Origin of the sequence: Streptomyces cyaneofuscatus (genome assembly GCF_042718795.1) — a bacterium.
Lineage (GTDB): Bacteria > Actinomycetota > Actinomycetes > Streptomycetales > Streptomycetaceae > Streptomyces > Streptomyces cyaneofuscatus_A.
The window spans coordinates 55,386-110,767 of record NZ_JBHXOX010000030.1; the positions used below are offsets into that span (position 1 = coordinate 55,386).

Here is a 55,382-nt window from a genome sequence, read left to right on the forward strand (position 1 = left end):
CCATGTCCCTCACCGCACGTACCTCGGCCATTCCGACGATGTGTCCGGTGCGAGCTGCAGCCGACCTGTCGGCCACCTCCTGCACGTAGTCGAGAGGCAGTGCGGCAGCGGCAACGGAGTAGGCGGAACTGGTCAGGAAGGTTCGCCGGTCCAATTCGGCCCTCCACATCGGCACCAGGGCATCGATCGGGTCCGCCCCGAGGGACAGGCCCATGGTGTCATCCTCTGACACATCCGGGCTCGGCAGGCCTAGGTCGGCCGGCGTGAGCAGACGGCCGAGGTGCCGGGACAGAGCGGCGGCCAAGAACCGAGCGGTCGTCTCCTGCGGTACGACACCGTTGAGCCAGTGCCGGATCATGCCCTTGTTCGTGGCCAACTCGATGCCGCACTCGGCAGCGACCCGCCGGACGGCCTTAGCGAGTGCTTCATAGGTGAGACCTGACTCGGAGATGAGATCCCGCAACCGCTGGTTCGGTGCGCTCATGATCGTTCCCGCCCCCGTGATACCCGTGATACCGCATGGCCTCCCTGTCACCGTACCGCCATACCCCTACTGCGGGTTGACTGTTCATCACGCATGGCGACGCCCCCACAGGGAGTTCCGGTGACACGTCGCCTCACCGAGCCGAGTCAGCGTCAGTTCCGAGCGTCCGGAGATCGTGCCCAGGAGGTAGTCGTCATGGACCAGATCGTCCCGGGCACAGCGACCCCGTCGTTCTGGACGCCTGTCAGGTCGTCGCCGTGCCCCTCGGAACGAATCAGTTCAGCACGGCCGACGACACCGAGTACAAGAACGCCTGATCACGTTCCACCGGGCGAGACAGCACCCCAAGGCTGACCGGGCACCGGGCCGCGAAGGGCCGTGCTGCGAGTACGGCTTCCGGCGGCCCCGTGCCCGATCTTGTACCGGCGATCGGCATACCCACGTAGAGAAAGGAACAAGTGCGAGTGGAAATGGCGTCGCTGCCACCCACCCTGGGTGCGCTCCTGGTCGACACCAGCCGCAACAACCGCGTGGGCGAGTTCCGAGGGGTCGCCGGCCTCTACTGGTCGCTACGCCCCGTCGGCGGCGGGCGCGAGTGGGAGGTCGAGCCCCGGCACGTACGCCCCGCGCTGCCCATAGAGCAGCTCCGCGCCCTTACCGCACGCGCCAACGCCCGCAGTCGGGGCGAGGTGCTGTGAACAGCCCCCTCACCCGGCTAGGGGTCCGGCTCGCCCTCGCCCTGGGGGCCGCCGAAATCCGCCTACGGCTCCGACTCCCCCGCCTCATGTGGGCGCTCACCCGGCGCCCGGCCGATCGCGAGAGCCCGTTCGCCGAACTCGTACGCATCGAAGCCGATCCCGCCTACCGAGCTCTGTTCTTCGCAGGGCTGGACGCCGCCCTGGAAGACCGACTGGCCACCCGCACCGCCGTCGCGGCGGAGATCGAAGCGGCGGCCGAGCAGCTCCGGGACCTGGTCCAGCGCAGCGACCACGGGCGTGCCGCATGATGCGCGCCAGTTACGCGGCCGAGGTCACCGTGACCGACGGGCAGCGGTTCGCCTCGCTCGGCGGGGTCACCGTACGCAACCGGCGCCTCGCCCTCCTCTGGCTCCGCCGCCAGGCCCTCCGCCTCGCCAACGGGCACGGGAGTGCCGTACGGGACGAGTCGCCCGGCGACGTACGGCCCGTCCTCTTCCACGGCTCCGACGCTCCCGAAGGGCTTCGGTTCTGGGCCACCGACCACCGCCGCCAGGACGACGCGATAAGGACTTTGGAAGCGGGCTTTCACCTTCAGTTCACCGTCCTCGACCCAGCCGTCGGGCTCAGTCTCACTCTCGCCGGGTGGCGCACCTGCCCGGCCGACCGCCCGTAGCCCTTCCACAGAAAAGACCTCACGTGCTGCAGTGCACCGCCGTGACCCGGATCCCTCTCGGCGAGGTGACCGTCGCCCTCGTCACCATGGCCGGCGGACCCGGCACCCCGCCCGACGACTTCACCCTCGACCACTACGTCCTGTGCGAACTCGGTGAACACGACGTCCTCACCGAGCACGCCGCACTCCTCAGTGCCGCCGACGCTCCCGACCGGCCCGCGCTCTGGTTCTTCTGGAGCGGCACCGACACCGACCGCACCCACAGCATCCGGACCAGGCCCTGGTGCCCCGCCATCCTGCGCAACCTCGACACCGACACCGCATTGAAGTGTTCGTTCTTCCACCGCCACGCCACCGGGCACTCCTGGGACGTCACCGACCCGCTCGGGGACCTCATCGCCGGACCGCTCAGCACCGACGACACCTCCGACGATCCACGGGAGCGGCCCCAACCATGAACCAGTGCGCCGCCGTCGCTCTGCTCCCGCCTCCGGACCACATCATCGCCCTGTCGCCCGCCGGACACCGTCCCGAAGCCGGGCACGTCCTGTGCGAACTCGGCAAGGACCATGACGACCAGCACGCCGCGATGCTCTGGGACGAAGGCGGACGGCCCGGAAGCGCCGTCTGGGTCCGGTGGAAGGGCTCAGGGCTCGCCAAGCTCGTGCCGCTCCCTTGGTGTCCCGCGCTCGACCCCCGTAACGAAGCTTGCGAACTCTTCGCCGCACACCCTTCCGCGCACAGCTGGGGCATCACGGACCCCACCGACCAAGCGATCACGCGAATCCTCGTCCGCCAACACCCTCACCTGTTCCCCGAGTACCGTGACAAGGACGGAAGCTGACGCCTCTTAGGAGAATGCGCCGGAAACGCCTCCTACACGGCTCTCCAGATCGTCATCCACCACAACGGCAGCGACATGTCGACTCTGGCGAGCTGTCGCAGCCCCATCACCGTCTTCACCACTCTGGAGGACCAACTGAGCGCGGCGGGCGTCGCCGCGGACCTGCTGCCCAGCCAGTGAGCCCTTACGGTGACGTCTCGTGACGGTTCGTGATCTTCGACCAGGTGGTGCGGCCGTGCTTCAGCTGGAGCAGGGGCGGCCTTACCGAACGTCTGCTGCTCGGTCGCGAGTTGGCCGCCTCGCGGCGCGAGTCAACTCTTCCGCTTCGAGATGAGTACGTGTACTCAGGGCCACGTCGCCGGGCGACTCTAAGTTGACGTCATGTCCCGAATAGCACACACCGCAGCCGCCCTCGCTCTGGGCGCGTTCACCCTCACCGCCTGCTCCAGCAGCCCCTCGGCTGCCACCCTTGAGACGGACAAGGTCGTCTCCGTACCCGAGGGCGGGGACGCCGACAAGCCGTTGCTCGACTTCATGAAGCTGTCCCTCAAGCTCACCGCCGGCTGTCCGCCGCTGGACGGCACCAAGACCGGCAAGACCCTCGGCCCCAGCGACGTCCCCGACGTCCCCGGCGTCCCCCAAGGCCCCTCCAGCAGGCCCCTCGGCAAGCCCGGCGACCGCGTCCCCCTGCCCGCCGACCCCGACGACCCGCCCGCCACCGACGACCTCTTGCCGCCCGTGCCCGACAGCAACCTCCTGGAGCCGGTCACGCTCACCAGGCCCGAGAACTGCTACGCGGACAAGTTCGCCGCGCACGTCACCACCGCCCTCAAGGGCACGGGCGAGAACGCCGCCGAGGTGCGTACCGCACTCAAGCGCGCCGGATACCCCGATGAGCTGATCGTGGACATGAAGCCCGAAAGCGGGTCCCCTCGCGTCCGGATCGACCTGCGCGAACAGGACACTCGCGTCGCCCTCCAGGTCGTGCACGTCGGCACCCGCGGCACCGTCGTGGAGAAGTTCGGCGCACAGCCCACAGCGCCCCTCAAGGACGTCCGGTACATCCCGGAGCCGGCCGAACCCCTGAGCTGAGACCCCCGTGAACAGACTGATCGTCGGGGACGGAGGGGAATCGACGAAGTGACGTGCACGGCCAGAACCTAGATCACCTTCCGGACACCAAGAGGCTCCCCACGTGGTCCCCACCGCCTACCGCTACCTAGACAAAGGGCTGACCGCACTCTCGGACCACGCCCCGGGTTTGTCCGCCGCACCGGAGCGCGCGGCCGGCTCCATCCATCTCAACCTGGACGGCACCGTCATCCGCGCCGACCGCGTCGCCGCCCCAGGACCGAACGGTGATCCCTGCCATCCACGGCGTCTCCGAGCGCGCCAACACCCTGCCCAAGGTCACCTTCAAGGCCCTGCGCCGGATCAGCCTCGACCTCGGCGGCATCACCCCAATCGCCCGAGCCGCCCTCACCCTGCTCCAGTTGGAGCAGGGCCGCAACACCTGACCGAAGATCACGAACCGTCACGAGACGATACCGAGACGGCTCAGTGCTTCTTCAGCGGTTCGCCGTCCGAGATCACGATCCACATTCCCCCGCCCGTGGAGGGGTCACCGGAGATCGGGCGCCGGCCGATGCAGCAGGCCGGGCCCGCCATCAAGGCGTACCGCGAGGTGCTGGACCGGATCGACCCCGACCTCCGGTACGAGCTGAACGAGCTGATCGAAGCCCTGGACGGCTGGTATTCCGAATGGGCCGACGGCGAAGGATCGTTCTGGTGGGCCGAGGACACCTCGGTCTTCTTCTCCGTCGTCGGCTGATCCGGCGCCATCCGGCCGTAGCCGGCATCGGCAAGGCGCTCTCCTAGGCCTCTAGGCCTTCGCCCAACCCTTCGGGTAGGAGTGCCGCGTGACCTTATAGGGTCGCGCGGCGCTTCGCGTCTCCGTGGGCTCCACCTCCCTCCGTTCCGCGTCGCGGAGCTGGCGGTCGATACGGCGCTCACGGATGAGGCCGACGGCGGCCGGAAGGGCGACGAAGGCGAAGAGGGCGGTCACGGTCAGGTAGTCCAGGAAGAGGTTCATGGCTCTACCTTCGTCCGCCGGGACAGATTTGGTCAGTGGCAGCACTGCCACACAGCGTCGAATTACTGCCACACTGTCTCCATGCTGAAAAACGTCGCCGTCCTGCTGCTCGACGAGGTCCACCCCTTCGAACTCGGCGTGCTCTGCGAAGTGTTCGGGCTCGACCGCAGCGAAGAGGGTCTGCCGGTCCACGACTTCGCCGTCGTCTCCGCCCAGGGGCCGGTGCTCCAGACCCATGCCGGCTTCACCATCAGTACGCCGTACGGCCTCGACCGGCTGGAGGAGGCCGACCTCGTCGCCGTACCGGCGAGCAGCCATGTCGCGGACCGGGAGTACCCGGAGGAGGCCCTGTCGGCGCTGCGGCGGGCCGTGGAGCGCGGGGCGCGGGTGCTGAGCGTCTGCTCCGGGGCGTACGTCCTCGGGGCGGCGGGCCTGCTGGACGGCCGCCGCTGCACCACCCACTGGCGCCACGCCGCGGAGCTGGCCCGCCGCTACCCGAAGGCCATCGTGGAGCCGGACGTGCTGTACGTGGACGAGGGGTCCGTCATCACCTCGGCCGGCACCGCCTCGGGCATCGACGCCTGCCTCCACCTGGTCCGCCAGGAGTACGGCCAGGACGCGGCCAACACCATCGCCCGGCGCATGGTGGTGCCGCCGCACCGGGACGGCGGCCAGGCGCAGTACATCAGCCGCCCGCTCCCCCGGAACGCCTGCGACACCGTCGGCTCCACGCTGGCGTGGATGGAGCACCACCTGGACCAGGAGATGTCGGTGGAGCGACTGGCGGCGCTGGCGCACATGTCGCCGCGCACCTTCGCCCGCCGCTTCCAGCAGGAGACCGGGACGACGCCGTACCGCTGGCTGCTGCGGCAGCGGGTGCTCCTGGCCCAGCACCTGCTGGAGACCTCCGACCGGACGGTCGACACGATCGCCGGACAGACGGGGTTCGGTACGGCGGCGACCCTGCGCCACCAGTTCGTACGGACGCTGAGCACGACCCCGAACGCCTATCGCCGGACCTTCCGGGGGCCGGGGCAGGGGCCGGGGGCGGGGCCGGTTCCGTCGGGCACCGTGCCCGACGTCGCCTGAGGACGGACGCCGGGCCCGATCAGATGCCGGTGGTCAGATACCGCACTGCGACGCCGACCAGAAGCGGTTCGGCCCCTGGTTGACGTGCACGTGGTCACCATGGCCCGCGTAGCCCGGGCCGAGGATCCCGCGGAAGCCGTGGTAGCGGGCCTGCTTGGCCAGCGTGCACAGGGAGTGCGGCGAGACGCCGAGGTCGACCGCGTCGCCGTACAGGTGGCGGCTGTTGGTCGCGCCGCCCACGGCCGCGTTGCAGGAGGTGGAGCGGAAGCCGCTGGTGACGCGGATGGACTTGTCCCCGAGCGCGTGGCGCAGCGCCTCCAGCTTCCACATGCTGCTCAGCGCGTTGGCCTTGGCCGTGCCCGCCGCGACCGCGCCGCCCGCCCAGGTGCTGTTGCACGTGTTGAGCTCGGGGTACGTGAAGTGGATCGGCGTGCAGTCGTTGTCCTGCAGCGCGTAGATCTTGGCCTGGGTCGCCGGGCCCGCGACCCCGTCGGCGGCCAGGCCGTAGGCCGCCTGGAACCGCTTGACGGCGGCGGTGGTGGCCGGGCCGTAGGAGCCGTCGACGGCGAGGACCGAGTCGTAGCCGGGCCAGCCGGCCACCCGGATCTGGAGCTGGGTGACGTCGTTCCCGGTGGCTCCGGGCGCGAGCGTGCGGGTCCAGGTGTAGCAGCCGTCGGCCTGCGCGGGACCGGCGGTCAGTACCGCCCCGCCCAGCGCGAAGGTAATGGTCATGACAAGTCCGAGCAGAACGCGTGCGGCGCGTTTCGGCATGGGGCTCCCTCTCGGTCACGGACGCTGTGCGGGCGAGCCTGGCGCAGGCGGTCTACTCGCGTCAACTACCGCTAGGGAAACGGCAGTTATCTGCCACGGGTACGCGAAAGCCCGGCACCGGTCACCCGTGCCGGGCCCTTCACACGTACGACGCCGTCAGTCGTTCGGGACCGTCTCGTAGCGCGGCGTGCCCTCTTCCATCTGCCGGAGCGCGTCCTTGCGGTCGCGCTTGGAGAGCCGGTCGATGTACAGGTAGCCGTACAGGTGGTCCGTCTCGTGCTGGAGGCAGCGCGCGAAGTAGCCGCTGCCGCGCACCTTGATCGGTTTGCCCTGGGCGTCCTGGCCGCGCACCACCGCGTAGTCGGGGCGGGCGAGGGAGGCGTACGCGGTCGGGACGGAGAGGCAGCCCTCGTTGGAGTCGTCCAGCACCCGCGCCTCGGGGGCCAGTTCCTCCAGGACCGGGTTGCAGACCACGCCGGTGTGCCGGTTGCCGTCGTCGTCCGGGCAGTCGTAGACGAAGACCTTGAGGTCCACGCCGATCTGGTTGGCCGCCAGGCCCACGCCCTCGGCCGTCTTCTGGCTGGCGAACATGTCGTCGATCAACTGGGCCAGCTCGTCGCCGAACTCGGTGACGTCCTTGCACTCCTTGTGCAGCACCGGGTTGCCCACGACCGTGATCGGACGCGACGTGCCGCGCGCCCGGTACGCGGCCTCGCGCTCCTCGCACTCCTCGGTGTCGACGATGAACCCCTCGTCGTCCACGCCGATCCGCCCGTCCGTCTCCTGCTGCGACATGTCCGCCGTACGCCTTCCTGCAAAACCTGAACTCGGTGACCCCGCCGGACCCGGCCGGATGCCGGGATGCGCGGGAGGAACAGCACCGCGATCGGTGCGCGTACAGCCTACGGGCAGCGGTCAGCAGACTTCTTCGAGATCCCGCCACTCGCGGCTGTCCGGGCTGTCGGCGACCCAGCCGTCCAGCAGCCCGCGCACCAGCCCGGCCGGGGCCGCGAGACCGCACTCGCGCTCGGGGACCCACAGGTCACCGGCGCCCGCCGTGCGGTGGCCGAGCGGCCCGGGGTGGCCCGGCTCGCTGTGGTCGTGCGGGTCCAGGTGCTCCCCGTCGCCCTCGTCGCTCTCCATCCGGCTCTCCGAACAGGCCCGGCAGAGCAGCCGTACGGAGGAGGACCAGTCCTCGGCGGCGAACCCGGCGTCCGAGGCGAGCTTCTCCAGGGCGTCCCGGTCCTCCTCGGTGGCCGCCTCCAGCAGCACCACCCAGGTCGGCACCGGGGAGGGCGCCCACAGCTCGATCTCGTCGAACACCGGATACGAGGGTCCGGCGGCGGTGACCCGCTCGCCGTTGGGCACCCCGTCGTGCAGCACGACCTCGCCCCAGCGCCGCCCGGACGACGGCAGCGGGATGGAGAGGACCTCCATCCGGGCCGGGTCGAGCCGGCGCCCCCAGACCACCTCGGCCTCGCCCTCGGGCGAGAGCCGGACAGCGGCGCTGCCCAGCTCCATGCCGGTGGGCTCGGTGGTGGCCGCGCTGTTCAGCCCGGAGCCGGGCACCTTGAGGCCGTACGCCTGCCAGGCCCGGCGCGCCAGCGGCCAGTCCTGGAGCGCGGTGGCGGCGATGCCGACGTTCCACCAGTCCGGGGCGCCGGACTCACGGTCCAGCAGCGCGACCGCCCGCAGGCCCGCCGCGCGCGCCTGCTCCCAGTCGTGCCGGAACTTGTGCAGCAGCGCCAGATTGAACCAGGACTCCGAGAGCCAGGGCTCCAGATCCGCCGCGCGCGTCAGCAGCGCCCCCGCGTCCTCGTACCGGCCGTCGCCGATCAGCGTGAACGCGCGGTCCGTGGCCTGCCGCCAAGAGGCGGACGGCCGATGCCGTACCTTCCCGAAGATCCTCACGATTCCCGCCTGTCCCGACTGGACACCCTCGTCTTCCGCTCTGCTTCGCATCCAACCATGCCCGGCCGGACGCCCGCTCATTACCCATGGGTTACCCAGCCCCGGCCCGGGTCAGACCGCCCCGGTCGAGGACTCTGGCGGGGATCTCGGCGACCGGCGGCGGGTGAGGGCGCACCCAGGGGGTGCGGGCGTGCGCGGTGAGGACGAATGGAGCGCGTGCGGGGCCCCAGGGATACTCGCGCGCCGGCGCCGACTGGTCCGTGCCGGCGCGTGCGGGGCCCGCAGGCTATTCACGCGCCGTCGCGGCCTGTCCGTGCCGGCGCGTGCTCCGACTATTCGCGCGCGGACGCGGCCTGATCCGTGCCGCTGACGGTGATGTCCTGCTCGGGCACGGCCTCACCGGCCCTGATCAGGTCGATCCTGCCCATCACCTTGGAGCGCAGGTCGGTCGGGACCTCGTCCTGACCGCAGCAGCGCTTGACCAGCTTCTTCACGGCCTGCTCCAGGCCGTACTTCTCCAGGCACGGGGAGCACTCCTCGAAGTGCACCTCGAACTTGGTGCAGTCGCCCTCGGGCATCTCCCGGTCGAGGAACTCGTAGAGATGGTCGAGGACCTCCGAGCAATCCGTCTCGTGCGGCTCTCCGCAGCTCATGAGGTCGGGCCCTTCCGATCGTCCGAGTCACCGGCACCGGCCGCGACGAGCCCGCGCTCACGGGCGTAGTCCTCCAGCATGCCGCGCAGCTGACGACGGCCGCGGTGCAGCCGGGACATCACCGTACCGATGGGTGTCCCCATGATGTCCGCGATCTCCTTGTAGGCAAAGCCCTCGACATCGGCGAGATAGACGGCGATGCGGAACTCTTCGGGAATCGCCTGGAGCGCCGACTTCACATCGGAGTCCGGCAGGTGGTCGAGGGCCTGGGACTCGGCGGAGCGCAGACCGGTCGACATGTGCGACTCCGCGCGCGCGAGCTGCCAGTCCTCGATCTCCTCGGCGGCGCTGCGCTGGGGCTCACGCTGCTTCTTGCGGTACGAGTTGATGAAGGTGTTGGTGAGGATGCGGTACATCCACGCCTTGAGGTTCGTGCCCTCACGGAACTGGTGGAAGGAGCCGTACGCCTTCGCGTAGGTCTCCTGGACCAGGTCCTCGGCATCGGCGGGGTTGCGCGTCATGCGCAGCGCGGCCGAGTACATCTGGTCGAGAAAGCCGAGGGCGTCCCGCTCGAAGCGCGCGTTGCGCTCGGCGGTCGTCTCCGGTGCACGGCCGTCGTCGGTCCCTGTGTCGGTCCCAGTGACCGGACCCACCTCCTCCAACGATGTGGCGGAGCCGAAACCGGACCCGCTCGCCTCGGAGAATAGTCGACCTTGCTTCCGGACGGGCTGTCGATCGACGCCGCCCGTCGTCCGCTCACGAGTGGTCTTCGCCGCGGGCAGCACGGTCCACTCCAGGTCAGCGGCGTTCGAGCGGCTGGGGCAGATGGTCGAACCCATGCGACGGACTCCCTCTCCACGTACGACGTTGTTGTACCGACGTCCCGAACAACAGCGCCCCCGTACACCGCATTCCCGTGGTCCGGGTCACCCGAGGGAGGTGATCCATCCGGTGACCGCCCCGGTGAGAACCTCCATCGCCTGGGCCTCGGTCAGCCCGGACCTCTTCGGTACGGCGAAGCCGTGGTCGCCGTACGGCACCTCCGCCAACTCGTGACGGCCGGGCGGGAACTCCTCCGGTCGCCCGAACGGGTCGTTGCCGCCCTGGACCACCAGGGTGGGGACGCCCGTGCCGAGCAGCTCGTCGGCCCGGGACTTCTCCGGCTTGCCCGGCGGGTGCAGCGGGAAGCTGAGGGCGAGGACGGCCGCCGCGCCCAGCTCGGCGGCGGTCCGGCAGGCGACCCGGGCGCCGGCGCTGCGGCCCCCGGCGACGACCGGCAGTCCGGGGGCGGCCAGAGCCGGCCAGAGGCCGCGCCACCCGGTGTCCAGGGTCTTCGGGGCGGGAGCCAGCTTCTTGCCGGCCACCCGCCAGGGCTGCTCCACCAGGGCGACGGTGACCCCGTGGGCGGGCAGGGCGGCGGCCAGGGCCTTCAGGTCGCGGGCCTCGATGCCGCCGCCGGCCCCGTGGCTCACGGCGAGCACAAGGCGGGGCGCGGTCGTGGCGGGGACCCAGGTGATCCGGGCCTCACCGGCGTCGGTGGTGACGTTCTGCGTACGTGGTCGGCTCACCGCGCCATCCTCCCCCGCGCACCCCTCGGAACGGCCGCGCGCCCCTCAGGACAGCCGCGTGCCCCTCGGAACAGCCCCTCAGAACAGCGTCGACTCCTCCGGCGCCGCCAGCTCCTCCAGCAGTTCCGGCCCGTTGTTGCGGACGTTGCTGACGGCGGTGGCGACCGGGTACGCGCGCATCAGCCCGCCGGGCGGCGGCTCAAGCAGCGCGCGCAGCTCGTCCAGGCCCGTGTGCGTGGGGTCCAGCCAGGTGTCCCAGCGGTCCGGGGTGAGCATCAGCGGCATCCTGGGGTGGATGTCGGCGAGCGCGCCGGGGCCCTCGGCGGGGGCGACGGCCAGGGGGGTGGTCTCGGCCTCGGTGGTGATCACCGAGCACGTCACCCACCAGGCGTTCTCGTGGTCGCCGGGGAGGGTCGGGTCGCGCCAGAACTCGTACAGCCCGGCCATCGCGAAGACCGAGCCGTCGGCGGGAGTCACGAAGTAGGGCTGCTTGCGCGCCCGCTTCTTTCCCTTCTTCTCCTCAAGCTGCCGCTCCTGAGCCCCGGTGACCCACTCGTAATAGCCGTCGGCGGGCAGGATGCAGCGGCGCTGGGCGAAGGCGCGGCGGAAGGACGGCTTCTCGTGCACGGTCTCCGCGCGGGCGTTGATCATCCGGGCCGCGCCCTCGGGGGTCTTGGACCAGGAGGGCACGAGCCCCCACTTCAGGGTCCGCATCTGGCGAACCGGACGCTGGTCGTCCGCGTCCTTAACAGGACGCTCCAGAACCGCGTAGACCTCTTTGGTCGGCGCCACGTTCCAGTCCGGCTCCAGGGTCTCGGTGGGTTCCCACTTCTCGACCCCGAAAAGTCCGGTCAGGTCCTCGGGCCGCCGACTCGCTGCATACCGTCCGCACATAAGTGCCAGACTGCCACGACCGCCCACCCCTGCCGCAAGGAGTCGCCCGGCCGATGAACAGCACCGAACTGGGCGATCTGTGGGATCGCCTCACCGGTACCCAGCCCGCACCCGAGCAGTGGCTGGTGGTGGTGACGGCCGCGCTGGCGCTGATCGCCGTCGTGCCGAATCCGATATGGCGCCTCGCGCGCAACACCATCACCATCGCGCACGAGGGCGGCCACGGCCTGGTGGCCCTGGTCACCGGGCGCCAGCTCTCCGGTATCCGGCTGCACTCGGACACCAGCGGGCTGACCGTGAGCCGGGGCAAGCCGACGGGGATCGGCATGATCCTCACGGCGGCGGCCGGCTACACGGCCCCCTCGCTGCTGGGTCTGGGCGGCGCCTGGCTGCTGACCAACGGCCGGATCACGCTGCTCCTGTGGGTCTCCACCGCGCTGCTCGCCGCGATGCTGGTGATGATCCGCAATGTGTACGGGGCGCTCACCGTCATCCTGACCGGTACGGCGTTCCTGCTGGTGTCCTGGCTGACCTCGTCGGACGTGCAGTCGGCGTTCGCGTACACGGTGGTCTGGTTCCTGCTGCTGGGCGGGGTGCGGCCGCCCTTCGAGCTCCAGTCCAAGCGGCGCTTCGGGGGCGCCCCGGACTCCGACGCGGACCAGTTGGCCCGGCTGACCCACGCCCCGGCGGTGCTGTGGCTCTTCCTCTTCCACGCGGTGTCGCTGTGCTCGCTGATCGGCGGCGGGCGCTGGCTGCTGGGCTGGTGAGGACCTGGGGGCGGCTCCGGTCCGTACCAGTCTTTCGTTACGAGCCGGTTTCCGCCCTTTTCCGCAGGATCCAGGTTCACCCGGAACCACTAAAGTGATGGCCATGACCGAGAGTTCCGTGCACCCTGCCCTCTGGCCCGCCCCTCATGCGAGCGGAGCCGTCGACGCGACCGTCACCGTGCCCGGATCGAAATCGGTCACCAACCGGGCGCTCGTGCTGGCTTCGCTGGCCTCCGAGCCGGGCTGGCTCCGCCGCCCGCTGCGCTCCCGCGACACCCTCCTGATGGCCGGGGCGCTGCGCGCGATGGGCGTCCGCATCGAGGAGACCATCTCCTCCAGCTCCACCGTGGCGGGCGAGCCCGACGGCACCGGCGAGGCCTGGCGGGTCATCCCGGCGGGGCTGCACGGCCCGGTCACCGTCGACGTCGGCAACGCCGGCACCGTCATGCGCTTCCTGCCGCCCGTCGCCACGCTGGCCGACGGCCCGGTCCACTTCGACGGCGACCCCCGTTCCTACGAGCGGCCGCTGACCGGTGTGATCGAGGGGCTGCGGGCGCTGGGCGCGCGGATCGAGGACGACGGGCGCGGCGCGCTTCCGCTGACCGTGCACGGCGGGGGGGCGCTGGACGGCGGCCCGGTGGCGATCGACGCGTCGTCGTCCTCGCAGTTCGTCTCGGCGCTGCTGCTGTCGGGGGCGCGCTTCAACCAGGGTGTGGAGGTCCGGCACACCGGCTCCGTCCTGCCCTCGATGCCGCACATCCGGATGACCGTGGACATGCTGCGGGCCGTCGGCGCGCAGGTGGACGAGCCGGAGACGGGCGGCGAGCCGAACGTGTGGCGGGTCTCCCCCTCCGCGCTGCTCGGCCGGGACCTGACCATCGAGCCGGACCTCTCCAACGCGCAGCCGTTCCTGGCCGCCGCGCTGGTGACCGGGGGCAAGGTCACCATCCCCGACTGGCCCGAGCGGACCACCCAGCCGGGTGACGCGCTGCGCGAGATCTTCACCGCGATGGGCGGCAGCTGCGAGCTGACCGAGCGCGGCCTGACCTTCACCGGTACGGGCCGGATCCACGGCATCGACGTGGACCTCGGCGAGGTCGGCGAGCTGACCCCGGGCATCGCGGCCGTCGCGGCGCTGGCCGACTCCCCCTCCACGCTGAGCGGCGTCGCCCACCTCCGGCTCCACGAGACGGACCGGCTGGCCGCGCTCACCAAGGAGATCAACGAGCTGGGCGGCGACGTCACCGAGACGGCCGACGGGCTGCACATCCGCCCGCGCCCGCTGCACGGCGGCGTCTTCCACACGTACGACGACCACCGCATGGCCACCGCCGGGGCGATCATCGGCCTCGCGGTCAAGGGCGTGGAGATCGAGAACGTGGGGACGACCGCCAAGACCCTGCCGGACTTCCCGGACATGTGGACCGGAATGCTCGGGATCTAGATCATGCGCCGCTACGGGAAGAACCCCGACGAGGACGACATCCGCGTCCGCCCCAACCGCAAGGGCAACCGGCCGCGTACGCACATCCGGCCCAAGCACGAGGACGCCGAGGACGGCATGGTCCTCACCGTCGACCGGGGCCGGCTCACCTGCCTCGTCGACGGCCGGACCGTGGTGGCGATGAAGGCCCGCGAGCTGGGGCGCAAGGCCGCCGTGGTCGGCGACACCGTCTCCATCGTCGGGGACCTGTCCGGCGAGAAGGACACCCTGGCCCGGATCGTGCGCATCGCCTCACGCCGTACGGTGCTGCGCCGCACGGCCGACGACGACGATCCGTACGAGCGGGTGGTCGTCGCCAACGCCGACCAGCTCGCGATCGTCACCGCGCTGGCCGACCCGGAGCCGCGCCCGCGCATGATCGACCGCTGTCTGGTCGCGGCGTACGACGGCGGCCTCACCCCGCTGCTGGTGCTGACCAAGTCCGACCTGGCGTCGCCGGACAAGCTGCTGGAGGCGTACACCCCGCTCGGCGTCCCGTACATCGTGACCAGCCGCGAGGAGCTGGAGAACGGCGGCGCGGCGGAGCGGGTGCGCGAGCAGCTCGACGGCAGGATCACCGCGTTCGTCGGGCACTCCGGGGTCGGCAAGACGACGCTGGTCAACGCGCTCGTCCCGAAGGACCGGCGGCGGACCACCGGCATCGTCAACGCGGTCACCGGCCGCGGCCGGCACACCACCACCTCCGCGCTCGCCCTGCCGCTGCCCGACGGCCGCGGCTGGGTCGTCGACACCCCCGGCGTACGGTCGTTCGGGCTGCACCACGTCGATCCGTCGCGCGTCATCCACGCCTTCCCCGACCTGGAGCCGGGCACGGAGAACTGCCCGCGCGGCTGCACCCACGACGAGAACCAGCCGGAGTGCGCGCTGGACGCCTGGGTGGCGGAGGGACACGCGGACCCGGCACGGCTCGACTCGCTGCGCCGGCTGCTCTCGACCCGCGAACGGCGCGAGGGCGACTGAGCCGGAGCGCATTCGGACCGTGCGCCCCGGGCATGTTCGACGGATTGAACGATCGGTAAAGGCATAATCGCACCGTGCCGGACCGATCGGTCCGACCCGTCACCTACGCAGGAGGCAACGGACGATGGCATGGCTGCTGGTCGTGGTCGCCGGGCTGCTGGAGACCGGTTTCGCCGTCTGTCTGAAGCTCTCGCACGGCTTCACCCGGATCTGGCCGACCATCGCGTTCGCCGCGTTCGCCCTGAGCAGCTTCGGCCTGCTGACGATGGCCCTGAAGAAGCTGGACGTCGGACCGGCGTACGCGGTGTGGACCGGCATCGGCGCGGCGGGGACGGCGATCTACGGCATGGTCTTCCTCGGTGACGTCGTCTCGACGCTGAAGCTGGTGTCGATCTCGCTGGTGATCATCGGAGTGATCGGGCTCCAACTGTCCGGCTCCGCCCACTGAGTCCCGGCACCACCGGGCGGGCACGGCACGATCACGTACGAGAGCGCCAGCCGCAGGGCCCTCTCGCAGCGCACCGGTGACCTCGGGTGCGACGCGGCCGCCATCCGGTCCCTGGCCAGCCCGAACAGCTCCGCCGGGCCCGGCACATCGCGGTCCGGCTCGGGCAGCCCCTCGCTCCAGAGCCCGGTGAGCAGCCCCTTGACCAGCGGATCCGCGTCGGCGGCCCGAACGGTCCAGCGCGCCACGGCGGCCGGACGCTCCGGCGCGGGAGCCGTCAGTGCGCGGTCCACGCCGGTCAGATAGCCGTCGGCGGCCTGGCGTATCAGGGCGGTGGCCAGGCCGCCCTTGGTGCCGAACTCGTTGTAGAGGGTCTGCCGGGAGACACCGGCCAGCGCGGCGACGTCGACCATCCGCACCGTGCGCCAGGGCCGGTCCGCGAGCGCCCTGAGGGCGGCGTCCAGCAGGGCTTCTCGCGCTGTCGGCATCGCCGCCTCCCACGCCCGGGGCCGTGCCGGGGGCCCGCGGTTCAGAGTTGAGGCGCCGACAGCGACTGTCAAGGGTCCGCGCGTACGGGGCCGGTGGCCCCGGCCCCGTACCGCTGGATACTGTGACGGCATGTCCGACTATCACGATGATCTGCGCCTCGCCCATGTCCTGGCGGACGCCGCCGACGCGGCGACCATGGACCGGTTCAAGGCTCTCGACCTGAAGGTGGAGACCAAGCCGGACATGACGCCGGTGAGCGAGGCCGACAAGGCCGCCGAGGAACTGATCCGCGGCCATCTGCATCGGGCCCGCCCGCGCGACGCGATTCTGGGCGAGGAGTACGGGGTCGAGGGCACCGGGCCGCGACGCTGGGTGATCGACCCGATCGACGGCACCAAGAACTACGTCCGCGGCGTTCCGGTGTGGGCGACGCTGATCTCGCTGATGGAGGCCGGGGAGAACGGGTTCCAGCCGGTGGTGGGTGTGGTCTCCGCTCCGGCGCTGAACCGGCGCTGGTGGGCGGCGAAGGGCGCCGGCGCGTACTCCGGGCGCAGCCTCACCTCCGCGACCCGGCTGCAGGTGTCGAAGGTGGACACGATCGCGGACTCCTCGTTCGCGTTCTCCTCGCTGAGCGGCTGGGAGGAGCAGGGCCGCCTGGACGGCTTCCTCGACCTGACCCGGGCCTGCTGGCGGACACGGGGGTACGGGGACTTCTGGCCGTACATGATGGTCGCCGAGGGTTCCGTGGACATCTGCGCGGAGCCGGAGCTCTCGCTCTGGGACATGGCGGCGAACGCGATCATCGTCCAGGAGGCGGGCGGCCGGTTCACCGACCTGGAGGGGACCGACGGGCCCGGCGGCGCCAACGGGGCCGCGTCGAACGGCCTGCTCCACGACGAGCTGCTGGGCTACCTCAACCAGCGCTACTGAGACCGCTGCCGGTCGCTGTCGTCCCGGGGAGTGCGGCGCGTGATCGCGCACTCCCCCGGTGTGCGCCCGGTCCACCCCTTGTCGGCCCGCTCCAAGGGTGCAACTCTGAGAGTCCCCCCACTTGTGAACTTGTGAATCGACTCACAGAGTCGGCGCACCGAGGAGGTGGCTCGTTTCATGCTCGTCCGTGACGCCATGAGCACGGTGATCCTCACCATCGGCCCCACCCACACGCTCCGCCAGGCGGCCCGGCTGATGTCGGCCCGCCGTATCGGGGCGGCCGTCGTCCACGACCCGGACACCTGCGGGCTCGGGATCATCACCGAGCGCGACATCCTCAACGCGATCGGATCGGGCCAGAACCCCGATCGGGAGACCGCGTCCGCCCACACCACCACCGACGTGGTGTTCGCCGCCCCGGCCTGGACCCTGGAGGAGGCCGCGGAAGCCATGACGCACGGCGGGTTCCGGCATCTGATCGTGCTGGACGACAACGGGCCGGTGGGCATCGTGTCGGTGCGCGACATCATCCGCTGCTGGGCGCCGGCCCGTCGCCGTACGGTGGCGGCCGCAGGGTCGGTCTAATCCTCCAGCAACGCCCGATGGGCCGGATCCCCGCGAGGGAAGCCGGCCCACCGTCGACGGCAAGCGTCCGGTCAGCCGCGAAGGGCCTGGACCGCGGCTTCCAGCCGCTTGCCGAAGTCACCGTCCGCCTGGCGGAAGTTGTCGATCGCGCGCCCGGCGATCTCGTCGCGCGAGACCTGGGAGATGAACCCGGCGAGGTTGTCGATCAGCCGGCCCTTCTCGTCCTCCGACATCAGCCGGTAGAGGGTGCCGGCCTGCACGAAGTCGTCGTCCTCGGCATGGGCGGGAGCCTCGGTGTTGCCGGTGGTACCGCTGACCGGCACGGGCTGCCAGAGCGGGCGGTCGGTCTGGACGGGGCCGCCGAAGCTGTTCGGCTCGTAGTTCTTGGTGCCCTTGTGGCGGCCGTCGTAGAGGTAGCCGTCCCGGCTGTTGGTGCGCGCCTCGGTGGCGTGCGGGCGGTTCACCGGCAGGTGGTCGGCGTTGATGCCGACGCGGTAGCGGTGGGCGTCGCCGTACGCGAAGAGACGGCCCTGGAGCATCTTGTCCGGGGACGGGCCGATGCCCGGCACGAAGTGCGCGGGGCTGAAGATCGACTGCTCGACCTCGGCGAAGATGTTCTCCGGGTTGCGGTTGAGCTCCAGCGTGCCGATCTCGATCGGCGGGTAGTCCGCGTGCGGCCACACCTTGGTGAGGTCGAACGGGTTGAAGCGGTACGCCGCCGCGTCCGCCGCCGGCATGATCTGGACCTGCACCGTCCAGGACGGGAAGTCACCGCGCTCGATCGACTCGCGCAGGTCGCGCTGGTGCGAGTCCGGGTCGACACCGGAGAGGCGGACGGCCTCCTCGGTGGTGAGGTTCTTGATCCCCTGGTCGGTCTTGAAGTGGTACTTGACCCAGAAGACCTCGCCGGCCTCGTTGTTCCACTGGAAGGTGTGCGAGCCGTACCCGTTCATGTGGCGCAGCGTGGCCGGGATGCCCCGGTCGCCGAAGAGCCAGGTCACCTGGTGCGTCGACTCGGGCGAGAGCCCCCAGAAGTCCCAGACGTTGTCCGCCTCCTGCGAGCCGGTGTACGGGTCGCGCTTCTGGGTGTGGATGAAGTCGGGGAACTTGATGGCGTCCTTGATGAAGAACACCGGGGTGTTGTTGCCGACGAGGTCGTAGTTGCCCTCCTCGGTGTAGAACTTCAGCGCGAAACCGCGCGGGTCGCGCGCGGCGTCGGCGGAGCCGAGGTTGCCGGCGACGGTGGAGAAGCGCAGGAACGTCTCGGTCTGCTTGCCGACCTCGGAGAGGAACTTCGCCCGGGTCCACTGCGACACGTCGCGGGTGACGGTGAAGGTGCCGTACGCGCCGGCGCCGCGGGCGTGCACGACGCGCTCGGGAATGCGCTCCCGGTTGAAGTGGGCGAGCTTCTCCAGCAGCGCCTGGTCCTGGACGAGAACCGGACCGCCGACGCCCGCGGTCTCGCTGTTCTGGTTGTCCGCGACCGGAGCCCCGGCCTCCGTGGTGAGCGGTCCCTGCGTCACGTGCGCCTCCTGCGTCATGTCCTGCACAGCCTTCTGTTTTCTGTACAGCCCTGTCCCTTGGCCAATGCCGTTGCCGATCCTACAATGGACAATGTCTAAGTCAAGTGACCATCCAAAGTCACACCCGATCGGGACTCGTTCCCTCCACTGTTAGGCTGGGCCCCATGAGCGACCTGCTGGAACGACTCCGTGGACGCGGCTGGCGCATGACGGCGCAGCGGCGTGTCGTGGCCGAGGTCCTCGACGGGGACCACGTGCATCTGACTGCTGACGAGGTCCACGCGAGGGCCGTCGACAGGCTGCCCGAGATCTCACGCGCCACCGTCTACAACACCCTCGGCGAGATGGTGTCCCTCGGCGAGGTGCTGGAGGTCTCCACCGACCGCCGCGCGAAGCGGTACGACCCGAACGCGCACCGCCCGCACCACCACCTGATCTGCGGCCGGTGCGGCGCCATCAGGGATGTGCACCCGGCGGGCAACCCGCTGGCGGACCTGCCGGCGGAGGAGCGCTACGGCTTCACGGTCTCCGGCGTCGAGGTGACGTATCGGGGGCTCTGTCCGAACTGCGCCGCGTCTGCGTGAGCCCGTGCCGGGCCCGTCTCCCTCGTGGGGCGGGCCCGGCTTTTTCGTTTCCCGGGTTCCCGGACATTTTCCCGGGTTCCCGGACATGACGAAGGCCCGGATCTCTTCTCGAGATCCGGGCCTTCGTTCCTCAGTAGCGGGGACAGGATTTGAACCTGCGACCTCTGGGTTATGAGCCCAGCGAGCTACCGAGCTGCTCCACCCCGCGTCGGTGAATGCAACATTACGTCAACGGGTTGGACGGCGCAAATTCCTTCACACCGGCCCCCGGGCGGCCGTTCCGGCGTTACGCGGTCAGCTCCTGGTGCAGCGCGTCACGCAGCCGGGCCGCCCGCTCGGCCACCTCGGCCGGGCCCAGCTCCACGGCCCGCGCACACCAGCGCTGGCCCTCGGTGAGCTCGCCCCGGCGTGCGGCGAGCAGGGCCAGGCGCAGCGCGGCCCGGCCGTGACCGGCGTTGGCGGCGCGGCTCCACCACAGGGCGGCCTCGCGCTCGCTGCCCTCACGGGCCAGGAGCAGCCCCAGGTTGAAGGCGCCGTTGCGGCTGCCCGCCTCGGCGGCCTCCCGGTACCAGTGGGCGGCGCTCTCCACGTCCCCGCGCGCGGCGGCGAGCATGCCGACCCGGACCTGGGCGCGGCGGTGGCCCTGCTGGGCGGCCCGCTCGTACCACTCCTCGCACTCGGTCTTCTCCGGCATCGGCTCGCCCAGCGCGGGCGGGCCAGGCGGCGGCTGGCGCGCGTCGAGCACCCCGGCCAGCCGGAACGCCGCCTCGGCGCTGCCGCCGCCCGCGGCGCAGCGCAGATGGCGCTCGGCCTCCTGGTCCTCACCGTCGCGGAGCAGGGCCATGGCGACCTGGAGGGCGGCGTCGGTGTGCCCGGCCGCCGCGGCCCGCTCGTACCAGCCCAGCGCCGTACGGTCCTCGTCGCGCCCGGCGTGCAGGATGCCGAGGTTGAAGGCGGCGTCCACGCTGCCCGCCTCGGCCGCCTTGGAGAACCAGGGCTCGGCGCCGGTGTGGTCGCCGGCCTGGAGGAGCAGCACGGCGAGCGCGTTGGCGGCCTCGCGGTGTCCGGCGTAGGCGGCGCGGCGGTACCACTGCTCAGCCTGGGGCGTACGGTCCTGGGCGGCGCAGAGCAGCCCGAGGTTGTACGCGCCGTTGACGTCACCGGCGTCCATGGCGGCCCGGTACCAGCGCTCGGCGGTCTGCTGCTCGCCGCGCGCCGCGTGCAGGGCGCCCAGCGCGTTGGCCGCGTTGCCGTCGCCGTCCTGGGCGGCGCGCAGCCACCACACGGCGGCGCTCTCCTCGTCGCCCGCGTCGCGCAGCAGGAAGCCCAGCGCGCAGGCGGCGCGGGCCTCGCCGTCCTTGGCTGCGGTGAGGTACCAGCGGCCCGCCTCCTTGAGCTCGCCGCGCTGCTCCAGGATCGCGCCGAGGTGCAGGGCGGCACGGCGGTGCCCCCTCGCGGCGGCACGGCGGTACCACTGCTCGGCCTCGCCGACCCGGCCCGCGGCGGGACCGGCCACGGGGCTGTCCCCGACGGCTCCGCTCTTCGCGCCCTTCGCGTCGCTCTTCACATCGGTCTTCGCGCCCTGCTCGCCCTTCGTCAGGGCGTCGGGGACGGCCGGGTCGGCAGGGAGGCCCAGACCGCTCCGGCCGGCGCCCCGGCCCAGGCCGAAGGCCTCGTGCGGGTCCTCGACCGCGTTCCGCTCCAGGGTGCGGGCCAGCCGGTAGGCGGCCTCCCGGTGGCCCTGCCCGGCGGCGGCGCGCAGCCAGCGCTCGGCGCCGATGTCGCCGCGGTGCTCCAGGAGGTCGGCCAGCGCGTAGGCGCCCAGCGCGTGGCCCTGCTCGGCGGACTGGCGCAGCCAGTACTCCGCGCCGGGCTCGTCGCCGCGCTCGCGGAAGTGGCGGCCCAGCGCATGCGCGGCGGCGGCGGAACCGGCCACCGCGGCGATGCGCCACCAGCCGGCGGCCTCGTCCGGGTAGCCCCGCTGGTGGAGCAGGACGCCCAGGTTGTTGGCGGCGGCCCGGTCGCCGTCGGCGGTGGCGGCGCGGAGGTAGGTCTCGGCGCCGTCCAGCTCGCCCCGGCGCAGCAGCAGCGCGCCCAGCACGCTCATGGACGCGGTGTCCCCGGCCTCGGCGGCCCGGCGGTGGCGCGCCTCACTCTCGGCGCTGTCCGCCGCGTCGACGGCGTCCGTGGTTCCCGCGTCGGCGTCCGTGGTGCCGGCGCCCGGCGTGGTCACGCCCGTGGCGCCCGTGACGTCGGCGGCATGTACGGCGTCCGCGTCCACGTTTCCCACCTCACCGGCGGTGGTGGCGTCCCGTGGTCCGGGTGTGCTCGCGCTCGCTCCGGCAGCCCCGGCGATGACGGCAGCGAAGGCCGCATCTGCCACCTTGTCCGCCTTCTGGCCGCGCCGCTGCACAAACCGCCCTGTCTCCAACAGAGTTGCCCTGTCCCCCATAAATACCATCGTCGCACCACCTGTAACCCGCGTACACCTGGTATATCGCGGCCAGTGAGGTCACTTCAGCGTTTTGTCGACATGCCCACAGAGAGACAAGTCAAACACGTCGGAACCCAACTGGTGCCCAGCGAACCGCACTTCACGCCCACGGAACAAGAAAGACACGAGAACATGACGAAGGCCCGGATCCATAGGATCCGGGCCTTCGTCTTCAGTAGCGGGGACAGGATTTGAACCTGCGACCTCTGGGTTATGAGCCCAGCGAGCTACCGAGCTGCTCCACCCCGCGTCGTTGTGTTCAAACCGTACCACGACGCGGGGTGGTGCTTTCTCAGGTGCCCTGGTCGCCGGCCTGCTCGGCCCCGCCGCCCTCATCGGGCTTCTCGTCGGGCTTCTTGGCCGGGTCGGCTCCGTCGTCCTTCTCCGGAGCATCGGCCTTGTCGCCCTCGGCACCGCCCGTGGGCTGCGCCTTGGCCGCCCGCTCCAGAGCCTCCTGGAGCGCGTCCTGGGCCTTGCCGTAGGCGGGCCAGTCCTGCTCCTTCAGCGCCGCCTCACCGTCCTCGTACGCCTTCTGGGCGTCCGCGATGGCCTTCTTGAGCGCGTCGCTTCCGGTGGCCGGCGGCTCGGTGGTGTCGCCCGGCGGCTCACTGGGGTCGGGCGGTGTGGTCTCGGCGTCGCCGTCGACCCCGAAGACCGCGTTGAGCGCGTCTCCCAGGCTGTCCTCGAAGACGATCTTCGAACCGTAGGAGGCGGCCACCTTGCGCAGCAGCGGGTAGTTCTGCGTACCACCGCGGGTGTAGACGGGCTCGATGTAGAGGAAGCCGCCTTCGAGCGGCACCGTCAGGAGGTTGCCGTACTCGATGTCGGAGTCCGAGCCCCTGAGGTCCCGCACGAACGTGGCGACGTCCTCGTTGCCGTTGAGCTCACTCTGTACCTGGCCCGGGCCCTTCACCGTGGAGGTGACCCGGAGCAGTCTCATCGTGCCGTATTCCTTGCTGGACGCGTCCGCGTTCACCGCCATGAAGGCGCCGAGGTTCGGGCGCCCCCTCGGGGTGAACGTGGTGGTCAGCGAGAACGCCTGCTGGTCCTGGCCCGGCATCTTCATGGACAGGTAGTACGGCGGGACGGAACCCGGCTCCTTGTTGGTCGGGTCGTCCGGCACCTGCCACGCGTCGGAACCGCTGTAGAACTGCGCGGGGTCCTCGACGTGGTAGCGGGTGAGCAGCTCGCGCTGGACCTTGAAGAGGTCCTGCGGGTAGCGCAGGTGGTCCATGAGCGTCTGCGGGATCTTCGAGCGGTCCTCCACCGTGCCCGGGAACGCCTTGCGCCAGGTCTTGAGGACCGGGTCCTTGGTGTCCCACTCGTAGAGCTTGACCTTGCCGTCGTACGCGTCGACGGTGGCCTTCACGGAGTTGCGGATGTAGTTGACCTGGTTCTGCTGGGCGACGACCGCGCGCTGGTTGGTGGTCAGCGAGTCGGCCGTGGTGTCGCCGAGCGTCGTCCGCGAAGCGTACGGGTAGCCGTTCGTCGTGGTGTAGGCGTCGACGATCCACTGGATCCGGCCGTCGACGACCGCCGGGTAGGCGTCGCCGTCAATGGTCAGCCACGGGGCGACCGCCTCGACGCGCTCCTTGGGCGTGCGGTTGTACAGGATCCGCGAGCCGTCACCGATGGCTCCCGAGTACATGATCTGCGGCTCGCTGAACGAGACCGCGTACGCGGCGCGGTTGAAGGTGTTGGAGAGGCTGACCCCGCTGTCGCCCTCGTAGCTGGTGGTCTTCTCGCCGTCCTCCTCGTAGTCGAGCTCCTTCTGGGGCCCGCCGACGATGGAGTACTGCTCGGTCTTCTCGCCGTAGTAGATCCGCTGCTCGTACTTCCCGAACTCACCGGTGGACGGCAGACCCGATTCGGTGAAGTCCGGGGACCCCGTCGGGTTGGTGCCGGTGGTGGTGCCGCGGGCCGCGATGGCGCCGTAGCCGTGGGTGTACGTGAAGTGGTCGTTGATCCAGTTCCGCTTGGGCAGGCCCTGGATGTTCAGCTCACGCAGACCGATGACGGTGTCCTGCTCCTTGCCGTCCTCGCCCTTGTAGCGGTCGACGTCCAGCGTCTTGGGGAACTGGTAGTAGTTCCTGCGCTGCTGGAGCTGCTGGAAGGCCGGGGAGACGACGTTGGGATCCATCACCCGGTAGCTGGCGGCCGTGTTGGCGGCGGCCCTCAGCTTGGTGTCGTCACCCGTGGTGGCCTGGCCCGAGTAGTCCTCCATCACCGCGTCGTCGATGTCGTACGCATCGCGGGTCGCGTCGATGTTCTTCTGGATGAACGGCGCTTCCTTGGCCTGCTCGTTCGGCTGGACCTGGAACTTCTGCACGATCGCCGGATAGAGCCCGCCGATCAGGATCGCCGAGAGCACCATCAGGCCGAAGCCGATGACCGGCAGCTGCCAGGTGCGGCGCCACAGCGTCGCGAAGAACAGCACGGCACAGATCGCCGCGATGAAGAACAGGATGGTCTTCGCCGGGAGATAGGCGTTCGCGTCGACGAACCGCAGTCCGGTCCAGTTGTCCGCGGCCTTGAAGTCACTGGACTTCACCGCGAGACCGTACCGGTCGAGCCAGTAGGCCACGGCCTTCAGGGAGACGAAGATGCCGAGCAGCACCGAGAGATGGCCGGTGGCCGCGGCGGTGGCGCGGGCGCCGGGGCTGGTGATGCGCAGCCCGCCGTACAGGTAGTGCGTCAGGGCGGCGGCGATCAGCGAGAGCACGGTCGCCGCGAAGCCGAAGCCCAGCAGGAAGCGGTACCACGGCAGGTCGAAGGCGTAGAAGGCGACGTCCAGCTTGAACTGGGGGTCCTTCGTGCCGAACGGCACCCCGTTGACGTACATCAGCCAGGTGCGCCACTGGCCGGAGGCGGATGCTCCGGCGATCAGTCCGACGAGCGCGGTGACGGCGAGCAGCACCCACTTCTTGAAGGGGGCGACGCTCATCCGGTAGCGGTCCAGGCTCTGCTGCTCCAGCGACATCGCGCTCAATGGCGGCCGGAGCCGGTGCGCGAGCCAGATGTTCACGCCGATGGCCAGGGCCATCAGCAGTCCGAAGACGAGGAACAGTCCGATCTTGGTCCACAGGGTGGTGGTGAAGACGGAGGAATACGCGACCGACCGATACCAGAGCCAGTCCGTCCAGAACCCGGCGAACATGACGAAGGCCATGGCGAGAACCGCCAGGACCCCCAAGGTCATGAGCAGGGTGCGGACGCGCCGGGACGGGCGGCCGACACTGATCCGTGGCCCGGTCGGGCCTCCGCCGCGGTCCGGCATCTGGAAAGCCAACGTGCGCACCTCGAAGTTCGCGGTCGTGTGGAGCGGGCCCAGCGGTCCTAGAACCCACCTATGCAACTTACTGAAGCTTTACCTAGTTCCCGATACCGGGGCCGAAGGAGGCAGGATATTGCCCATGCCCAACGTTTCCCCCGCAGGACCCCCGATGGCAGCGAGCCCGCTCACCGTCGCCGTCCTCGAAATCGACGCCTATGCCTCCACCCTCGGCTGGGACCAGCCCGCCCGGCTGTTCGCCCTGGTCGACACCGCCCGGCTGCGGGTCCAGGAGCCGGGTCTCGCCGCTCAGCTCGGGCTGGACGACGCTGCCTCCACGACCGCTTCCCTCACCCCGATCGAGCAGGAGGAGCTGCCCGCCGGTACCGCCCTGGACGATTTCCTCGGCACCATCGCCTGGCCCGACTCCGTGGCCGGCTGCGCCATGACCGTGGAGCGGCTGATGCTGCCGCCGTCCGCCGAGGCCTCCGTACCGGAAGGGCTCAGCGACAAGAAGCTCACCCAGTGGGTCGCCAAGCACCCCGACCGGCAGGAGGTGCGGATGACGGTGGCCGTGCTGCGGGACGGGGCGCGTGAGTCCGCCGTGCGGCTGCGCGAGAAGGACTCCCCCACGGAGGTGCTGACCGGTGCGGGTCTGGTGCCGGGGCTGGCCGAGGCCCTCGCGGCGACGTTCGAGTCCTGACCGGGCCGACTTTCGAGTCCTGACCGGGCCGATGTCCGAGCCCTGACCGGCCGGGCCTCCGAGCCCTGACCGGCCGGACGTCCGAGCCCTGACCGGGCCCGCCCTCCGCCTCCCGACGCGCTGTCAGCCTGCCGAGCAGCTCGGCAGCGCGTCGGTCTTCCCGGCGCTGATCTGCTCCATCGACCTCCTGGCGTCGTCGATGGTCTTGACCCGGACCAGGGTCAGCCCGTCCGGGGTGTCCGAGGCGGCCGCCGAGCAGTTGTCGTCGGGCGTGAGGAAGTAGCGGGCGCCCGCTTCGCGGGCCCCGACGAGCTTCATGTTGATCCCGCCGATCGGGCCGACCTTGCCCGCGTCGTCGATGGTTCCGGTGCCCGCGACGAACTTCCCGCCGGTCAGATTGCCCGGGGTGAGCTTGTCGATGATGCCCAGGGAGAACATCAGCCCGGCGCTGGGGCCGCCGACGTCCGCGAGCTCGATGTCGATCTCGAACGGGAACGTATGGTCGGTCCCGGCCCTGATCCCGACGACGGCCCGCTCCTTGCCGCCCTCCTCCGCGGGGGGCGCCTTCTCGGTGGTGATGGTGATCTTCCGGCTTCCCTCGGGGGCCCGGCCGGCCTTCTCGGCGGCGGCCGCCTCCTTCGCCGGGACGATGGAGAAGGTGACGTTCTCGCCGGGCTGGTGCTTGGTCACGAGCTCGGCGACGTCACCGGGCTCCTTGACCGGGGTGCCGTCCACGGCCTTGATCACGTCACCCGCGTGCAGCTTGCCCTCGGAAGGGGTGCCCTTGACGACGGTGGAGACCACGACCTGGGTGGCGACCGGGATGTCCAGCTCCTTCAGGGCGGCGACCTTGGCGCTCTCCTGGGACTGGCTGAACTCCTCGGCGTTCTCCTGGGTGGACTGCTCCTCGGTCTTGCCGTCCGGGTAGAGCGTGTCGTGCGGTACGACGATGCTGTCGTGGGCCAGCCAGCCCCAGACGGCCTGGCCCAGGTTCATCCGGTAGTCCGCCCCGGTGACGCGGACCGTCGTCATGTTGAGGTGCCCGGAGGTCGGGTAGGTCTTGCGACCGGTGATCCGCAGGACCGGTTCGCCACGCGCGTCACCCAGGGTGTTGACCGTCGGTCCGGGAGACATCTCCGAGTACGGGACTTTGATCAGCAGGCCTGCGCAGAACAGCACGATGAGGATGAGTGCGGAGGCGAGCATCGTCGCGGTGCGGCGTGGCATGGAACGACAGTACGGGAAGGGCCTGTCCGTCCACCCTCGGGGCCGGTCCGTCCGAGGATGGGCGCAAGCGCGGCGGAAAGGTGGTCACGCGGCGTTCGACGGCCTCAGAGAGCCTCGGAACCGGAGTGCGATTTCTCCATCGCGTCACGGAACCTGGCGTACCCGGCGAGTTCGGTGACGTCGCCGGTCGTGCGATTGCGAGCAGCCCAAGAAGCCCATATCGCACCGCCGACAGCAGCGAAAAGTGGAATCAACAGCCAAGCGAGTGCCGCCATCACGACCTCCCTACCACGTGAGCGATCGAATGATCGATCTGCAGATTAACGATCCGGAAGACCAACGCTCACGGCAGGGGTGCGGTTACGCAAATCGGGGCTGATGCGCTCCGGTCCGGTTTGCGCTCAGCAGGCCCCGACCCACTCCTCCGTGCCGTCGGAGAAACGCTGGTGCTTCCAGATCGGAACCTCGTGCTTGAGGTCGTCGATGAGCTTGCGGCAGGCGGCGAAGGCCTCCGCGCGGTGCGGACACGCGACGGCGACGACCACCGCCAGATCGCCCACCTCCAGTTCACCCACCCGGTGGACGGCGGCGAGGCCGCGGACCGGGAAGTCGGCGACGACCTTCTCCGCCACTCGGCGCAGCTCGTCCTCGGCCGAGGGATGGCAGGAGTAGCCGAGCGCCCCGACGTCCTGTCCGGCGTCGTGATTGCGCACTGTGCCGACAAAGAGGGCGATGCCGCCCGCGGCGTCGTCCCCGACGGCACGGAAGACCTCGTCGACGGAGAGTGCGCTCTCCCGGATCGCCAGCAGCCGGATCGGGTCCGAAGCCGCCTGCTCGCCGGGGTGGTCCTGGGTACGTGCCATGCCCCCATCGTGCCGTACGGCACCGACATCGCGGAATTGCCTGTTCGACCGGCGGACGCACGGCCGCCTTGGAGCCTCCTACAGACACCCGCCGGACCCGGTGGACACGGTCAGATGCGGCGGCGGGCCTTGCGGGCCCGGCGGACCAGGGCGGCCGTGCCGAGCAGGGCGACGGTGGCTCCGGCGGCGGTGGCGGAGACGGCGGTGGCGTCCTTGCGGCCGAGGCGGCGTCCGGCGACGGTGTGGCGTCCCTCGACCTCCTCCAGGAGCGCGCCCAGGACTTCCTCATTGGTCCACTGCGGCCGCCATCCCACGTCGTGCAGCCGGCTCACGCTGACCACCCAGGGGTGCATCGTGTACGCCAGGTCACCGGCCGGTGACGGGGTGAGCCCGATGCGGTGCAGCCGGGCGGCCGCCCCCAGGGCGACGGCGGAGGGCAGCTCCATCCGGCGTACGCCGCTGAGCTCCTCGACCTCCTCCTGTTCGAGCCAGCCGTCGCAGCCGACCGCGAACTCCCCGTCGATCTTCTCCAGGGCGGCGTACTCCAGGGCCGTCACCAGGTCGTCGACATGGCAGAACTGCCAGGTGGGGCGGGAACCGGCGACAACCAGGAGACGCGGTGACTCGAAGTAGCGGGTCAGCGCGGTGTCCGTGCCGCCGACCAGGACGGTGGGGCGTACGACCGTGACGTTGAGCCCGGGATGGGCGCGGGGGGCGCGGCGGCCGAGCCGTTCGATCTCCAGGAGGTCGCCGACGCCGGTGGCCTCGGCGGTGGCGCGCAGTTCGGCATCCTCGGAGAGCGGCACGTCGTTGTCGGGGAGCGCCCCGTAGACCATGGCCGAGGTGCACAGCACGACCCGGTGGACCCCGGCGGCGGCCGCGGCGGTGAGCACGGTCTGGGTGCCCCGTACGTTGTACGCGGTACGGGCGGCGGGGTCGGTCTCCAGATCGAGGTCGAGCGCCAGGTGGACGACGACGTCCGCGCCGCGCAGCTTCTCCGCGATGGCCGGATCGCGTACGTCCAGGATGTGCCAGGTCGCCTCGGAGACCTCTCCGCGGCGTTCGTCGATCGCGATGACCTGCTTGATCTCGTCGGATGCGGCGAGGCGGGCGGTCAGCAGCTCACCGACGCCGGTCGCGGCACCGGTGACCGCGACGACGGGGCCCCGGTTCCTGGGGGACCTGGGGCGTTTCTTCTCGGGTGTGCTCTCGGGCGAGGGGTCGGTCAGGTTTCGCGCTGCGCGAACCTGTGGATCTGGGGAACTCACCGGGCGTCTCCAGCGGTTGTCTTCAGTACGTACCCGAATGACGCGTACGTACCAGGTGGCGTCCATCCTGCCGCAGGCCGGGAGTCGGCGGAGCACCGAGGCCCGAAGCGGGCGTGGTGTCTACGCTGGATGGTGATGTCGGGCAGTCGCCGTCGGTTCGAGCCGGCGGCCCTACGAGCCGAGGAAACCCGTGAGTGACACCCCATTCGGATTCGGCCTTCCGCCGGAGGAGCCGGAGAACGGCGACGAGGGCAAGAAGAAGGACCCCACCGAAGGTGGGCAGAGCGCGGGCGGGCCGGGAAACCCGTTCGGTTTCGGGCCGGGGGCGGGCGGGGACAACCCGTTCGCCGCAATGTTCGGCTCCATGAATCCGAACGATCTCGGTGCGGCCTTCCAGCAGCTCGGCCAGATGCTGAGCTATGAGGGCGGTCCCGTGAACTGGGACATGGCCAAGCAGATCGCCCGCCAGACCGTCTCTCAGGGGACGGCCGACGGCACCAAGGACGCGAGCGTCGGCCCCTCCGAGCGGACGGCGGTCGACGAGGCGCTGCGGCTGGCCGACCTCTGGCTGGACGGTGTGACGTCGCTGCCCTCCGGTTCGGTCTCCACCGTGGCGTGGAGCCGTGCGGAGTGGGTCGAGGCCTCTCTGCCGGCCTGGCAGCAGTTGGTCGACCCGGTGGCCGAGCGGGTGGGCCTGGCGATGGGCGATGTGCTGCCCGAGGAGATGCAGGCCATGGCGGGCCCGCTGATCGGCATGATGCGGTCGATGGGCGGCGCCATGTTCGGCCAGCAGATCGGGCAGGCCGTGGGCACGCTCGCCGGTGAGGTGGTCGGTTCCACGGACATCGGGCTCCCGCTGGGCCCGGCGGGCAAGGCCGCGCTGCTCCCGCTGAACGTGGCGCGGTTCGGCAAGGACCTCAGCGTCCCGCAGGACGAGGTACGGCTGTACCTGGCCCTGCGCGAGGCCGCCCACCAGCGGCTCTTCGCCCATGTGCCGTGGCTGCGCTCGCACCTGTTCGGTGCCGTCGAGGCGTACGCACGCGGGATCAAGGTCGACACCAGCAAGCTGGAGGACGTCGTCGGCCAGTTCGACCCCTCGAACCCCGAGCAGCTGCAGGACGCCCTTCAGCAGGGCATGTTCCAGCCCGAGGACACACCGGAGCAGAAGGCCTCCCTGGCCCGTCTGGAGACCGCTCTGGCGCTCGTCGAGGGCTGGGTGGACGCGGTGGTCCACGAGGCCGCGAAGTCCCGGCTGACCTCGTCGGACGCCCTGCGCGAGACGATGCGCAGGCGCCGTGCCTCCGGTGGCCCGGCCGAGCAGACCTTCGCCACGCTCATCGGTCTCCAGTTGCGCCCGCGCCGGCTGCGGGACGCCTCGCGCCTGTGGGCCTCGCTCACCGACGCCCGGGGCCTGGAGGGGCGCGACGCCCTGTGGTCGCACCCGGACATGCTGCCGACGGCGCACGACCTGGACGACCCGGACGGCTTCGTCCACCACGAGCAGGCCGACTTCTCCGAGCTGGACAAGATGCTCGGCGAGGCCGCGAAGGGCCCGCAGAAGCCCTCCGAGACCAAGGAGAGCGACGAGGACAAGGGCGAGGGCGGCACGACGGAAGACGGCAAGGACGGCCGCGACCGGTGACCCTGCGCGACGACGCCACCCTCGTACTGAAGGGTTACGCCCCTGGGGACGAGGCGGGCGGTGACCAGGCCGGGCTGCGGCAGGTCTACCTCGACCACCTGGCACACCACCACGACGGCATGTGGAAGGCGTGCGGGGCCGGGCATCTGACGGCCAGCGCCCTGGTGATCGATCCGGAGCGGGAGAGGGTGCTGCTCACCCTGCACCGCAAGCTGCGGATGTGGCTCCAGATGGGCGGGCACTGCGAGGAGCAGGACGCCGGCCTGGAGGCGGCGGCGCTCCGTGAGGCGACGGAGGAGTCCGGCATCACGGGGCTCACCCTGCTGCCGGGCGGTCCGGTCCGGCTGGACCGGCACCCCATCCCGTCCCCCTGCAACTGGCACCTCGATGTGCAGTACGCCGCGCTGGCCCCGGCCGGGGCGGCGGAGCGGATCAGCGAGGAGTCCCTGGAGCTGCGCTGGTTCGGCTACGAGGACGTGGCGTCGGTGGCCGACGCCTCCGTCGTACGGCTGCTGGAAGCGACCCGCGCGCGGCTGTAGCGGATGAGTAGCAGTAAGGGGCGGCCTCTGTGGAGGCCGCCCCTTACTGCGTGGTGCGGGTGGAGGTCAGTTCCAGGCGTTGTTCTGGTTCTGGCCGTGGGAGCCCTGCTGGCCCATGCCGAACTGGGCGCGGGCGCCCTGGCCGATCTGGGCGTTCTGCGGGGGCATGACCTCGCTCGGCTGGACCAGGGCGAAGCCCTGGCCGAGGAAGCTGAGCTCCCAGCCCTCGCCGGTGTTGCCGCGGCGCCGGAAGACACCGCTGGAGTACGTCTGGGCCTGCATCTGCACCCGCAGGGAGCTGGACCAGGCCACGATGGCGTCGGCGTCCACGTTGACGTACTTCTCTGGCGTGACCTGCATCATCAGGGGCTGGCCGGAGGTCATGAGGGCGACCTTGCCGGTGCCGGAGATGTTGAGCTGGTACTTGCCGCTGCCGGAGATCCCGTACTGGCTGTCCACCGCGATGACCTCGGTGTGCAGCGAGGAGTCGAGCGCGAGGACGTAGGCGCTGTCCACGGTCATCCCCTCGCGGTCGACGTCCACGACGTGGATGTACTGGGCGAGGTTGGCGAAGTAGACCGTGCCCTGCCCGGAGACCCGCATCAGGTCGAGACCCTCACCGGTGCGCGCGCGGGCGCGCCGCTGGCCCTGCGACTGGTACTCGCCGTCGAAGTCCATCAGTCCCTGGTAGGCGACCATGGCGCCCTTACGGGCCAGGATGTCGTCCTGCCCGGTCAGTGCCACCCGCAGGAGCTGCGGGTTCTGGATCGTGTACCGGTCCTGGGACTGCTGCTCGGTGTAGTTGAAAAGCGGACTCTGCATGGTGTGTTCCCCTCCCCTCAGTTCCGGATCCGCAGGCGGTCCGTGCTGTCCTCGCTCGGCTGGACGACGACGATGCCCTCCCCGGAGAAGGCCATCTGATACGCCTCCCCGCTGCCACGGCCGATCAGCGCGCCGGCCTTGAAGCTGCGCTTGCCCTTCACCTTGAGGTTCGTGGACCAGGCGACGAGGGCGTCGGGGTCGACGTACGTCTCGTCGTCACCGCGTCCACAGTCGACGACGATCGGCGTGCCCCGGGAGGTGATGGCGACCCAGCCGGTGCCCTGGACGACGACGTTCCACAGGCCCTGTCCGGCGAACTTGGCCATCCCCTTGACCTTCTCGACACCCCAGGTGAGGTGCGCGTCGAAGGCCAGGAGGTTGGTGCCGTTGACCGAGATGGCCTCGTTGTTCAGGTTGATGACGACCACGTCGGCGCCGTAGTCGGCGAGGTAGAGCAGTCCGTCGCCGGAGCACTTCATGACGGGCGCGCCCTCACCGGTGATCCACTGGGAGGCGATCTGCCGGGCGGCGGGCGGGTTGGGCTCGTACTGGATGAACCCCTCGTACGCCACCATCGAGCCGGTGCGCGCGTAGAGGTCCTGCCCGGAGGCCATGGCGACCTTGAGCATGGCCGAGCCGTGGTTCTCCATCCGGGCCGTGACGGGGGTCGGGGCGAAGCCCGCGAGTTGCTGGTTCATGACGGGCTCCCTCAGACCTCGTAGGGCTGGACGACGATGAAGTTGCCGGGCGCTCCCCGGAACTGGAGGTTCACGGTCTCGCCGCTGTGTCCCGGGTACGCGTTGCGGCGCAGCCGGACCTGGCTGGAGACGATCACCTGGGAGGCGGCCGACCAGGCCACCACCGCGTTGCAGTCGGCGAACGTGGTGGGGGTGACCGGCAGGACGACCGGGGTGCCGTGGGTCTTGACGATCACGGTGCCGGTGCCCTGGAACTGCATGGTGAACAGGGCGCCGCCGGGGATGCCGTGTCCCTCGACGCGGCGGACCTCGTACTGGAGGGACTCGTCGAAGGCGAGGACGCTCTCGGCGGAGACGCAGATCGCGTCGCCCTGGAGTTCGATGGGGTGCAGGTACGAGCCCTCCTCGGCGAGGAAGACCTGGCCGCGGCCGGTACAGCGCATCAGCTGCATCTCCTGGCCGGTGGCGTTGCCGACGGCCCGTCCGACGAAGCCGGCGCTCTTGTAGCCGAAGTCGACCTTGCCCTGGTACATGACCATGCTGCCCTGGCGGGCCAGCACGCCGGCCCCGCCCATGGTCAGGTCGACCCGCATGAGCTGCTTGTTCTGCGGGGTCCAGCGCTGCCCGGTGGGGGTCTCCTTGTAGAGCTGGAGGGCGGCGTGGAGCCCGGCGCCGGCCGCCGGAGCGCCCTGGGGCACGCCTTGCGGTCCGCCGGGGGGCTGCTGACCGAAGGGGGCGGGCTGTCCGTACGGTGCCGGGGCCGACTGGCCGTAAGGAGCGGACGCGGGCTGGCCGTAGGGCGGCGTGGGCGGGGCGCCCTGGCCGGGGTGCTGGCCCGGGATCTGGCCGAACTGTGGCTGCGGGGGCTGGTGGCCGGGCTGGCCGTACGGGGCCGGGGCCGGGGGCGCCTGCGGGGTGAGCGGCGCCGCGATCGTGGGCGCGGCGTGCATCGGCTGCTGCGGTGCGGGGGCGGGGGCGCCGAAGGACGGCGCGGGCTGCGAGGCCTGGGGGGCGGGCGCTGCGGGCGGGGCGCCGAAGGCCGGGGGCGCGGTGGCCTGGGCCGGCGGGGCGAAGCCCGGGGCCGCCTGCGGGGCGGCCGGCGCCTCTTCCTCCTCGGCGACCTCGCCGCCGAAGTTCTTCAGGAGCGCGTCGAGACCGCCGTCGAAGCCCTGGCCGACGGCGGCGAAGCGCCAGACGTCCTTCAGGTAGAAGTCACCGAGCATCACCGCGCGCTCGGTGGTGAACTCCGACCCGGTGAAGGCGTATCTGACCACTTCCTCGCCGCCCGCGACGATCCGGATGTACCCGGGTCCGACCTGCGACATCTGTCCGGCACCGTCGAGCGTCGCGGTGAAGGAGAGCTTGTGGATGCCGGCCGGGATGCGGTCGAGCGTGACGCGGAAGGACTCGGTGTCGCCGGACTGCGCGCCGAGGAGCTGAATCGACTCCTCGGGCGATTTCGGCTGGTTGAAGAAGATGAAATACCGGTCGTCCGAGAGCTGTTCGTCGGCATCCAGGCCGAAGCAACTGATGTCGAAGGTCAGTCCAGGGGCGGCGATCTGCACACCTACGTACAGATCTGTCCCCGGTGTGAGATCACTGATCTTGGCCTTGTGGCCTCGTTGGAATTCCCTGGCCATACGTAACGACCGTCCCCCATCCCGAAGGTGAATGCGTCGCGTCAGGCTAACCGCAAACCGCGACATCCGGCCAAGCCGGTACAGACCCGGTACAGAACTGACGGGAACGGCCGACCGGGCTCACTCCTCGGGTTCGGCCGGCGTACGGGGCAGCTGATCGGCCGCCACCACTCCTTCGAGGTAGCCGCGGGCCCGCTCGGTGCGGGGATACGCCTCCAGCAGTCGCCAGAACCCCGGGCCGTGGCCGGGAACGAGCAGATGGGCCAGCTCATGGAGGAGTACGTAGTCGACGACGTACTCCGGCATGCCCTGGAGCCGGTGCGAGAGCCGGATGCTGCCCTCGGCGGGGGTGCACGAGCCCCAGCGGGTGTTCTGGTTGGTCACCCAGCGAACGGACGCGGGGCGGGCCCCGCCGTCGAAGTACTGGGCGGACAGCCGCTCGGCCCGCTCCGTGAGCTCGGCGTCCCCGAGGACCCGCTTGCTCTCCTGGGCGGCGAGCTTGTCGAGCATCACGCCCACCCAGCGCCGCTCCTCCGCCTCCGACATCCGGGCGGGGATGAGCACGATCGTTCGGCCGCCCTCCCGGTACGCGGAGACCGACTTCCTGCGCCGGGTGCTCCTGCGGACCTCGACCGCGCTCGTCGCCGGAGCGCGGGGCGCACGGGCGGCCGCGCCGGGCTGATGGCTCACGGCGCTGCGCATGGGGGTCTCCCCGGCGACGCCGGGTGACGGGTCTGCGGGCACGCCTCGACGTTACCCGCTGTCAGTGGGGGAAGTCCCGCCTCCGGGTCCGTTCGCCACCGATCCTCTCCACTCCCCGCACCTCGCTTCGCACCATGAGCCACATTATCGAATGACTAATCCCGCTACCTGTGGATAACTCCGCGCACGCTTCGCCGCGGGCGCGCATTCTGGCAATGGTTCGACGGGCAATGGCTCGACGCGGCCGGGAATCATCCCGAGCACGCGGTCACGACACCGATCGGGGGAAAGCCGTGCGTCTCGGGGAAGAAGTCCGGGGAGAAGTCCTGCATCCGATGTTGAAGCCCGCGCTGCGCCGGGCATGGCGCGGACGGAACACCGTGCAATTCGGGGTGACCCCCGCGCACGCCGTGACGCTGGGTCCGGTGGACATCGCGACCGGGAGCTTTCTGGAGCTGCTCGACGGGACGCGTGGCCTGCCGCTGCTGCGGGAGGAGGCCCGGATGCTGGACCTGTCGGACCGTCATGTGGACGTTCTGATAGGGCGGCTGGCGGAGGCGGGCCTTCTCGACGATCCGCGGGCGGCCGGCCCGCAGGCGGATGTCCTGCGCCACCGGGCCGAGGTGATGGAGCGTCAACGTCCCGATGTCGCCTCGCTCTCCGTGGTCCATCCCGGGCCGGGCGAGGGGCTGCGTCGGATGGCGGCCCGCCGGGCGATGCGGGTGCAGGTGCGGGGCGCCGGCCGGGTCGGCGCGTCGATCGCCGCGGTGCTGTCCGGCTCGGGGGTGGGCCAGGTGGAGGTGCTGGACGGGGGCCGGGCGGAGCCGGGGGACGTGGCGCCGGCCGGGCTTCCGGCGGCGGCCGTGGGGGAACGGCGCGATGTGGCGGCCCGCCGGCTCGTCCGCCGGGCCGCCGCCGGGCCCGCGCCCCGGTCGGCGGGGGCGGAGCGGGGCGCGGGCGACGGGCAGCCCGGCCTGTCGCTGATCGTCGTCGCACCCCGGGACGGCCTCTCGGTGTACGCGCCGGTCCCGGACATCGCGGCTCCCTGGATCGCGTCGGGCACCCCACATCTCTATGCGGGGGTCATCGAGGCCACCGGGGTGGTCGGGCCCCTCGTGCTTCCGGGCGGCACCGGGTGCGCGGGGTGTCTGGAGCTGCACCGCGCGGACCGGGATACGCAGTGGCCCCGGATGCTGGCGCAGTGGCGCTCGGGGCGGCGGGGTGTGGCGCCCGCCTGCGATCTGGGGCTGGCCACAGCGGTGGCCGGGCTCGCCGCGGCCCATGCCCTGTCGTTCCTGGACGGGGAACTGCCGGCCAGCACCGGGGCGCGCTGGGAGGCCGCGCTGCCCCTGCTGGACTGGCGGAGCGAGCGGATCGGCCCCCATGCCGACTGCTCGTGCGGGGCGGCCGAGCACGCCGAGGGGGAAGGGGCCTCCGGCTCCGTTCCGGCGCAGGACACAATGGCCGGGTGACCGCCGCCGCCGGAGAGACACCGGCGGCCCGAGCGGCACGGCAGTCTGGGAACTGGAGGGGCACATGTCTGATCTTCCCCGGAAGGCGGTTACGCGTACGGCCAAGCTGGCCGCGCTCCCGCTCGGCTTCGCCGGCCGTGCCACCTGGGGTCTGGGCAAGCGGATCGGCGGCAGGTCCGCCGAGCTGGTAGCCCGCGAGGTGCAGCAGCGCACGGCGGACCAGCTGTTCAAGACCCTGGGCGAGCTGAAGGGTGGGGCCATGAAGCTGGGCCAGGCCCTCTCCGTCTTCGAGTCGGCGCTGCCCGAGGAGGTCGCGGGCCCCTACCGGGCCGCGCTGACCAAGCTCCAGGAGGCCGCGCCGCCGCTGCCCGCCGCCACGGTCCACGCGGTGCTGGCCGAGCGGATCGGCGAGGACTGGCGGGAGTACTTCCTGGAGTTCGAGGACAAGCCGTCGGCAGCCGCCTCGATCGGGCAGGTGCACCGTGGGGTGTGGCACGACGGCCGGGAGGTCGCCGTGAAGGTGCAGTATCCCGGGGCGGGCGAGGCGCTGCTCTCGGACCTCACCCAGCTCAGCCGCTTCGCCCGGCTGCTCGGCCCGCTGGTCCCGGGGATGGACATCAAGCCGCTCATCAAGGAGATGCGCGACCGGGTGTCGGAGGAGCTGGACTACGAGCTGGAGGCGCAGGCCCAGCGGGTCCACGCGGAGGAGTTCGCGGACGATCCCGATGTGGTGATCCCGGGGGTGGTGCACCAGTCCGACCAGGTGCTGGTCACCGAGTGGATGGGCGGGGTGCCGCTGGCCGACGTGATCGCGGAGGGTACGGCGGAGCAGCGGGACCGGGCCGGGCAGTTGCTGGCCCGCTTCCTCTTCTCGGGCCCGGCCCGCACGGGCCTGCTCCACGCCGACCCGCACCCGGGCAACTTCCGGCTGCTGCCCCCGGCGGAGGACCCGGAGGCTCAGGACGGCCCGGAGGCTCAGGACGGCCCGGACGAAGGGGGTGCCGAGGCCGGTGCGTGGCGGTTGGGTGTGCTGGACTTCGGCACGGTGGACCGGCTGCCGGGCGGGCTGCCGGGGACCATCGGTGAGTCCCTGCGGATGACCCTGGAGGGCGACGCCGCCGGGGTGTACGGGCTGCTGCGCGACGAGGGCTTCGTCAAGGAGTCGATCGAGCTGGAGCCGGACGAGGTGCTCGACTATCTGCTCCCGATCATCGAACCGGCGCAGGTGGAGGACTTCGTCTTCTCCCGGGGCTGGCTGCGGGACCAGGCGGCCCGGATAGCCGATCCGCGCTCCCCCGCCCACCAGCTCGGTCGGCAGCTGAACCTCCCACCGTCCTACCTCCTGATACACCGGGTCACGCTCTCCACGATCGGGGTGCTGTGCCAGCTCGGTGCGGCGGTCCGGCTGCGGGACGAACTCGAAGCGTGGCTGCCGGGGTTCGTCGCGGAGACCGAGGAATCCGCAGAGCCCGAGGAAGCCACAGAATCCGCGGAGCCCGCGGAGCCGGCGGAGCCCGCAGAGCCCGCGTTCGCGTCGGGGAGCCAGGAGCCGGAGTCGGTCCCGGAGGGCGGCGCGTAGTCGGGTCACCACCAGAGGGAGTCGAGGCGGCTCTCGATCGCTCTGATGTGGAGGCGGGCGCAGGTCTCGCAGAAGTGGAGGCGGCGGCCGTCCTCCACGGAGGAGAGCCAGGTCACCGGCGCCGTATCGCCTTCGGCGGCCGTGCCGCAGCGGGCACAGACCACCGGTCCGGCAGCCGGTGGTTCGGGGGGATGCGTGTCCTCGTCCACCTCGTGACGATATCCCCGCGCGCGGGCCCCGGCAGCACAACGCACCGCGGGGCCGCCCTCGTTCGGACGGCCCCGCGGTGGCGGGTGGTGCTCCGGCGTGGAGCGGAGAGGCGGGGCCTCTCCGCGCATGACGGCCGGCTCAGTGCATGACGGTCAGGTCAGTGCATGACGGCCATGGCCAGCGCCCGGCGGGCGCGCAGCGAGGCGCGCTCCGCTCGGCGCTGCATCCTGCGGGCGGCGACGAGGCGCACCGCCTGGCGGTCCACCTCGGCCTCCCGCAGGCGGTCGTGCATATGCGCACGAGCCATGGCTTCTGGGATGAGTTGCATCTCGCGGGTCCTGTTCTGGCGCGAGTCGTTCGCGCCGATGATGGTGACGTCGGGGGTGGCGGAGCCGACGGGCTCCTTCGTGGGGGTGATCATTGGTGCCTGATTCCGGGGGTCATGGGTCTGGGGACGGTCGATGGTTCCGAGGCGCAGCCACCGCGTGGGGGCGGAGGCGCCGCATTCGGCGGTCACGCTGCGACCGGGTTCTTGCGCGGACGGCCACGCGGCCGCTTGCGGGCCACGACGACACCCTGGACGAAGAGCTCGCCACCCCAGACGCCCCACGGCTCGCGTCGCTCCTTGGCACCGGCGAGGCAGGCCTCGACGAGCGGGCAGGTACGGCAGAGCGACTTGGCGTACTCGACGTCGGCCGGGGACTCGGCGAAGAAGACCTCCGGGTCGTACGAGCGGCAGGGGACGGGTACGCCGAGGTTCTCGATGGCGTCGTCGAGCGCGGTGAGCGCGGTGAGGGGCAGCAAGGTGGAGTCCTCCGTGGAGCCGGGCGGGGAGATCGAGTCGGACTGCGGTACTGACGGGGCGTGCGCTTCGAGTTGCACGGTGGGTGGTGTCCTCGTCTGGTCGTGCCGGCCTGTTGGCCGATTGGCGGCTGGTACTGCTGGTCCGAGGCGCCTTGGGCATGTCCCGTCCGTCAGGACAAAACAAAAGGGCCGCGGATCCCGGGTGGGGTTCCGCGGCCCTGAGGCGCCGGCCTGATGCTGGATCAGGCTGGATCGCTCCAGGGTTCAGGCCCACGGAAGGCCCACATCGTGTGGTGCTGCTGCGTCTGCTTCTTGGCTCCGGCACCGGCTGCCGCAAAGGCATAGGCCTGAGCCTGTGCATCCTTCGCTACTGCTGCCGCCGGTGCCTCGATCGGTCGCTCATTGCGCTCCCGCATCACGGGGAGGCTCGCCAGGGACAGCGGGCTGACGGCGGAGATGCCGGACAGACCGGTGGCGCGGAGCGAAGCGACCGAGGAGCGGGTGAGGCCGAGCGAGCAGGCGGAGACGACCGAAAGACCGGTCATTTTCTGGGTTTCGATGATGCTGATCACTTCAATCGCCTCCTCTCGGCGTCTAGGGTGACCGGCCGGAGCCGGTCGCGCGTATTCGGATAAGTACAGCACGGGGTCAGGGCTTCAGAGAAGTCGCTGTTCCCGTGGTTAAGAACCTATGGTGACGACTGGTGCGGGCGCAAACTATTTTCTGGACGAGTTTTTCTCAGTCCTCGCCGTCGCCCTCCTCGGGCCCCTCACCGGCGGTCTCACCTGCGCAGATGGCGAGTACATCGGCCCCGAAACGGGTCAGCTTCCGGTTCCCGACGCCGGCGATGACGACCAGCTCCCCCTCGGTGGACGGCACCGCCTCGGCGATGGCCATCAGCGTCTTCTCGGTGAAGACGCAGTAGTCCGGCTGGCTCAGCCGGGCCGCCTGGTCGGCGCGCCAGTCCAGCAGCCGGCCGTACAGCGCCTCGTCCATGTCGGACGGGCACTCCTCGCACCGCATCAGCTTCATCTCGCCCGCGTCGGTGAGGGGCCGGCGGCAGACCCGGCACCGCGCCGTCTGCCGGGGCCTGGGCTCGACGGCCTCGGTCCGCCCCGCAGCCGCCGCCGGAGCCCGGCCGGTGCCCCGGTCGATCCCCCCGCCGCCTCCGGCCCCGCCCCGGGCGCCGAGCGCCGTGGAGCCCGGGCGCAGCCCGTTCAGGAAGCGGGTGGGCCTGCGGCTCGCCCGTCCGCCGGGGGACCGCGCCAGGGACCAGGAGAGCGAGAGGTGGCGGCGGGCGCGGGTGACGCCGACGTACAGCAGGCGGCGCTCCTCCTCGACCTGCTCGTCGGTCTTGGCGTACGCGATCGGCATCATGCCCTCGGTCAGCCCGACCAGGAACACCGCGTCCCACTCCAGGCCCTTCGCCGAGTGCAGCGAGGCCAGCGTCACCCCCTGGACCGTCGGAGCGTGCTGGGCGGCGGCCCGCTCGTCCAGCTCCCGGACCAGGTCGGTCAGGGTCGCCCCCGGCCTGGCCGCCTCGAAGTCCTCCGCCAGCCGCACCAGCGCGGCCAGCGACTCCCAGCGGTCGCGCACCGCCCCCGAACCGGCGGGCGGGCGGGTGGTCCAGCCCTTCGTGGAGAGCACCGCCCGCACCTGGGACGGCAGCCCCTCCGCCGCGTCGAGCAGGGAGTCGTTGCGCCCCGCGCGGGCCGCGCCGCGCAGAGCGGTGCCCGCCTCCCGGACCTCAGCCCGCTCGAAGAAGCGCTCGGCGCCGCGCAGCTGGTAGGGCACGCCCGCGTCCGCCAGGGCCTGCTCGTAGACCTCGGACTGGGAGTTGACCCGGTAGAGGACGGCGATCTCCCCGGCGGGAACGCCCGCCGCGATCAGGTCGCGGATGCGCCGGGCGGTGGCCTCGGCCTCGTGAGGCTCGTCGGGATACTCCGCGTAGGCCGGCTCGGGGCCCTTGTCGCGCTGCGAGACCAGCTCAAGGCGGTGTTCGGCGGCCCTGCCGCGGGCCTGGCTCAGCAGGCCGTTGGCGAGGTGGACGACCTGGGGGGTGGAGCGGTAGTCCCGGACCAGTTTGACGACCGTGGCGCCGGGGTGGCGGGTGCGGAAGTTCAGCAGGTGGTCGGGGGTGGCCCCGGTGAAGGAGTAGATCGTCTGACTGGCGTCGCCGACGACGCAGAGGTTGTCCCGGTCCCCGACCCAGAGGTCGAGCAGCCGCTGCTGGAGCGGGCTCACGTCCTGGTACTCGTCGACGACGAAGTGCTGGTACTGGCCGCGCACGTGGTCGGCGATGTCGTGCCGGTCCTGGAGGATGCCGACGGTGAGCAGCAGCACGTCCTCGAAGTCGATCACCGAACGGTCGCGCTTGAGCTGCTCGTACGTGGAGTAGATCTGGGAGAGGACCGCCGGGTCGCGCGGGGCGTCCCGCTGGGTCTTCGCGACGGCGGCCGGATAGTCGGCGGGGACGGTCTGGGTGACCTTGGCCCACTCGATCTCGCTGGTGACGTCCCGCAGCTCGTTGCGGTCGAGCCGGAGCTCGCAGCGGGCGGCGGCCTCGGCGACGAGCTGCACCTTCCGCTCCAGCAGCCGGGGCAGCTCACCACCGACTGCTTTCGGCCAGAAATACTGGAGCTGCCGGAGCGCCGCGGAGTGGAACGTCCGCGCCTGGACCCCGGTCGCGCCGAGCTGCCGGAGCCGTCCGCGCATCTCGCCCGCGGCCCGGTTGGTGAAGGTGACGGCGAGGATCGTGGCGGGCTGGAGGATGCCGGCCCGCACCCCGTACGCGATGCGGTGGGTGATCGCGCGGGTCTTGCCCGTCCCCGCTCCGGCCAGCACGCACACCGGTCCGTGCAGGGCGAGAGCCACCTCGCGCTGCTCCGGGTCGAGCCCGTCGAGCACGGCGTCCGGGGTCTCGGGAACCTGCGGGAAGAGAGTGGAGTGCGTTGCTGCTGTCACCCCGCCATGCTGCCAGGTCCCGAGGGGCGGATGCGGCGGTTGTCCACAGGGGTGAGGTATTCGTCGTACTGATGCGGGGGACGGCGGCTGCACTGATACGGGCGGGGCGACGGCTCCGGTGCGGTGGTGGGAATGGTGGCCGCCTCCCGTACGTTCCACTCGGTGCGGGAAGGCGGCGCAGGCCGCCGGGCCGCATGTGACGCTGCCGGCCGCGCAGCGGGACGGACGAGACAAGGGAGCGCCACCGACATGGCGGGCACTGTGACGATGTACAGCACGACCTGGTGCGGCTACTGCCGTCGGCTCAAGGGCCAGATGGACCGCGAGGGCATCGCGTACAACGAGGTCAACATCGAGCACGACGCGGACTCGGCGGCGTTCGTCGAGAAGGCGAATGGCGGAAACCAGACGGTCCCGACGCTGCTGATCGTCTCCGAAGCCGGCACCGAGTCCGTGATGACGAACCCGTCGCTCGCCCAGGTGAAGCAGGCCCTCGCCGCCTGACGCCGAGCGCTCGGCGCACCACGCTTCCACGTAGGCCCCCGGCTGATGCCGGGGGCCTACGTGTTTCCGCGTTCGGTCGATGCGGTCAGTTCGTACGGTTCAGGCTGCCCGGCCTCGGCAGCGGCTTCCCGTACCAGAGCTCGATCAGCCGGGCGGCGATCGAGATGCCGAACGGGGGCATCACCTCGCCGGACTCGAAGGCGGCGGTGAGGTCCTCGCGGGAGAACCAGCGGGCCTCCTCGATCTCCTCGCCGTCGACGGTGATCTCCGAGGAGGTCGCCCGGGCCATGAAGCCCAGCATCAGGCTGGAGGGGAAGGGCCACGGCTGGCTGGCGATGTACTCCACCTCGCCGACGGTGACGCCCGCCTCCTCGTACACCTCGCGGACCACGGACTGCTCGATCGACTCCCCCGGCTCGACGAATCCGGCGAGCGTGGAGAAGCGGCCCTCGGGCCAGTGCACCTGGCGGCCCAGCAGCGCGCGGTCCTGGTCGTCGGTGACGAGCATGATGACCGCCGGGTCGGTGCGCGGGTAGTGCTCGGCGCCGCAGGCCTGGCAGCGGCGGATATGCCCGGCCGCCGCGATGACGGTGCGCTCGCCGCAGCGGGAGCAGAAGCGGTGCAGGCGCTGCCAGTTCTCCAGGGCGACCGCGTGCACCATCAGGCCCGCGTCGCGGGGGCCGAGCAGCAGTCCGGCTTCACGGAGTCCGGCGGGGCGGGCCGACTGGTCCATACGGCCGGGCAGCGAGTCCTTCTGGAGCGCGAAGTAGCTGACGCCCTCCTCGTCGGTGCCGAGGAAGTACCGGTGGGTCTCGGTGACCGGGGCCTCGAAGGCCGGGGTCATCACGATGGAGGTGCCGCCCTCGGGGGTGTCGTCGATCAGCACCTGCCCGCCGGAGACGACGAAGACGCGGGTCGTCGGGTGGCTCCACGCCACGGCCAGCCACGCCTCGTCGAGGCGGTGGTGCGCCGCGCGGTCGATGCCGCTGGGCGCGGTGAGGCCGATCGGGCGGTCTGCGGTGGCGTTGTCGAAGGTGCTCACAGGTACTTCCTACTCCCCCTGGGTGGATCGGGTGTGCACAGGTTCGTGGAGGGTGTGCAGAGGATGTTCGTGGAGGTGTGCAGAGGATTCAGCGGAGTGCCGTGGCCAGCTCGCCCCACAGGTACGCGGTCGTCTCCACGCCCTTCAGCAGCAGGTCCAGCTCGACCTTCTCGTTCGGCGCGTGCCAGCCGTCGGAGGGTACGGAGATGCCGAGGAAGAGGACAGGGGCGCCGAGGACATCCCTGAGGTCGGCGGCCGGGCCCGAGCCTCCCTCGCGGGTGAAAAGGATCTTCTTGCCGAAGGCCCGGCCCATCGCGCGGGCCACCGCCTGGAGGGCGGGGTGGTCCAACGGGGTCAGACAGGGGCGGGTGGCGGGCTGGAAGGTGATCCGGTGGCGGATGCCCGCCGGAATACGGGACTCCACCCAGGCGCGGACGGTCTGCTGTACGCGGTCGGGGTCCTGGCCGTCGACCAGGCGGAAGCTGATCTTCGCCATCGCGGAGGACGGGATGATCGTCTTGCTTCCGGCGCCCTGGTAGCCGCCGCCGATGCCGTTGACCTCGGCGGTGGGGCGGGCCCAGACGCGCTCCAGGGTGGAGTACCCGGCCTCGCCGGATGCGGCCTGGGACTTCGCTGTACGGAGCCAGGTCGCCTCGTCGAAGGGGAGCTGGGCGAAGAGGGCCCGCTCGGTGTCGGTGAGGTCGGTGACGCCGTCGTAGAAGCCGGGGACGGCGACCTTGCCGTTCTCGTCGTGGAGGGCGGCGACCAGGCGGGCGATCTCGGTGGCCGGGTTGGGGACGGCTCCCCCGAACGAGCCGGAGTGGATGTCCTGGGCCGGGCCCCGCAGCTCGATCTCGCACTCGGCGAGGCCGCGCATGCCGGTGCAGACGGTCGGCGTCTCCTCGTCCCACATGCCGGTGTCCGAGACGATCACGGCGTCGGCGGCGAGGCGGGCGGCGTGCTGTTCGGCCAGGGCGCGGAAGTTCGGGGAGCCCGACTCCTCCTCGCCCTCGATCAGCAGCTTGAGGTGCACGGCGGGGGTGGTGCGGCCGGTCGCGGCGAGGTGGGCGCGGACCCCGAGGGTGTGGAAGAAGACCTGGCCCTTGTCGTCGGCGGCGCCGCGTCCGTACATCCGGCCGTCGCGGATCACCGGCTCGAACGGGTCGGTGTCCCAGCCGTCCTCACGGGCGGCGGGCTGCACGTCGTGGTGGCCGTAGACCAGGACCGTCGGAGCGTCCGGGTCCTCGCTGGGCCACTCGGCGAAGACCGCCGGGGCGCCGGGGGTCTCCCAGATCTCGGTGACCGGGAAGCCGGTCTCCTGGAGCTTGGCGCTCAGCCACTCGGCGCTGCGCCGTACGTCCCCGTCGTGCTCCGGCTGCGCGGATACGGACGGGATGCGCAGCCACTCGGCGAGGTCGTCGAGGAAGGCTGCGCGGTGCTGTTCGGTGTACGTACGGACGGCGCTGTCCGGGGTCTCGCTCATGCTCTTGAGCCTATCCGTCCTCGGGGGCCGGCTCGTCCAGCAGGATCCGCTCCAGCTCCGCCCGGCCCGGCAGCCCCTGGGGGTGGACGGTCTCCCCGCTGCGTACGTAGAGGAAGGTGGCGGTGACCGCGGTGAGCGGCAGGTCGTGCAGTTCGGCCCAGGCGAGACGGTAGACGGCGAGCTGGAGCGGGTCGGCGGTGCGGTGGCGGGTGGTCTTCCAGTCGACGATCTCGTAGGTGTCACCCGTGCGGTACACGGCGTCGATACGGCCCCGGATCACCCGGCCCGCGAGGGTGATCTGGAACGGGGTCTCCACCCGGTACGGCGTGCGCCGGGCGTACGCGGTGCGCTCGAACGCCTCCTTCAGCTCGGCCAGGTCCCGCTCGTCGGCGATCTCCGCGTCGCTCTCGTCGCCCCCGGGCAGCTCGTCGGGGCCGAGCATGGGCAGCGGCAGCTCCTCGTACCGGGACTCCACCCAGGCGTGGAACCGGGTGCCCCGGCGGGCGGCGGGCTGCGGCGGGCGGGGCATGGGCCGGGCCAGCTCCTTGGCGAAGGCGTCGGGGTCCTCGGCCAGGCGGAGGAGCTGGGTGGCGGAGAGCGAGGCGGGGACGAGGACGTCGTGCACGGTGGCGCGGGCGCGGCGGAGCTCCCCGGCCAGCGCGTCGAGATCGCGGTCCCAGGAGGCGAGGGTGCGGGCCTCCTCGGGGGTGAGTCGGTCCGCCGGGCCTTCTTGCGGTCCTTCCTGCGGTTCTTCCTGTGGGTGGCGGGCGGCGGGGATGTGCGGTGCCGGGGCCCGTACAGGCTCCGGGGCTTCCTGGGTGTCCGGCGTACCGGCGGGGCGTTCGGTGGGAAGCGCGTCCCAGTCCCAGTCCTCGTCGGCAGGGGGCTCGTCGAGCGGAAGCTCGTCGTCCCAGAGGTCGTGCGCCGGTATGCCGTCGGGTCCGGGGGCGTACGCCGGTGGCCGCTCGTCCCCTTGGAGAGCCAGGCGCTCCAGGTGGGCGAGCACCGTGTCCCGGGCGGCGCGGCGGCGGGCGAGGGCCGTGGCGTCCAGCGGGAGCGGCCAGGCCAGGTCGGTGTCGGGCGCCGCCAGGGCCGGGTTCTCCTCGTCCTCGGCGGGCTCGTCCGCCCAGGCCTCGATCTCGCCGTGGCCCGCCACGCAGTGCTCGTACAGCGCCTCCAGGAAGGCGGACGGGCCGCGCGTCCGCTTCTGGGACGGGCCCCACCAGTGGCCGGAGCCGAGGAGCAGGGAGCGGGGGCGGGTGAAGGTGACGTACCCCAGGCGCAGCTCCTCCGTGTGCTGGTGCTCCTTCATCTCCTCCTTGAACGCCTTCATGCCCTTGGCGTCGTACGCGTCCAGCACCGGGAGCGTCTCCGCGTCGCCGCGCAGGGCGTGCGGGAGCACCTTGGCCTGGGCGGTCCAGGCGTCCCGGGCCCGGTCGCTCGGGAACTGGCCGGTGACCAGTCCGGGCACGGCGACCACGTCCCACTCCAGGCCCTTGGACTTGTGCGCGGTAAGGACCTTGACGGTGTTCTCGCCGCCGGGCAGCGCGTTGTCGAGGCCCTTCTCGTACTGCGCCGCCGTCCGCAGGAAGCCGAGGAAGGCGAGGAGGGACGCCTCTCCGTCCAGGGCGGCGAAGGAGGCCGCTGTGTCGAGGAAGTTGGCGAGGGTCTCGCGGCGGCGGGCGGCCAGCGCCTGGGGGGATGCCGACAGCTCGACCTCCAGGCCGGTGGTGGCCAGGACCCGGTGCAGGACGTCCATCAGGGGGTCCGCGAGCGAGCGGCGCAGGTCGCGCAGCTCGCGGGCGAGGCGGGCGAAGCGCACCCGGGCCTCCGCCGAGAACGGCAGCCCGTCGTCCGCCGCGTCCGCCGCGATCAGGAAGGTGTCCAGGGCGTCCGCGAGCGATATCACCTCGGCCGGGTCGGTACCCTCGACGGCCTCCGCGAGCCGCCGGTCCGGGTCGGCACCGTCCCCCTGGGCGGCCCGGTGGACGAGGAGGCGGGCGCGGCGGCCCAGGAGCGCGAGGTCACGGGGGCCGATGCGCCAGCGCGGACCGGTGAGAAGACGGACCAGCGACGCGTTGGCGCCCGGGTCCTGGAGGACCTCGCAGACGGCGACCAGGTCCGCCACCTCGGGCAGGTGCAGCAGCCCGGCCAGGCCGACCACCTCGACCGGGATGTCCCGGGCGACCAGGGCCGCCTGGATCTGCCCGAAGTCCCCGGCGGTGCGGCACAGGACGGCGATCTCGCCGGGCGGGGTGCCGGTGCGCACGAGGTGGGCGAGGGAGTCCGCGAGCCAGTCGATCTCCTCGCTGTGGGTGGGCAGCAGGGCGCACCGGACCATCCCGTCGCGCTCGGCGCCGGGCGCGGGGCGCAGCGCCTCGACGCCCTCGTGCATCGCGCGCAGGGGTTCCGCGAGGCCGTTGGCGAGGTGGAGGAGGCGGCCGCCGCTGCGCCGGTTCTCGCTGAGGCTGTAGCGGGTGGCGGGGGTGCCGTCGGCGTGCGGGAAGTGCTCGGGGAAGTCGTCCAGGTTGGCGACGGAGGCGCCGCGCCAGCCGTAGATCGCCTGGCAGGGGTCACCGACGGCGGTCACCGCGTGGCCGGTGGGCTGCGACTCCGTGCCACTGCCGCTACCGCTGCCGAACAGCGCCGACAGCAGCAGCCGCTGGGCGACCGACGTGTCCTGGTACTCGTCGAGCAGCACCACCCGGAACTCGTCCCGCAGGATCTCCCCCACCTCGGGCCGGGTCAGGGCCAGCTCGGCGGAGAGGGCGATCTGGTCGCCGAAGTCCAGGAGGTCCCGGCTCCGCTTGGCGGTGCGGTACCGCTCGGTGAGGCCGAGGAGGGAGCGGCGGGCCTCGGCGGTCTCGGGGATCTTGCGCAGGTCGGCGTTGCTGAGCTTGGCGGTGGCCAGTCCGTGCAGCAGCTCGGTGTCGTACGCCTCCAGCGCCCCGGATCGTACGAGGTGTTCCGACAGCTCCCCGTCGAGCGCCAGGAGGTCGCTGACGAGGGTGGGGAACGAGCGGGTGAGCGCCGGATACGGCCCCGGGGCCTCCCGCAGCACCTTTGCCGCCAATTGGTAGCGCGTGGCGTCGGCGAGGAGGCGCGTGGAGGGCTCCAGGCCGATGCGCAGGCCGTGCTCGGTGAGGAGGCGGCCGGCGAACGCGTGGTACGTGGAGATGGTGGGCTCGCCCGGCGGGTTGTCCGGGTCGATGACCTCGGGGTCGGTGACCCCGGCGGCGATCAGCGCCTTGCGGACGCGCTCGGCCAGCTCGCCCGCCGCCTTGTTGGTGAAGGTGAGGCCGAGAACCTGCTCGGGGGCGACCTGGCCGGTGCCGACCAGCCAGACCACGCGGGCGGCCATCACCGTGGTCTTCCCCGACCCGGCTCCGGCCACGATCACCTGCGGGGCGGGCGGCGCGGTGATGCAGGCCGTCTGCTCCGGGGTGAAGGGGATCTTGAGGAGCTCCTTGAGCTGCTCGGGATCGGTGATGCGTGCGGACACGTGGGAAACGGTAACCGGAGCCACTGACAACCCGGGCCGATGCCCACGCGTGCCCTACTCCACCACCTGCCGCCCCTCCGGCTGCGCGCTGCACGAGGCGCGGAAGGTGCAGTGGGCGCAGTGGGTGCCGGTGGTGGGCGTGAACCGTTCGTCCAGGACCTTTCCGGCGGCCGTCGCGAGCAGGTCGGAGACCCACTCCCCGGCCAGCGGTTCCTGCGCCTGCACCTTGGGGAAGGCGTCGCCGCCCTCCTTCTTGGGGGCTGGCTGGCGGAGCTGGACCAGTTCGGCGCCGCCGGGTTCGGGCCGCCGGCCGTCGAAGACCTCGTCCACCGCACCCTCGCGGACGGCCAACTGGTAGACGGCGAGCTGGGGGTGGGCGGCCACCTCGTCCTTGGTGGGCGCGCCCTTGCCGGTCTTGAAGTCGACGACGTATGCCCTTCCCGCGGCGTCCTCCTCCACCCGGTCCATCGAGCCGCGGATGCGGACGGCGTACGCGCCCGCCTCCAAGGTCACGTCGAAGTCGTGCTCGCTGGCGGCGGGGGTGCGGCCGCCGCGGTCCAGGACGTGCCAGTGCAGGAAGCGTTCCAGGGCGGCGCGGGCCTGGTCCTTCTCCTGCTCGGACTTCCAGGGGGCGTCGAAGGCGAGGCCGTTCCAGACGGAGTCCAGGCGCTCCATGAGGACGTCGAGATCGGCCGGCGTACGGCTGGAGGCGACCTCGTCGGCGAGGACGTGGACGACGTTGCCGAACCCCTGGGCGGCGGTGGCCGGGGCGTCGGCCTTCACCTCGCGGCCCAGGAACCACTGGAGGGCGCAGGTGTTGGCGAGCTGGTCCAGGGCGGAGCCGGAGAGGGTGACGGGCTGGTCGCGGTCGCGCAGCGGGACGGCGGAGCGGGTCGGCTCCTCCAGGCCCCACCAGCGGGACGGGTGGGCGGCGGGCACGAGTGCCTGGCCCTCGTCGTCGGTGAGCGCGGCGAGCCGGGCGAGACGGTGGGCGGCGGCGTCGCGCAGGGCGTCGGAGGCCGCCGGGTCGACGGTGGTGGCCCGCAGCTCGGCGACGAGCGCGGCGACCGCGAGGGGGCGGCGCGGGCGGCCGGTGACATCGCGGGGTTCGACGCCCAGCTCGGTCAGGAAGCGGGAGGGCTGGTCGCCGTCGTCGGCGGGGGCCTTCACGGCGGTGACGACGAGGCGTTCGCGGGCGCGGGTGGCGGCGACGTAGAAGAGGCGGCGCTCCTCGGCGAGGAGGGCGCCGGGCGTGAGGGGTTCGGCGAGCCCGTCGCGGCCGATCCGGTCCGCCTCCAGGAGGGAGCCCCGGCGGCGCAGGTCGGGCCACAGTCCTTCCTGGACCCCGGCGACGACGACGAGCCGCCACTGAAGGCCCTTGGAGCGGTGGGCGGTCATCAGGCGTACGGCGTCGGGGCGGGCGGTCCGCCGGGAGAGGGTGTCGGCGGCGATGTCCTGGGCGTCGACCTCCTCCAGGAAGTTGAGCGCCCCGCGCCCGCCGGTGCGCTCCTCGGCGCGTGCCGCCGTCTCGAACAGGGCGCACACCGCGTCGAGGTCCCGGTCGGCGTTGCGTCCGCCCGCCCCGCCGCGCAGCGCGGCCCGCTCCAGCCTGCCCGGCCAGGGGGTGCCGTTCCACAGGGTCCACAGGGCCTCCTCGGCGGTCCCGCCGCCTTCGAGAAGCTCACGGGCCTTCCGCAGGAGCGCGCCGAGGCGCTGCGCGCCGTGGGCGTACGCCGGGTCGTGGGTGACCAGCCGCTCGGGCTCGGCCAGGGCGCGGGCGAGCAGCTCGTCGGAGGGGGCGGGGACCCGGATTCCGGCGGCGCGCTCCTCGTCGCGCAGGGCCCGGCCGAGGCGGCGGAGGTCGGCGGCGTCCATGGAGCCGAGGGGGGAGGTGAGGAGGGTGAGGGCGGTCTCGGTGGTGAGCCAGGGCGGCGTTCCGGCTTCACCCGGATCCTCCTCGGGGAGGTGGTGCAGCGCCGCCGTCGCCACCGTCCGCAGGGCCGTCAGCAGGGGGGCGACGGCCGGTTCGTGGCGGAGCGGGAGGTCGTCGCCGTCGACCTCCAGAGGGACGCCCGCCGAGGTGAGGGCGCGGCGGACGGCGGGCAGCGAGCGGCCTCCGGCCCGTACCAGCACGGCCATCTCACGCCACGGGACCCCGTCCTCCAGGTGGGCGCGGCGCAGCAGGTCCGCGATGTTGTCCAGCTCCGTGGAGGCGGTCGGATAGGTGTACGTCTCCACCCGGCCGCCGTCCCGGACGGCATGCAGGTCGCGGTGGGCGCGGACGGTGTCGGCGGGCAGCCGGGTCAGCGGCATACGGCGGGTGAGCAGCCGGGTCGCCGCGAGCAGTTCGGAGCCGGAGCGGCGGGAGGTGGTGAGGACGCCGACGGGGGCGGGGGTGCCGTCGGCCCGCCGGAAGGTGTCGGGAAATTCGAGGATGCCGTTCACATCGGCGCCCCGGAACGTGTAGATCGACTGGTCGGGGTCGCCGAAGGCCACCAGCGTGCGCCCGGCACTCGCGCCGCGCTCCTGGCGCCCGTCGCTGGCGCCGCGCACCAGGTTCCCTGCCCCGGCGTGCGCCGCGCGCCCGGAGCTCCGAGAGCCGCCCACCCGGTTCCCCGCCAGCGCGTGCAGCAGGCGTACCTGCGCCGGGTCGGTGTCCTGGTACTCGTCGACGTACACCGCGTCGTACGCACCCGCCAGCCGCGCCGAGACCTCGGGGCGCTCCGCGAGCAGCACCGCACGGTGGACCAGCTCCGCGTAGTCCAGCACCCCCTGGGCGTCGAGCACGTCCAGGTACTCGGCGAGGAACTGGGCCGCCGCGCTCCAGTCCGGGCGGCCCGTCCGGCGGGCGAAAGCGGCGAGCGCGTCCGGGCCGAGGCCCAGTTCGCGGCTGCGGGCGAGCACGGCGCGCACCTCGTCGGCGAAGCCACGGGTGGTCAGGCAGGCGCGCAGCTCGTCGGGCCAGCGGACGTGAGGCAGGCCCTCCTTCTCCAGGTCGAGCTGGCCGGCGAGCAGGTCGCGGACGGTGACGTCCTGCTCCGGCCCGGAGAGCAGCCGCAGCGGATCGGCGAAGAGATCGGCGCCCTGGTGGGCGCGGACCAGGGCGTAGCAGTACGAATGGAAGGTGGTGGCCTGCGGACCGCGCGCGGCGCCGAGCCGGGCCGCCATCCGGTCGCGCAGCTCGACGGCGGCCTTGCGGCTGAAGGTGAGGACGAGGATGCGGGTGGGGTCGGCGCCCCGGTTCACCCGGGCCGCCACGGACTCCACGAGCGTGGTGGTCTTGCCGGTGCCGGGCCCCGCGAGGACGAGCAGCGGTCCCTCGGCGTGATCAACCACAGCACGCTGGCCTGCGTCCAGGAGAGGAGGCTCCACGGAACCCGGCGGGGTGCGCACCAGGCGGTACGCGCCCGTGGTCCGCGGCCGTGGTTCACGGTGCGGACTGTGCCGGGTGGAAGAGGAGGAGCTCACGTGGATCGCCGGTCCTGGTGGGTTCACGGGCCGTACGGGTCGTACAGCCCGAAAAGGGTCGTTCACAAGAGTTTGTAGAGGGACGAGGAGAGGAGGCGCGGGTGAAGCGCGGTGACGACGCTACGCCAGCGGGCGCGCGGGAGGCGGCGGCTGCGCTGCGCCTCTCGTCACGCACCGGCGCGCGCCCGGCCGGACGCGGTCGTCGGCGGCCACCGTCAGGTGTGAGTTTCCTCGCCCTGGCCGACCGGACCGGAGGACTCACCTCCGCTCCCGTCCCAGCGCGCGCGGCGCATGTCGAGCCGCGGAAGGTGGCCGTCCGCCTGACGCGACGCCTCACGCAGCGGCGTCCCCTCCGCCCGGTAGTGGTCCATCGCCCGCAGCTCGTGGCCCGGGAGCAGCGCCCCGTCCGCCCGCACCACACGCCACCAGGGCACGGCGGAGCCGTACAGGGTCATCGCCCGGCCGACCTGCCGGGGCCCGCCGTCGCCCAGCCACTCCGCGACATCTCCGTACGTCATGACCCGGCCCGGCGGGATCAGGTCGGCGACGTCGAGGACCCGCTCCGCGTACTCCGGCAGCGCACCCGGCTGCCCGTCGTCCGTCTCGTCCCTCTCGTCCTGGTCCCTCTCGTCCTGGCTCATCCGCCCCATCCTGCCGTACGCCACCGACAGCGCGGCCGGAACCGTCTCGGTACGGTCACCGAGCGTGCGCGCAGGTGCAAAGGGGCGTATGTTGCGCATCCCGCGCCCGGGCGACGCACCCTGATGCCCCCCTCCGTCTCCGGGCCGTGCCACCATCATCCGGGCGGTGACCGGTGATACGAGACCACGAAGACGAACCAGAGGCGACGAAGGAGCAGGGCGTGCAGCCACCGAAGGCGGCGGACGCCTCCGATGCCGGAGAGCGCCCACCGAGTGCGCCGGGGTCCGCCGGGGAGCGCGCGGAGCGTACGCCTGAGCCCGCCGGGCAGCGCGCGCCGAGTGCGCCGAAGCCCGCCGGGGAGCACGCGCCGATCGCTCCGGAGCCCACCAGCACGCCGGAGTCCTCGGTCGCTCCGGCGCCTTCGAATGCCCCAGCGCCTTCGAACGCTCCGGCGCGCGCCGAGACGGTCCGGGCCGAAGGCCCCGCAGCGGCGACCACGTCCACCAGCGGCCACCTCACCGGCTCCACGCTCGCCTCCGCCGAGGCCGCTCTGAGCGACCGGGTCTCCGGTGACGAGCCGCTGCTCCCCGCCCGGGTGCACCGCCCCTCCGACCTGATGCGGCTGCTCATCGGCATCGCCGCCATCGCCGTACTGTTCGCGATCGCCGCGTTCGCCCAGGGCACCACCACCGGCCTCGAGGACGACATCTCCAAGGGCACCGAGCAGGCGCCCGATCTGCTGATCAAGATCGCCGGGCTGGTCTCCAGCATCGCCGTGCTGCTCGTCCCGGTCGCCTTCGCCATCGAACGGCTGATCAAGCGGGACGGGCTGCGCATCGCCGACGGCGTCCTCGCCGCCGTACTCGCCCACGGCGTCACCCTCGCCACCGACCTCTGGGTCTCCCGCACCGCGCCCGGCACCATCCAGGAGGCGCTGACGCAGCCCCAGCCGGGCGCCGGACTGACCGACCCGGTGCACGGCTACCTCGCACCCGTGATCGCGTACATGACCGCCGTCGGGATGGCGAGACGGCCGCGCTGGCGGGTCGTGCTCTGGGCGGTGCTGCTGCTCGACGCGTTCGCGATGCTCGTCGGCGGGTACACCACCCCCTTCTCGATCATCCTGACCGTCCTGATCGGCTGGACCGTGGCGTACGGAACGCTGTACGCGGTCGGCTCCCCGAACGTCCGCCCCACCGGCCAGCACCTGATGGCGGGGCTGCGGCACGTCGGCTTCCGGCCGGTCGCCGCGATGCGCACCGAGGACGCCGCCGACAGCGATACCGCCGACCCGAGCGACCGGGGCCGGCGGTATCTGGTCACCCTGGAGGACGGGCCCCCGCTGGATGTGACGGTCGTCGACCGGGAGCAGCAGGCCCAGGGGTTCTTCTACCGGGCCTGGCGCCGCCTCACGCTGCGCACGCTCACCCAGCGGCGCTCGATCCAGTCGCTGCGGCAGGCGCTGGAGCAGGAGGCGCTGCTCGCGTACGCGGCGATCGCCGCCGGGGCGAACGCGCCGAAGCTGATCGCCACCTCCGAGCTGGGCCCGGACGCGGTGATGCTCGTCTACGAGCACATCGGCGGCCGGTCGCTGGACCAGATGGAGGACGAGGAGATCACCGACGACCTGGTGCGCGGCGCCTGGCGTCAGGTGAAGGCCCTCCAGTCGCGCCGGATCGCGCACCGCAGGCTGACCGGTGACGCGCTGCTGGTGGATCGTTCCGGCAAGGTGTTCGTGACGGACCTGCGCGGCGGTGAGATCGCCGCCGGTGACCTGGTGCTCCGGATGGACGTGGCGCAACTGCTGACCACCCTGGGGCTGCGGGTGGGGGCCGAGCGTTCGGTCTCCGGCGCCCTGGCCGTACTCGGCCCGGACGCCGTCGCGGACTGCCTGCCGCTGCTCCAGCCGATCGCGCTGAGCCGCTCCACCCGGGCGACGCTGCGCCGGCTCGCGCGGGAGCGGTCGCAGCAGGAGCGGGACGCGGTGCTGGAGGCGTCGCGGGCGGCCAAGGAGGCGCGGGCGCGGGACGCGGCGGACGACGCGGCGCAGGCCGGGGCCGAGGCTCAGGTCGAGCCCAAGCCCGGCCCCAAGGCCGAGCGCAAGTCCCTGCGGACCGAGAAGCAGGCGGAGAAGCAGGCCGAGAAGCGGGCTGTGGACGACGCGATGGAGGAGGCCCGGGAGGGGGACCTGCTCGCGCAGATCCGCCGCCAGGTGCTGCTGATCCGCCCGCAGGCACCGGTCGAACCGGTCCGCCTGGAGCGGATCAAGCCGCGTACCCTCTTCAGCTTCATCGCCGGGGCCATCGCCGCGTACTTCCTGATCTCCCAGGTGACCCAGGCCGACTTCGGCGTGCTCGTGGAGCAGGCGGAGTGGGGCTG

Annotated in this window: 52 protein-coding genes, 2 tRNA genes and 2 pseudogenes (2 of these 56 cut by a window edge); 24 read left to right on the top strand and 32 right to left on the bottom strand. The window is 71.7% G+C overall.

Annotated features, from left to right (window positions below; translation table 11 throughout):
* A protein-coding gene (locus ACFWRT_RS29890) for a hypothetical protein (RefSeq protein WP_380953623.1) crosses the window boundary here: on the bottom strand, positions 1–484 show its 5' end (the start). The gene continues 881 nt to the left of window position 1, outside the view; only the first 484 of its 1,365 coding nucleotides appear in the window; the start codon lies at positions 482–484; the stop codon falls past the left edge of the window.
* 470 nt (positions 485–954) lie between these two features.
* On the opposite strand from ACFWRT_RS29890, the gene ACFWRT_RS29895 reads away from it, so the two are divergent.
* The 9 genes and pseudogenes from ACFWRT_RS29895 to ACFWRT_RS29930 all read left to right on the top strand — a co-directional run bounded on the left by ACFWRT_RS29895 (position 955) and on the right by ACFWRT_RS29930 (position 4,530).
* Positions 955–1,182, top strand: coding sequence for a hypothetical protein (locus tag ACFWRT_RS29895; RefSeq protein WP_380953630.1), 228 nt, complete (start codon positions 955–957; stop codon positions 1,180–1,182).
* Complete coding sequence (locus ACFWRT_RS29900) at positions 1,179–1,490, top strand: hypothetical protein (protein WP_380953622.1); 312 nt, start codon at positions 1,179–1,181, stop codon at positions 1,488–1,490. Before ACFWRT_RS29895 ends, ACFWRT_RS29900 begins: the two co-directional genes overlap by 4 nt.
* Positions 1,487–1,855 (top strand): hypothetical protein, encoded by a 369-nt coding sequence (locus tag ACFWRT_RS29905; RefSeq protein ID WP_380953621.1) that lies wholly within the window; start codon positions 1,487–1,489, stop codon positions 1,853–1,855. Before ACFWRT_RS29900 ends, ACFWRT_RS29905 begins: the two co-directional genes overlap by 4 nt.
* Before the next feature lie 41 nt (positions 1,856–1,896).
* A complete protein-coding gene (locus ACFWRT_RS29910; protein WP_380953620.1) occupies positions 1,897–2,313 on the top strand; it encodes a hypothetical protein in 417 nt (138 codons plus the stop codon).
* Complete coding sequence (locus ACFWRT_RS29915) at positions 2,310–2,699, top strand: hypothetical protein (protein ID WP_380953619.1); 390 nt, start codon at positions 2,310–2,312, stop codon at positions 2,697–2,699. The genes ACFWRT_RS29910 and ACFWRT_RS29915 overlap by 4 nt, the downstream gene beginning before the upstream one ends.
* A gap of 30 nt (positions 2,700–2,729) precedes the next feature.
* Positions 2,730–2,879: pseudogene (locus tag ACFWRT_RS37655) on the top strand (DUF7691 family protein); the annotation flags it as partial.
* A 201-nt stretch (positions 2,880–3,080) separates the two neighbouring features.
* On the top strand, positions 3,081–3,791 hold the full coding sequence (locus ACFWRT_RS29920; RefSeq protein WP_380953618.1) for a hypothetical protein: 711 nt from the start codon (positions 3,081–3,083) through the stop codon (positions 3,789–3,791).
* Between the two features lie 106 nt (positions 3,792–3,897).
* A pseudogene (locus ACFWRT_RS29925) lies at positions 3,898–4,216 on the top strand (hypothetical protein); the annotation flags it as partial.
* Positions 4,213–4,530 (top strand): DUF7691 family protein, encoded by a 318-nt coding sequence (locus ACFWRT_RS29930; RefSeq protein WP_463288388.1) that lies wholly within the window; start codon positions 4,213–4,215, stop codon positions 4,528–4,530. The pseudogene ACFWRT_RS29925 and the gene ACFWRT_RS29930, both read left to right, overlap by 4 nt.
* 51 nt (positions 4,531–4,581) lie before the next feature.
* On the opposite strand, the gene ACFWRT_RS29935 is transcribed toward ACFWRT_RS29930, so the two are convergent.
* On the bottom strand, positions 4,582–4,791 hold the full coding sequence (locus ACFWRT_RS29935; protein ID WP_380953616.1) for a hypothetical protein: 210 nt from the start codon (positions 4,789–4,791) through the stop codon (positions 4,582–4,584).
* A gap of 81 nt (positions 4,792–4,872) precedes the next feature.
* Between ACFWRT_RS29935 and ACFWRT_RS29940 the strand changes: the two genes are divergently transcribed.
* Complete coding sequence (locus ACFWRT_RS29940) at positions 4,873–5,880, top strand: GlxA family transcriptional regulator (protein ID WP_380953615.1); 1,008 nt, start codon at positions 4,873–4,875, stop codon at positions 5,878–5,880.
* Between the two features lie 33 nt (positions 5,881–5,913).
* Here the strand turns inward: ACFWRT_RS29940 and ACFWRT_RS29945 are convergent, their stop codons facing one another.
* The 7 genes from ACFWRT_RS29945 to ACFWRT_RS29975 all read right to left on the bottom strand — a co-directional run bounded on the left by ACFWRT_RS29945 (position 5,914) and on the right by ACFWRT_RS29975 (position 11,677).
* Positions 5,914–6,651, bottom strand: a complete 738-nt coding sequence (locus tag ACFWRT_RS29945) for a D-Ala-D-Ala carboxypeptidase family metallohydrolase (RefSeq protein ID WP_380953614.1) — start codon at positions 6,649–6,651, stop codon at positions 5,914–5,916.
* 156 nt (positions 6,652–6,807) lie between these two features.
* Positions 6,808–7,446, bottom strand: coding sequence for a peptide deformylase (gene def, locus ACFWRT_RS29950; protein WP_380953613.1), 639 nt, complete (start codon positions 7,444–7,446; stop codon positions 6,808–6,810).
* Positions 7,447–7,566: 120 nt separating this feature from the next.
* Positions 7,567–8,562: a tetratricopeptide repeat protein gene (locus ACFWRT_RS29955; protein ID WP_030561019.1), complete on the bottom strand. Its 996-nt coding sequence runs from the start codon at positions 8,560–8,562 to the stop codon at positions 7,567–7,569.
* 332 nt (positions 8,563–8,894) lie between these two features.
* Positions 8,895–9,215, bottom strand: coding sequence for a mycothiol system anti-sigma-R factor (rsrA, locus tag ACFWRT_RS29960; protein WP_380953612.1), 321 nt, complete (start codon positions 9,213–9,215; stop codon positions 8,895–8,897).
* A complete protein-coding gene (locus tag ACFWRT_RS29965; RefSeq protein ID WP_380953629.1) occupies positions 9,212–9,868 on the bottom strand; it encodes a sigma-70 family RNA polymerase sigma factor in 657 nt (218 codons plus the stop codon). Before ACFWRT_RS29965 ends, rsrA begins: the two co-directional genes overlap by 4 nt.
* A 273-nt stretch (positions 9,869–10,141) precedes the next feature.
* Complete coding sequence (locus ACFWRT_RS29970; RefSeq protein ID WP_380953611.1) at positions 10,142–10,783, bottom strand: alpha/beta hydrolase family protein; 642 nt, start codon at positions 10,781–10,783, stop codon at positions 10,142–10,144.
* A gap of 78 nt (positions 10,784–10,861) precedes the next feature.
* Positions 10,862–11,677, bottom strand: coding sequence for an SOS response-associated peptidase (locus tag ACFWRT_RS29975; protein WP_380953610.1), 816 nt, complete (start codon positions 11,675–11,677; stop codon positions 10,862–10,864).
* A gap of 53 nt (positions 11,678–11,730) precedes the next feature.
* On the opposite strand from ACFWRT_RS29975, the gene ACFWRT_RS29980 reads away from it, so the two are divergent.
* The 4 genes from ACFWRT_RS29980 to ACFWRT_RS29995 all read left to right on the top strand — a co-directional run bounded on the left by ACFWRT_RS29980 (position 11,731) and on the right by ACFWRT_RS29995 (position 15,356).
* Entirely contained in the window at positions 11,731–12,444 is a 714-nt protein-coding gene (locus tag ACFWRT_RS29980) for a M50 family metallopeptidase (protein WP_380953609.1), read from the top strand.
* 103 nt (positions 12,445–12,547) lie between these two features.
* Complete coding sequence (gene aroA / locus ACFWRT_RS29985; RefSeq protein ID WP_380953608.1) at positions 12,548–13,888, top strand: 3-phosphoshikimate 1-carboxyvinyltransferase; 1,341 nt, start codon at positions 12,548–12,550, stop codon at positions 13,886–13,888.
* A gap of 3 nt (positions 13,889–13,891) precedes the next feature.
* Positions 13,892–14,908, top strand: a complete 1,017-nt coding sequence (gene rsgA, locus ACFWRT_RS29990) for a ribosome small subunit-dependent GTPase A (protein ID WP_380953607.1) — start codon at positions 13,892–13,894, stop codon at positions 14,906–14,908.
* A 124-nt stretch (positions 14,909–15,032) separates the two neighbouring features.
* Positions 15,033–15,356 carry a DMT family transporter gene (locus ACFWRT_RS29995; protein ID WP_018510081.1) on the top strand — a complete coding sequence of 108 codons (324 nt, stop codon included), beginning with the start codon at positions 15,033–15,035 and terminating at the stop codon, positions 15,354–15,356.
* Here ACFWRT_RS29995 and ACFWRT_RS30000 read toward each other — a convergent pair.
* Positions 15,248–15,841 carry a TetR/AcrR family transcriptional regulator gene (locus ACFWRT_RS30000; protein ID WP_380953606.1) on the bottom strand — a complete coding sequence of 198 codons (594 nt, stop codon included), beginning with the start codon at positions 15,839–15,841 and terminating at the stop codon, positions 15,248–15,250. The genes ACFWRT_RS29995 and ACFWRT_RS30000 overlap by 109 nt on opposite strands.
* Positions 15,842–15,971: 130 nt before the next feature.
* Here ACFWRT_RS30000 and hisN point away from each other — a divergent pair, with 130 nt between their 5' ends.
* Positions 15,972–16,772, top strand: coding sequence for a histidinol-phosphatase (gene hisN / locus ACFWRT_RS30005; RefSeq protein WP_380953605.1), 801 nt, complete (start codon positions 15,972–15,974; stop codon positions 16,770–16,772).
* 177 nt (positions 16,773–16,949) lie between these two features.
* Entirely contained in the window at positions 16,950–17,357 is a 408-nt protein-coding gene (locus tag ACFWRT_RS30010; RefSeq protein WP_380953604.1) for a CBS domain-containing protein, read from the top strand.
* A gap of 71 nt (positions 17,358–17,428) precedes the next feature.
* On the opposite strand, the gene ACFWRT_RS30015 is transcribed toward ACFWRT_RS30010, so the two are convergent.
* Positions 17,429–18,898 carry a catalase gene (locus ACFWRT_RS30015; RefSeq protein WP_380953603.1) on the bottom strand — a complete coding sequence of 490 codons (1,470 nt, stop codon included), beginning with the start codon at positions 18,896–18,898 and terminating at the stop codon, positions 17,429–17,431.
* 146 nt (positions 18,899–19,044) lie between these two features.
* Here ACFWRT_RS30015 and ACFWRT_RS30020 point away from each other — a divergent pair, with 146 nt between their 5' ends.
* Positions 19,045–19,464 (top strand): Fur family transcriptional regulator, encoded by a 420-nt coding sequence (locus tag ACFWRT_RS30020; RefSeq protein WP_380953602.1) that lies wholly within the window; start codon positions 19,045–19,047, stop codon positions 19,462–19,464.
* Between the two features lie 134 nt (positions 19,465–19,598).
* Here the strand turns inward: ACFWRT_RS30020 and ACFWRT_RS30025 are convergent.
* The 4 genes from ACFWRT_RS30025 to ACFWRT_RS30040 form a co-directional block, all read right to left on the bottom strand.
* Positions 19,599–19,672 (bottom strand) — tRNA-Met (locus ACFWRT_RS30025).
* A 78-nt stretch (positions 19,673–19,750) separates the two neighbouring features.
* Positions 19,751–21,925 (bottom strand): tetratricopeptide repeat protein, encoded by a 2,175-nt coding sequence (locus ACFWRT_RS30030; RefSeq protein WP_380953601.1) that lies wholly within the window; start codon positions 21,923–21,925, stop codon positions 19,751–19,753.
* 209 nt (positions 21,926–22,134) lie between these two features.
* A tRNA-Met gene (locus ACFWRT_RS30035) sits at positions 22,135–22,208 on the bottom strand.
* Positions 22,209–22,250: 42 nt separating this feature from the next.
* Positions 22,251–25,235, bottom strand: a complete 2,985-nt coding sequence (locus ACFWRT_RS30040; protein WP_380953628.1) for a UPF0182 family membrane protein — start codon at positions 25,233–25,235, stop codon at positions 22,251–22,253.
* Between the two features lie 136 nt (positions 25,236–25,371).
* Between ACFWRT_RS30040 and ACFWRT_RS30045 the strand changes: the two genes are divergently transcribed.
* Positions 25,372–25,932 carry a PPA1309 family protein gene (locus ACFWRT_RS30045; RefSeq protein WP_234017725.1) on the top strand — a complete coding sequence of 187 codons (561 nt, stop codon included), beginning with the start codon at positions 25,372–25,374 and terminating at the stop codon, positions 25,930–25,932.
* Between the two features lie 123 nt (positions 25,933–26,055).
* Here the strand turns inward: ACFWRT_RS30045 and ACFWRT_RS30050 are convergent, their stop codons facing one another.
* The 3 genes from ACFWRT_RS30050 to ACFWRT_RS30060 all read right to left on the bottom strand — a co-directional run bounded on the left by ACFWRT_RS30050 (position 26,056) and on the right by ACFWRT_RS30060 (position 29,290).
* Complete coding sequence (locus ACFWRT_RS30050) at positions 26,056–27,159, bottom strand: YlbL family protein (RefSeq protein ID WP_380953600.1); 1,104 nt, start codon at positions 27,157–27,159, stop codon at positions 26,056–26,058.
* 401 nt (positions 27,160–27,560) lie between these two features.
* Complete coding sequence (locus ACFWRT_RS30055) at positions 27,561–28,022, bottom strand: molybdenum cofactor biosynthesis protein MoaE (RefSeq protein ID WP_327220458.1); 462 nt, start codon at positions 28,020–28,022, stop codon at positions 27,561–27,563.
* Between the two features lie 110 nt (positions 28,023–28,132).
* Positions 28,133–29,290 (bottom strand): SDR family oxidoreductase, encoded by a 1,158-nt coding sequence (locus ACFWRT_RS30060; protein ID WP_109979467.1) that lies wholly within the window; start codon positions 29,288–29,290, stop codon positions 28,133–28,135.
* Between the two features lie 190 nt (positions 29,291–29,480).
* Between ACFWRT_RS30060 and ACFWRT_RS30065 the strand changes: the two genes are divergently transcribed.
* On the top strand, positions 29,481–30,932 hold the full coding sequence (locus tag ACFWRT_RS30065) for a zinc-dependent metalloprotease (RefSeq protein WP_380953599.1): 1,452 nt from the start codon (positions 29,481–29,483) through the stop codon (positions 30,930–30,932).
* Positions 30,929–31,471, top strand: coding sequence for an NUDIX hydrolase (locus ACFWRT_RS30070; protein WP_380953598.1), 543 nt, complete (start codon positions 30,929–30,931; stop codon positions 31,469–31,471). Before ACFWRT_RS30065 ends, ACFWRT_RS30070 begins: the two co-directional genes overlap by 4 nt.
* A 66-nt stretch (positions 31,472–31,537) precedes the next feature.
* Here ACFWRT_RS30070 and ACFWRT_RS30075 read toward each other — a convergent pair whose 3' ends face one another.
* From ACFWRT_RS30075 to ACFWRT_RS30090, 4 genes are all read right to left on the bottom strand, one after another.
* A complete protein-coding gene (locus tag ACFWRT_RS30075) occupies positions 31,538–32,293 on the bottom strand; it encodes an AIM24 family protein (RefSeq protein ID WP_380953597.1) in 756 nt (251 codons plus the stop codon).
* 17 nt (positions 32,294–32,310) lie between these two features.
* On the bottom strand, positions 32,311–32,991 hold the full coding sequence (locus ACFWRT_RS30080; RefSeq protein ID WP_018510096.1) for an AIM24 family protein: 681 nt from the start codon (positions 32,989–32,991) through the stop codon (positions 32,311–32,313).
* An 11-nt stretch (positions 32,992–33,002) separates the two neighbouring features.
* Positions 33,003–34,631: a TerD family protein gene (locus ACFWRT_RS30085; RefSeq protein ID WP_380953596.1), complete on the bottom strand. Its 1,629-nt coding sequence runs from the start codon at positions 34,629–34,631 to the stop codon at positions 33,003–33,005.
* A gap of 120 nt (positions 34,632–34,751) precedes the next feature.
* On the bottom strand, positions 34,752–35,375 hold the full coding sequence (locus tag ACFWRT_RS30090) for a M48 metallopeptidase family protein (RefSeq protein WP_380953595.1): 624 nt from the start codon (positions 35,373–35,375) through the stop codon (positions 34,752–34,754).
* A 284-nt stretch (positions 35,376–35,659) separates the two neighbouring features.
* Here ACFWRT_RS30090 and ACFWRT_RS30095 point away from each other — a divergent pair, with 284 nt between their 5' ends.
* Complete coding sequence (locus ACFWRT_RS30095; RefSeq protein ID WP_380953627.1) at positions 35,660–36,805, top strand: ThiF family adenylyltransferase; 1,146 nt, start codon at positions 35,660–35,662, stop codon at positions 36,803–36,805.
* 64 nt (positions 36,806–36,869) lie between these two features.
* On the top strand, positions 36,870–38,384 hold the full coding sequence (locus ACFWRT_RS30100) for an ABC1 kinase family protein (RefSeq protein ID WP_380953594.1): 1,515 nt from the start codon (positions 36,870–36,872) through the stop codon (positions 38,382–38,384).
* A 5-nt stretch (positions 38,385–38,389) separates the two neighbouring features.
* Here the strand turns inward: ACFWRT_RS30100 and ACFWRT_RS30105 are convergent, their stop codons facing one another.
* The 5 genes from ACFWRT_RS30105 to ACFWRT_RS30125 all read right to left on the bottom strand — a co-directional run bounded on the left by ACFWRT_RS30105 (position 38,390) and on the right by ACFWRT_RS30125 (position 42,362).
* Positions 38,390–38,593 (bottom strand): hypothetical protein, encoded by a 204-nt coding sequence (locus ACFWRT_RS30105; RefSeq protein WP_380953593.1) that lies wholly within the window; start codon positions 38,591–38,593, stop codon positions 38,390–38,392.
* 158 nt (positions 38,594–38,751) lie between these two features.
* A complete protein-coding gene (locus ACFWRT_RS30110) occupies positions 38,752–39,111 on the bottom strand; it encodes a hypothetical protein (RefSeq protein ID WP_380953592.1) in 360 nt (119 codons plus the stop codon).
* Positions 39,108–39,476: a WhiB family transcriptional regulator gene (locus tag ACFWRT_RS30115; RefSeq protein WP_015611216.1), complete on the bottom strand. Its 369-nt coding sequence runs from the start codon at positions 39,474–39,476 to the stop codon at positions 39,108–39,110. The genes ACFWRT_RS30110 and ACFWRT_RS30115 overlap by 4 nt, the downstream gene beginning before the upstream one ends.
* Positions 39,477–39,640: 164 nt before the next feature.
* Complete coding sequence (locus ACFWRT_RS30120; protein WP_161263563.1) at positions 39,641–39,970, bottom strand: hypothetical protein; 330 nt, start codon at positions 39,968–39,970, stop codon at positions 39,641–39,643.
* A 166-nt stretch (positions 39,971–40,136) separates the two neighbouring features.
* A complete protein-coding gene (locus ACFWRT_RS30125; RefSeq protein WP_380953591.1) occupies positions 40,137–42,362 on the bottom strand; it encodes an ATP-dependent DNA helicase UvrD2 in 2,226 nt (741 codons plus the stop codon).
* A 249-nt stretch (positions 42,363–42,611) separates the two neighbouring features.
* On the opposite strand from ACFWRT_RS30125, the gene ACFWRT_RS30130 reads away from it, so the two are divergent.
* Positions 42,612–42,866: a glutaredoxin domain-containing protein gene (locus ACFWRT_RS30130; RefSeq protein ID WP_030561071.1), complete on the top strand. Its 255-nt coding sequence runs from the start codon at positions 42,612–42,614 to the stop codon at positions 42,864–42,866.
* Between the two features lie 85 nt (positions 42,867–42,951).
* Here the strand turns inward: ACFWRT_RS30130 and nudC are convergent, their stop codons facing one another.
* The 5 genes from nudC to ACFWRT_RS30155 form a co-directional block, all read right to left on the bottom strand.
* Complete coding sequence (gene nudC / locus ACFWRT_RS30135; protein ID WP_018510106.1) at positions 42,952–43,908, bottom strand: NAD(+) diphosphatase; 957 nt, start codon at positions 43,906–43,908, stop codon at positions 42,952–42,954.
* 88 nt (positions 43,909–43,996) lie between these two features.
* Entirely contained in the window at positions 43,997–45,391 is a 1,395-nt protein-coding gene (locus ACFWRT_RS30140) for a dipeptidase (RefSeq protein ID WP_380953590.1), read from the bottom strand.
* 10 nt (positions 45,392–45,401) lie between these two features.
* On the bottom strand, positions 45,402–48,893 hold the full coding sequence (locus ACFWRT_RS30145; protein WP_380953589.1) for a UvrD-helicase domain-containing protein: 3,492 nt from the start codon (positions 48,891–48,893) through the stop codon (positions 45,402–45,404).
* 54 nt (positions 48,894–48,947) lie between these two features.
* On the bottom strand, positions 48,948–52,361 hold the full coding sequence (locus ACFWRT_RS30150) for an ATP-dependent helicase (protein WP_380953588.1): 3,414 nt from the start codon (positions 52,359–52,361) through the stop codon (positions 48,948–48,950).
* A gap of 215 nt (positions 52,362–52,576) precedes the next feature.
* A complete protein-coding gene (locus tag ACFWRT_RS30155) occupies positions 52,577–53,002 on the bottom strand; it encodes an MGMT family protein (protein WP_380953587.1) in 426 nt (141 codons plus the stop codon).
* Between the two features lie 221 nt (positions 53,003–53,223).
* On the opposite strand from ACFWRT_RS30155, the gene ACFWRT_RS30160 reads away from it, so the two are divergent.
* A protein-coding gene (locus tag ACFWRT_RS30160; RefSeq protein WP_380953586.1) for a lysylphosphatidylglycerol synthase domain-containing protein crosses the window boundary here: on the top strand, positions 53,224–55,382 show its 5' portion. It continues 817 nt past the right edge of the window; only the first 2,159 of its 2,976 coding nucleotides appear in the window; it begins with the start codon at positions 53,224–53,226; the stop codon falls past the right edge of the window.

What these genes read in the sequence shown, in the direction of transcription:
- ACFWRT_RS30085 (WP_380953596.1), bottom strand. Translation starts at nt 34,631, where the DNA reads ATGGCCAGGGAATTCCAACGAGGCCACAAGGCCAAGATCAGTGATCTC.
- ACFWRT_RS30015 (WP_380953603.1), bottom strand. Translation starts at nt 18,898, where the DNA reads ATGACGCAGGAGGCGCACGTGACGCAGGGACCGCTCACCACGGAGGCC.
- aroA (WP_380953608.1), top strand. Translation starts at nt 12,548, where the DNA reads ATGACCGAGAGTTCCGTGCACCCTGCCCTCTGGCCCGCCCCTCATGCG.
- ACFWRT_RS29940 (WP_380953615.1), top strand. Translation starts at nt 4,873, where the DNA reads ATGCTGAAAAACGTCGCCGTCCTGCTGCTCGACGAGGTCCACCCCTTC.
- ACFWRT_RS29935 (WP_380953616.1), bottom strand. Translation starts at nt 4,791, where the DNA reads ATGAACCTCTTCCTGGACTACCTGACCGTGACCGCCCTCTTCGCCTTC.
- ACFWRT_RS30130 (WP_030561071.1), top strand. Translation starts at nt 42,612, where the DNA reads ATGGCGGGCACTGTGACGATGTACAGCACGACCTGGTGCGGCTACTGC.
- rsgA (WP_380953607.1), top strand. Translation starts at nt 13,892, where the DNA reads ATGCGCCGCTACGGGAAGAACCCCGACGAGGACGACATCCGCGTCCGC.
- ACFWRT_RS30030 (WP_380953601.1), bottom strand. Translation starts at nt 21,925, where the DNA reads ATGGTATTTATGGGGGACAGGGCAACTCTGTTGGAGACAGGGCGGTTT.
- hisN (WP_380953605.1), top strand. Translation starts at nt 15,972, where the DNA reads ATGTCCGACTATCACGATGATCTGCGCCTCGCCCATGTCCTGGCGGAC.
- ACFWRT_RS30000 (WP_380953606.1), bottom strand. Translation starts at nt 15,841, where the DNA reads ATGCCGACAGCGCGAGAAGCCCTGCTGGACGCCGCCCTCAGGGCGCTC.
- ACFWRT_RS29945 (WP_380953614.1), bottom strand. Translation starts at nt 6,651, where the DNA reads ATGCCGAAACGCGCCGCACGCGTTCTGCTCGGACTTGTCATGACCATT.
- ACFWRT_RS30100 (WP_380953594.1), top strand. Translation starts at nt 36,870, where the DNA reads ATGTCTGATCTTCCCCGGAAGGCGGTTACGCGTACGGCCAAGCTGGCC.
- def (WP_380953613.1), bottom strand. Translation starts at nt 7,446, where the DNA reads ATGTCGCAGCAGGAGACGGACGGGCGGATCGGCGTGGACGACGAGGGG.
- ACFWRT_RS30040 (WP_380953628.1), bottom strand. Translation starts at nt 25,235, where the DNA reads ATGCCGGACCGCGGCGGAGGCCCGACCGGGCCACGGATCAGTGTCGGC.
- ACFWRT_RS30020 (WP_380953602.1), top strand. Translation starts at nt 19,045, where the DNA reads ATGAGCGACCTGCTGGAACGACTCCGTGGACGCGGCTGGCGCATGACG.
- ACFWRT_RS30155 (WP_380953587.1), bottom strand. Translation starts at nt 53,002, where the DNA reads ATGAGCCAGGACGAGAGGGACCAGGACGAGAGGGACGAGACGGACGAC.
- ACFWRT_RS30140 (WP_380953590.1), bottom strand. Translation starts at nt 45,391, where the DNA reads ATGAGCGAGACCCCGGACAGCGCCGTCCGTACGTACACCGAACAGCAC.
- rsrA (WP_380953612.1), bottom strand. Translation starts at nt 9,215, where the DNA reads ATGAGCTGCGGAGAGCCGCACGAGACGGATTGCTCGGAGGTCCTCGAC.
- ACFWRT_RS30080 (WP_018510096.1), bottom strand. Translation starts at nt 32,991, where the DNA reads ATGAACCAGCAACTCGCGGGCTTCGCCCCGACCCCCGTCACGGCCCGG.
- ACFWRT_RS29980 (WP_380953609.1), top strand. Translation starts at nt 11,731, where the DNA reads ATGAACAGCACCGAACTGGGCGATCTGTGGGATCGCCTCACCGGTACC.
- ACFWRT_RS29915 (WP_380953619.1), top strand. Translation starts at nt 2,310, where the DNA reads ATGAACCAGTGCGCCGCCGTCGCTCTGCTCCCGCCTCCGGACCACATC.
- ACFWRT_RS30045 (WP_234017725.1), top strand. Translation starts at nt 25,372, where the DNA reads ATGCCCAACGTTTCCCCCGCAGGACCCCCGATGGCAGCGAGCCCGCTC.
- ACFWRT_RS30010 (WP_380953604.1), top strand. Translation starts at nt 16,950, where the DNA reads ATGCTCGTCCGTGACGCCATGAGCACGGTGATCCTCACCATCGGCCCC.
- ACFWRT_RS29920 (WP_380953618.1), top strand. Translation starts at nt 3,081, where the DNA reads ATGTCCCGAATAGCACACACCGCAGCCGCCCTCGCTCTGGGCGCGTTC.
- ACFWRT_RS30055 (WP_327220458.1), bottom strand. Translation starts at nt 28,022, where the DNA reads ATGGCACGTACCCAGGACCACCCCGGCGAGCAGGCGGCTTCGGACCCG.
- ACFWRT_RS29995 (WP_018510081.1), top strand. Translation starts at nt 15,033, where the DNA reads ATGGCATGGCTGCTGGTCGTGGTCGCCGGGCTGCTGGAGACCGGTTTC.
- ACFWRT_RS29895 (WP_380953630.1), top strand. Translation starts at nt 955, where the DNA reads ATGGCGTCGCTGCCACCCACCCTGGGTGCGCTCCTGGTCGACACCAGC.
- ACFWRT_RS29975 (WP_380953610.1), bottom strand. Translation starts at nt 11,677, where the DNA reads ATGTGCGGACGGTATGCAGCGAGTCGGCGGCCCGAGGACCTGACCGGA.
- ACFWRT_RS30050 (WP_380953600.1), bottom strand. Translation starts at nt 27,159, where the DNA reads ATGCCACGCCGCACCGCGACGATGCTCGCCTCCGCACTCATCCTCATC.
- ACFWRT_RS30075 (WP_380953597.1), bottom strand. Translation starts at nt 32,293, where the DNA reads ATGCAGAGTCCGCTTTTCAACTACACCGAGCAGCAGTCCCAGGACCGG.
- ACFWRT_RS29905 (WP_380953621.1), top strand. Translation starts at nt 1,487, where the DNA reads ATGATGCGCGCCAGTTACGCGGCCGAGGTCACCGTGACCGACGGGCAG.